This window comes from Serratia liquefaciens ATCC 27592, assembly GCF_000422085.1.
GTDB classification, from domain to species: Bacteria; Pseudomonadota; Gammaproteobacteria; order Enterobacterales; family Enterobacteriaceae; genus Serratia; species Serratia liquefaciens.
Map to the genome: position 1 here is coordinate 4,060,742 of NC_021741.1, position 57,671 is coordinate 4,118,412.

General features: G+C 54.5%; 48 protein-coding genes, 2 tRNA genes and 3 rRNA genes (2 of these 53 running past the window's edge). 21 read left to right on the forward strand and 32 right to left on the reverse strand.

Features of this window, described 5'->3' with window-relative positions; all coding sequences use genetic code 11:
* Positions 1–693, reverse strand: the 5' portion of a protein-coding gene (locus tag M495_RS19075) for a LysR family transcriptional regulator (protein ID WP_020828314.1). The gene continues 186 nt to the left of window position 1, outside the view; the window shows 693 of its 879 coding nt (coding positions 1–693); the start codon lies at positions 691–693; its stop codon lies beyond the left edge, outside the window.
* Positions 694–794: 101 nt separating this feature from the next.
* On the opposite strand from M495_RS19075, the gene M495_RS19080 reads away from it, so the two are divergent.
* The 7 genes from M495_RS19080 (at position 795) to emrB (ending at position 8,116) form a co-directional block, all read left to right on the forward strand.
* Positions 795–1,994, forward strand: a complete 1,200-nt coding sequence (locus tag M495_RS19080; protein ID WP_020828315.1) for an MFS transporter — start codon at positions 795–797, stop codon at positions 1,992–1,994.
* Positions 1,995–2,118: 124 nt separating this feature from the next.
* Positions 2,119–2,865, forward strand: coding sequence for an AzlC family ABC transporter permease (locus tag M495_RS19085; protein ID WP_020828316.1), 747 nt, complete (start codon positions 2,119–2,121; stop codon positions 2,863–2,865).
* The gene (gene ygaH, locus M495_RS19090) at positions 2,855–3,208 is read left to right on the forward strand and encodes an L-valine transporter subunit YgaH (protein ID WP_020828317.1); all 354 of its coding nucleotides are present in this window, start codon (positions 2,855–2,857) and stop codon (positions 3,206–3,208) included. Before M495_RS19085 ends, ygaH begins: the two co-directional genes overlap by 11 nt.
* Positions 3,209–3,367: 159 nt before the next feature.
* Positions 3,368–3,889 (forward strand): transcriptional repressor MprA, encoded by a 522-nt coding sequence (gene mprA, locus M495_RS19095; protein WP_020828318.1) that lies wholly within the window; start codon positions 3,368–3,370, stop codon positions 3,887–3,889.
* Positions 3,890–3,913: 24 nt separating this feature from the next.
* The gene (locus M495_RS19100; protein ID WP_020828319.1) at positions 3,914–5,365 is read left to right on the forward strand and encodes an efflux transporter outer membrane subunit; all 1,452 of its coding nucleotides are present in this window, start codon (positions 3,914–3,916) and stop codon (positions 5,363–5,365) included.
* A 25-nt stretch (positions 5,366–5,390) separates the two neighbouring features.
* Entirely contained in the window at positions 5,391–6,563 is a 1,173-nt protein-coding gene (emrA, locus tag M495_RS19105; RefSeq protein WP_020828320.1) for a multidrug efflux MFS transporter periplasmic adaptor subunit EmrA, read from the forward strand.
* A gap of 17 nt (positions 6,564–6,580) precedes the next feature.
* On the forward strand, positions 6,581–8,116 hold the full coding sequence (gene emrB, locus M495_RS19110; RefSeq protein ID WP_020828321.1) for a multidrug efflux MFS transporter permease subunit EmrB: 1,536 nt from the start codon (positions 6,581–6,583) through the stop codon (positions 8,114–8,116).
* 72 nt (positions 8,117–8,188) lie between these two features.
* Here emrB and M495_RS19115 read toward each other — a convergent pair whose 3' ends face one another.
* Positions 8,189–9,289: a tRNA/rRNA methyltransferase gene (locus tag M495_RS19115; protein ID WP_020828322.1), complete on the reverse strand. Its 1,101-nt coding sequence runs from the start codon at positions 9,287–9,289 to the stop codon at positions 8,189–8,191.
* Between the two features lie 208 nt (positions 9,290–9,497).
* On the opposite strand from M495_RS19115, the gene trxC reads away from it, so the two are divergent.
* From trxC to M495_RS19140, 5 genes are all read left to right on the forward strand, one after another.
* Entirely contained in the window at positions 9,498–9,917 is a 420-nt protein-coding gene (gene trxC / locus M495_RS19120; protein ID WP_041414882.1) for a thioredoxin TrxC, read from the forward strand.
* A gap of 119 nt (positions 9,918–10,036) precedes the next feature.
* On the forward strand, positions 10,037–10,732 hold the full coding sequence (locus M495_RS19125; protein ID WP_041415643.1) for a tRNA-uridine aminocarboxypropyltransferase: 696 nt from the start codon (positions 10,037–10,039) through the stop codon (positions 10,730–10,732).
* 169 nt (positions 10,733–10,901) lie between these two features.
* Positions 10,902–13,550, forward strand: coding sequence for a bifunctional acetate--CoA ligase family protein/GNAT family N-acetyltransferase (locus tag M495_RS19130; protein ID WP_020828325.1), 2,649 nt, complete (start codon positions 10,902–10,904; stop codon positions 13,548–13,550).
* 153 nt (positions 13,551–13,703) lie between these two features.
* Positions 13,704–15,059 carry a CDP-diacylglycerol--serine O-phosphatidyltransferase gene (pssA, locus tag M495_RS19135; RefSeq protein ID WP_020828326.1) on the forward strand — a complete coding sequence of 452 codons (1,356 nt, stop codon included), beginning with the start codon at positions 13,704–13,706 and terminating at the stop codon, positions 15,057–15,059.
* A gap of 78 nt (positions 15,060–15,137) precedes the next feature.
* Positions 15,138–15,470 (forward strand): YfiM family lipoprotein, encoded by a 333-nt coding sequence (locus tag M495_RS19140; RefSeq protein WP_020828327.1) that lies wholly within the window; start codon positions 15,138–15,140, stop codon positions 15,468–15,470.
* Between the two features lies 1 nt (position 15,471).
* Here the strand turns inward: M495_RS19140 and M495_RS19145 are convergent, their stop codons facing one another.
* The 7 genes from M495_RS19145 to gmhB form a co-directional block, all read right to left on the reverse strand.
* Positions 15,472–16,782 (reverse strand): MFS family transporter, encoded by a 1,311-nt coding sequence (locus M495_RS19145; RefSeq protein WP_020828328.1) that lies wholly within the window; start codon positions 16,780–16,782, stop codon positions 15,472–15,474.
* Positions 16,783–17,015: 233 nt separating this feature from the next.
* Positions 17,016–17,131 (reverse strand): 5S ribosomal RNA (gene rrf / locus M495_RS19150).
* Positions 17,132–17,233: 102 nt separating this feature from the next.
* Positions 17,234–20,141, reverse strand: a 23S ribosomal RNA gene (locus M495_RS19155).
* A gap of 205 nt (positions 20,142–20,346) precedes the next feature.
* Positions 20,347–20,422: transfer RNA gene (locus M495_RS19160), tRNA-Ala, on the reverse strand.
* 37 nt (positions 20,423–20,459) lie between these two features.
* Positions 20,460–20,536, reverse strand: a tRNA-Ile gene (locus M495_RS19165).
* Between the two features lie 75 nt (positions 20,537–20,611).
* Positions 20,612–22,154, reverse strand: a 16S ribosomal RNA gene (locus M495_RS19170).
* Together the 16S, 23S and 5S rRNA genes with 2 tRNA genes alongside form the textbook arrangement of a ribosomal RNA operon.
* Before the next feature lie 407 nt (positions 22,155–22,561).
* The gene (gene gmhB / locus M495_RS19175; RefSeq protein WP_020828329.1) at positions 22,562–23,125 is read right to left on the reverse strand and encodes a D-glycero-beta-D-manno-heptose 1,7-bisphosphate 7-phosphatase; all 564 of its coding nucleotides are present in this window, start codon (positions 23,123–23,125) and stop codon (positions 22,562–22,564) included.
* 187 nt (positions 23,126–23,312) lie between these two features.
* Here gmhB and metN point away from each other — a divergent pair, with 187 nt between their 5' ends.
* The 6 genes from metN (at position 23,313) to proS (ending at position 29,086) form a co-directional block, all read left to right on the forward strand.
* Complete coding sequence (gene metN / locus M495_RS19180; RefSeq protein ID WP_020828330.1) at positions 23,313–24,344, forward strand: methionine ABC transporter ATP-binding protein MetN; 1,032 nt, start codon at positions 23,313–23,315, stop codon at positions 24,342–24,344.
* Positions 24,337–24,990: a methionine ABC transporter permease MetI gene (locus M495_RS19185; RefSeq protein ID WP_020828331.1), complete on the forward strand. Its 654-nt coding sequence runs from the start codon at positions 24,337–24,339 to the stop codon at positions 24,988–24,990. The genes metN and M495_RS19185 overlap by 8 nt, the downstream gene beginning before the upstream one ends.
* Positions 24,991–25,050: 60 nt before the next feature.
* Positions 25,051–25,866: a MetQ/NlpA family lipoprotein gene (locus M495_RS19190; protein WP_020828332.1), complete on the forward strand. Its 816-nt coding sequence runs from the start codon at positions 25,051–25,053 to the stop codon at positions 25,864–25,866.
* Positions 25,867–26,132: 266 nt separating this feature from the next.
* Complete coding sequence (gene rcsF / locus M495_RS19195) at positions 26,133–26,537, forward strand: Rcs stress response system protein RcsF (protein ID WP_020828333.1); 405 nt, start codon at positions 26,133–26,135, stop codon at positions 26,535–26,537.
* Complete coding sequence (gene tsaA / locus M495_RS19200) at positions 26,534–27,241, forward strand: tRNA (N6-threonylcarbamoyladenosine(37)-N6)-methyltransferase TrmO (protein ID WP_020828334.1); 708 nt, start codon at positions 26,534–26,536, stop codon at positions 27,239–27,241. Before rcsF ends, tsaA begins: the two co-directional genes overlap by 4 nt.
* A 123-nt stretch (positions 27,242–27,364) precedes the next feature.
* Complete coding sequence (gene proS, locus M495_RS19205; protein WP_020828335.1) at positions 27,365–29,086, forward strand: proline--tRNA ligase; 1,722 nt, start codon at positions 27,365–27,367, stop codon at positions 29,084–29,086.
* 51 nt (positions 29,087–29,137) lie between these two features.
* Here the strand turns inward: proS and nlpE are convergent, their stop codons facing one another.
* The 3 genes from nlpE to M495_RS19220 are packed head-to-tail and all read right to left on the reverse strand — an operon-like array spanning position 29,138 to position 30,816.
* Entirely contained in the window at positions 29,138–29,821 is a 684-nt protein-coding gene (gene nlpE, locus M495_RS19210) for an envelope stress response activation lipoprotein NlpE (protein WP_041414885.1), read from the reverse strand.
* A gap of 29 nt (positions 29,822–29,850) precedes the next feature.
* Complete coding sequence (arfB, locus tag M495_RS19215) at positions 29,851–30,264, reverse strand: alternative ribosome rescue aminoacyl-tRNA hydrolase ArfB (protein ID WP_020828337.1); 414 nt, start codon at positions 30,262–30,264, stop codon at positions 29,851–29,853.
* A gap of 3 nt (positions 30,265–30,267) precedes the next feature.
* A complete protein-coding gene (locus M495_RS19220; protein WP_020828338.1) occupies positions 30,268–30,816 on the reverse strand; it encodes a YaeQ family protein in 549 nt (182 codons plus the stop codon).
* A gap of 204 nt (positions 30,817–31,020) precedes the next feature.
* On the opposite strand from M495_RS19220, the gene M495_RS19225 reads away from it, so the two are divergent.
* A complete protein-coding gene (locus tag M495_RS19225; protein ID WP_041415645.1) occupies positions 31,021–31,221 on the forward strand; it encodes a YaeP family protein in 201 nt (66 codons plus the stop codon).
* Positions 31,214–31,471, forward strand: coding sequence for a Rho-binding antiterminator (gene rof / locus M495_RS19230; RefSeq protein WP_230090436.1), 258 nt, complete (start codon positions 31,214–31,216; stop codon positions 31,469–31,471). Before M495_RS19225 ends, rof begins: the two co-directional genes overlap by 8 nt.
* 68 nt (positions 31,472–31,539) lie before the next feature.
* Here rof and M495_RS19235 read toward each other — a convergent pair whose 3' ends face one another.
* The 8 genes from M495_RS19235 to M495_RS19270 all read right to left on the reverse strand — a co-directional run bounded on the left by M495_RS19235 (position 31,540) and on the right by M495_RS19270 (position 41,091).
* Positions 31,540–31,857 carry a c-type cytochrome gene (locus M495_RS19235; RefSeq protein WP_162838000.1) on the reverse strand — a complete coding sequence of 106 codons (318 nt, stop codon included), beginning with the start codon at positions 31,855–31,857 and terminating at the stop codon, positions 31,540–31,542.
* Between the two features lie 17 nt (positions 31,858–31,874).
* Positions 31,875–33,185: a tRNA lysidine(34) synthetase TilS gene (tilS, locus tag M495_RS19240; RefSeq protein ID WP_020828342.1), complete on the reverse strand. Its 1,311-nt coding sequence runs from the start codon at positions 33,183–33,185 to the stop codon at positions 31,875–31,877.
* Positions 33,186–33,241: 56 nt separating this feature from the next.
* On the reverse strand, positions 33,242–34,690 hold the full coding sequence (gene dtpD, locus M495_RS19245) for a dipeptide permease DtpD (RefSeq protein ID WP_020828343.1): 1,449 nt from the start codon (positions 34,688–34,690) through the stop codon (positions 33,242–33,244).
* 63 nt (positions 34,691–34,753) lie between these two features.
* Complete coding sequence (locus tag M495_RS19250) at positions 34,754–36,895, reverse strand: lysine decarboxylase CadA (protein ID WP_020828344.1); 2,142 nt, start codon at positions 36,893–36,895, stop codon at positions 34,754–34,756.
* An 88-nt stretch (positions 36,896–36,983) separates the two neighbouring features.
* On the reverse strand, positions 36,984–38,333 hold the full coding sequence (gene cadB, locus M495_RS19255; protein ID WP_020828345.1) for a cadaverine/lysine antiporter: 1,350 nt from the start codon (positions 38,331–38,333) through the stop codon (positions 36,984–36,986).
* A 365-nt stretch (positions 38,334–38,698) separates the two neighbouring features.
* Positions 38,699–40,255 (reverse strand): lysine decarboxylation/transport transcriptional activator CadC, encoded by a 1,557-nt coding sequence (gene cadC / locus M495_RS19260; protein ID WP_041414889.1) that lies wholly within the window; start codon positions 40,253–40,255, stop codon positions 38,699–38,701.
* An 89-nt stretch (positions 40,256–40,344) separates the two neighbouring features.
* The gene (locus M495_RS19265) at positions 40,345–40,734 is read right to left on the reverse strand and encodes a VOC family protein (RefSeq protein WP_020828347.1); all 390 of its coding nucleotides are present in this window, start codon (positions 40,732–40,734) and stop codon (positions 40,345–40,347) included.
* Between the two features lie 123 nt (positions 40,735–40,857).
* Positions 40,858–41,091 (reverse strand): glutaredoxin family protein, encoded by a 234-nt coding sequence (locus M495_RS19270; RefSeq protein WP_020828348.1) that lies wholly within the window; start codon positions 41,089–41,091, stop codon positions 40,858–40,860.
* Positions 41,092–41,240: 149 nt separating this feature from the next.
* On the opposite strand from M495_RS19270, the gene M495_RS19275 reads away from it, so the two are divergent.
* On the forward strand, positions 41,241–41,786 hold the full coding sequence (locus tag M495_RS19275; RefSeq protein ID WP_081667737.1) for a MarR family winged helix-turn-helix transcriptional regulator: 546 nt from the start codon (positions 41,241–41,243) through the stop codon (positions 41,784–41,786).
* On the opposite strand, the gene M495_RS19280 is transcribed toward M495_RS19275, so the two are convergent.
* The 12 genes from M495_RS19280 to cdsA form a co-directional block, all read right to left on the reverse strand.
* Positions 41,783–43,927: a lysine decarboxylase LdcC gene (locus tag M495_RS19280; RefSeq protein ID WP_020828350.1), complete on the reverse strand. Its 2,145-nt coding sequence runs from the start codon at positions 43,925–43,927 to the stop codon at positions 41,783–41,785. The two genes, M495_RS19275 and M495_RS19280, sit on opposite strands and share 4 nt — an antisense overlap.
* Positions 43,928–44,037: 110 nt before the next feature.
* On the reverse strand, positions 44,038–44,997 hold the full coding sequence (gene accA, locus M495_RS19285) for an acetyl-CoA carboxylase carboxyl transferase subunit alpha (RefSeq protein ID WP_020828351.1): 960 nt from the start codon (positions 44,995–44,997) through the stop codon (positions 44,038–44,040).
* A gap of 12 nt (positions 44,998–45,009) precedes the next feature.
* On the reverse strand, positions 45,010–48,498 hold the full coding sequence (dnaE, locus tag M495_RS19290) for a DNA polymerase III subunit alpha (protein WP_020828352.1): 3,489 nt from the start codon (positions 48,496–48,498) through the stop codon (positions 45,010–45,012).
* Positions 48,499–48,584: 86 nt separating this feature from the next.
* Complete coding sequence (rnhB, locus tag M495_RS19295; protein WP_020828353.1) at positions 48,585–49,178, reverse strand: ribonuclease HII; 594 nt, start codon at positions 49,176–49,178, stop codon at positions 48,585–48,587.
* A complete protein-coding gene (gene lpxB / locus M495_RS19300) occupies positions 49,175–50,323 on the reverse strand; it encodes a lipid-A-disaccharide synthase (RefSeq protein ID WP_020828354.1) in 1,149 nt (382 codons plus the stop codon). The genes rnhB and lpxB overlap by 4 nt, the downstream gene beginning before the upstream one ends.
* Before the next feature lie 3 nt (positions 50,324–50,326).
* Complete coding sequence (lpxA, locus tag M495_RS19305) at positions 50,327–51,115, reverse strand: acyl-ACP--UDP-N-acetylglucosamine O-acyltransferase (RefSeq protein ID WP_020828355.1); 789 nt, start codon at positions 51,113–51,115, stop codon at positions 50,327–50,329.
* Between the two features lie 3 nt (positions 51,116–51,118).
* Positions 51,119–51,574 carry a 3-hydroxyacyl-ACP dehydratase FabZ gene (fabZ, locus tag M495_RS19310; RefSeq protein ID WP_017893789.1) on the reverse strand — a complete coding sequence of 152 codons (456 nt, stop codon included), beginning with the start codon at positions 51,572–51,574 and terminating at the stop codon, positions 51,119–51,121.
* 160 nt (positions 51,575–51,734) lie between these two features.
* Positions 51,735–52,757 carry a UDP-3-O-(3-hydroxymyristoyl)glucosamine N-acyltransferase gene (lpxD, locus tag M495_RS19315; protein ID WP_020828356.1) on the reverse strand — a complete coding sequence of 341 codons (1,023 nt, stop codon included), beginning with the start codon at positions 52,755–52,757 and terminating at the stop codon, positions 51,735–51,737.
* 4 nt (positions 52,758–52,761) lie between these two features.
* Positions 52,762–53,259 (reverse strand): molecular chaperone Skp, encoded by a 498-nt coding sequence (gene skp, locus M495_RS19320; protein ID WP_020828357.1) that lies wholly within the window; start codon positions 53,257–53,259, stop codon positions 52,762–52,764.
* Positions 53,260–53,417: 158 nt separating this feature from the next.
* Positions 53,418–55,823, reverse strand: coding sequence for an outer membrane protein assembly factor BamA (gene bamA, locus M495_RS19325; RefSeq protein ID WP_020828358.1), 2,406 nt, complete (start codon positions 55,821–55,823; stop codon positions 53,418–53,420).
* Between the two features lie 35 nt (positions 55,824–55,858).
* Positions 55,859–57,214, reverse strand: coding sequence for a sigma E protease regulator RseP (gene rseP, locus M495_RS19330; RefSeq protein WP_020828359.1), 1,356 nt, complete (start codon positions 57,212–57,214; stop codon positions 55,859–55,861).
* Between the two features lie 28 nt (positions 57,215–57,242).
* Positions 57,243–57,671, reverse strand: partial view of a phosphatidate cytidylyltransferase gene (cdsA, locus tag M495_RS19335; RefSeq protein WP_020828360.1) — the 3' portion only. 420 nt of this gene lie beyond the right edge of the window; the window shows 429 of its 849 coding nt (coding positions 421–849); the start codon falls outside the window, past its right edge — the gene reads right to left on this strand; it ends in the stop codon at positions 57,243–57,245.

The following is a 57,671-nucleotide window of genomic DNA, read 5'->3' on the forward strand; positions in this document are numbered from 1 at the left end:
CTCCAGCCATTCGATATGGTCAATCTCAAAACTGACGTGACGCTTGATGCCTGCCGCCTGAAACGCGCGGTCGGTCTGGCGCCGGGCACCGGTCCCGCTGTAAAAGTCCACCAGCGGCACTTCCGACAAGGTTTGCAAATTCACTCGTTCCCGACTGGCTAGCGGGTGTTGTGGTGACACCAACGCCACCAGTGGCTCGTCGGTCAGTTGCCGATGGGACACCGGCAGCATATCGATATCCCCCGGCCAGAGGCCGACAAACGCCACATCGGTCTTTTGCTGCCGAACGTCTTCCAACAGCTCTTCACTCATGCCCACGTACAGCCGGATATTCACTGCGGGATAATGGCGGTGAAAGTTACCCAATTTTTCGGTCAGATCAATCGCGTTTATGGTGGAAATTGTGCCGATGGTCAGGGTACCGGAAACTGTGCCGCTGGCGGCGACAACCTCTTCCACCAGCATCTGTTTTGCCGCCAGCAGTCGCTGCGCCGGTTGAATAAATGCCTGCCCGGCGGTGGTCAACCTGACCCGGCGCGAAGTACGCTCAAACAATGCACAGCCCAGCTCCTCTTCCAATTTGGCGATCTGGTGGCTGAGCGCCGATTGCACCGTATGACAGCGCTGCGCCGCCCGGGTAAAACTCTGCTCTTCGGCAACCGCCAGCGCAAAACGAATCTGTTTCAGGTTCATTCATTTATCTCTAAATGAGATTAATCAGATGAAAATTATACATTGGTTTAACCCGCTGTCCTGCCCGATACTTGCACCACTTTTTCTTGTGATTGAAACCAATGAGCCAACAAAATTCACCTCCAGGCCTCAGCCCGGCACTGATTGTGCTGATCGCCATCGCCACCGGTTTGGCCGTCGCCAGTAACTACTACGCGCAGCCACTGCTGGAAACCATCGCTCAAAACTTTGGGCTATCGGTCAATCAGGCCGGTTTTATCGTCACCGCCGCCCAAATGGGCTACGCCGTAGGCCTGCTGCTGCTGGTGCCGCTCGGCGATATGTTTGAGCGTCGTGGGCTGATCGTCTTTATGACGCTGCTGGCCGCCGGAGGCATGCTGATCACCGCCAGCTCCACCACGCTGCCGATGATGATCCTGGGGACTGCCCTCACCGGGTTGTTCTCGGTAGTGGCGCAAATTTTGGTGCCGTTGGCCGCTACGCTGGCACACCCGGAAAAACGCGGAAAAACCGTTGGCATCATTATGAGCGGCCTGCTGCTCGGCATTCTGCTGGCACGTACCGTAGCGGGCGCACTGGCATCGTTCGGCGGTTGGCGCACCATTTACTGGGTGGCAAGCGTGCTGATGATCCTGATGGCGTTGATCTTGTGGCGCGCGCTGCCACGTTACAAACAGCACTCCGGACTGAATTACCCTCAGTTGCTGAAGTCTATTTTCACCCTGTTTTGCGGATCACCGCTGCTGCGAACCCGTGCAGTGCTCGGTGCGCTGTCCTTTGCCAACTTCAGCGTGCTCTGGACCTCAATGGCCTTCCTGTTGGCGGCCCCGCCTTTTGGTTATTCCGAAGGGGTCATCGGCCTGTTCGGGCTGGTGGGGGCCGCCGGAGCGTTGGCCGCCTCCCGTGCCGGGCATTTGGCGGATCAGGGCAAGGCGGGATTAACCACTACGGTAGGCCTGGTACTGCTGCTGCTGTCGTGGATACCTATCGCTTTCGCTAAACAATCGCTGTGGGCACTGATCGTCGGCATTCTGATCCTCGATCTGGCCGTGCAGGCCGTACACGTTACCAACCAGAACGTGATTTATCGCATTATGCCGGAAGCGCGCAATCGTCTGACGGCCGGCTACATGACCAGCTATTTTATCGGCGGCGCTCTGGGTTCGCTGCTGTCTGCCTCAGCCTATCAGCACGCGGGGTGGACAGGGGTCGCTGCAGCAGGGGGCATTTTGTGCCTGTTTAACCTGCTCACCTGGTGGTTGGGCAAGCGCCATGATCCCCAGGGACCGGCGGCCATCTGATTAGCAAGCGAATAGTCATAGCGGAAATTTATTAGCGGCGCAGGGTATAAACATTACTTACTCTCTGGTAATGTTCTGGGGATAAACTATTGGTTCCCTATATACCCTGCGATTCAAATACATTATGCAAAGCCAAGCTGCAGAAAGTATCAATCCCCCAGCCGTCAGTTCCACCTTCACCCACGGCATCGTCGACAGTTTACCGATCGTTATCGGCTATGTGCCGGTGGCTTTTGCGTTTGGCCTTAGCGCCGTTAAGCTGGGGTTCTCCCCGCTAGAGAGCATTTTCTTCTCCTGCATCATCTATGCGGGTGCCAGCCAGTTCGTGATCACCGCCTTGTTAAGCGCCGGTATGTCACTGTGGGTTTCCGCGCTGACCGTGATGGCAATGGATATACGGCACCTGTTGTATGGTCCTGCTTTGCGCCACCGCATCGTCTCGCGCATGTCGGCTGGCAAAACTGCGCTCTGGGCCTTTGGCCTGACTGATGAAGTGTTCGCCGCGGCCACCGCTAAATTGATGCGCAATAACCGCAGTTGGAGCGAGAACTGGATGATCGGCATCTCGCTATGCTCCTGGCTGTCTTGGGTCGCAGGCACCGCGCTGGGTGCCGTGTTCGGCAATGGGCCACTAGAGCAGTTCCCGGTGATTGAAGCCTCATTATCCTTTATGTTGCCGGCGCTGTTCCTCAGCTTCCTGCTGGCGGCATTCAAACGTCCGCAAAGCCTGACCATCGCCGCCGCGCTGGCCGGTGCGCTGCTTGGCGTAGTGCTGTTCTCTATCCCAGTGGCCATTTTGGCCGGCATCAGCGCCGGTTGTATCGCAGCCCTGTTCCAACCCACAGCAACGGAGTCCATTGATGAACACTGATGTGCTGGTGATCGGCCTGGTGGTCGGCTGTGCTAATTATCTGTTCCGCTACTTACCCTTGCGTTTGGCGCCTGCGCGGGCACAACCGGGAATCAAACGCGGTAAAACCGCACTGTTGCTCGACAGCATCGGCATCGCCTCAATCTGCGCGTTGCTGGTGGTTTCCAGCACCCCGGTAGTGATGCGTGAACCGGACAAACTGTGGCCCACTCTGGTCGGTTTCGCCGCGCTGGGCCTGTGTTTTTACCGAACCAAAAGCATCATTTTGTCGACGCTGATTGGCGCGGCATCCTTTGGCATTACATTAAAGTTATTTATGATTTTCAGTCAGGGTAACCTTTAATCTTAGGCAGCACGTCGCATTAACCCTTTTGCTTAAAGTGGGTTTATTGACAATCCGCTGACAAATGACACGAATTGCTAAATTAATCACCCTGCTGAACATTTACATTATTAATCACTATCGTTACTATCTCGGACGAAACTAATGAGGCCCAAAATTATGGAAAGCTCGTTTGCTCCCATTGAACAAATGCTTAATTTCCGCGCCAAGCGTCAGAAAGATTTCCCTTACCAGGAAATCCTGCTGACCCGCCTGTGCATGCACATGCAAAGCAAGCTGCTGGAAAACCGCAATAAAATGCTGAAAGCACAAGGGATTAACGAAACATTGTTTATGGCGCTGATTACTCTGGATGCGCAGGAAAGCCACAGCATTCAGCCTTCTGAGCTAAGCTCTGCCCTGGGCTCGTCACGGACCAATGCCACGCGCATTGCCGACGAACTTGAGAAACGCGGTTGGATTGAACGCCGTGAAAGCGACAACGATCGTCGCTGCCTGCACCTGCACATGACGCCGCAGGGAGAAGAGTTTCTCAATCAATTGCTGCCACCGCAGCACAAGTGTCTGCATTTCCTGTGGTCCACGCTGAACGATGATGAACAGCAACAGCTTGAAAAGCTGACGCGTAAGCTGCTGACGCGCCTGGACCAGATGGAAGTTACAGAACAGTTATCCCAATAATTTCTGTTCAGGTACATACATACTATGCGATCCCCATTTAACTGGAGATTCACCCCACTGTTCGCCGTATTACTGCTGGCCGGGTGTGCGTCTACCGATAATATTGCCCCGCAATCCACCCTGATGGATCCGCAGACTCTGCAGCTTGCGCAGCCGAAGGTCAGCTCGTTGAACGTCAGCCCGCAGTGGTGGCGCGCGCTTAACGACCAGCAACTTGACGCGCTGATGACCCAGACGCTGCAAAGCTCCCCTTCGCTGCGACAGGCAGCGGCACGCGTACGCGAAGCACAAAGCGTAATGGGGGAAGCCAGTGCCGCCAACGGGCCGAATCTGGATCTCAACGCCAGCAGCAATCGCCAGAAAGTGCCGCAAAACGTGAACCTGGGGCTGGGGTATCCTCATCAACCGATCTACGAAACCTCCAACTCGCTGGGGCTGAACCTGGCCTATGAATTCGACTGGTGGGGCAAATACCGCAACCAGGTCAACGCCGCCAAGGCACAGGTCGATGCGGCCCGCGCCGAGCAGGAACAGGCCGCGTTGACGCTGACCAGTTCGGTAGCCTCCGCCTATTACCAGTTGCAGAGCAATTTCGCGCTTGAAAAGCTGTTGCAGCAGGAAGTGGACAACAACCAACGCCTGGCGGACTTGCGCCAACAGCAATACAAGGCCGGCATCACCGGCGTTGATGTTCCGCAACAAACCCAGGCGCAAGCCGACGGCGCCAAGCAGCAGATCCTGCAACTGCAATCGCAGATTGAACAGCTCAGACACCAACTGGCTGCGCTTGCAGGCCAGGGCCCGAACGCCATGCAGCACCTGCGCCCGGTGGCCCTTCCCGCCAGCAATTTAATGGCGCCAAAAGGTGAACTGACCGCCGATCTGTTGGGCAAACGTCCGGATATCGCCGCACAGCGCCAGTTGGTGGAGTCCTATAACCAGCGCGTCAGCGCCGCCCGTAAAGAATTTTACCCCAGCCTGACCATTTCAGCCTTTGCCGGCCTGACCACCACCAACACCAGTGGGACCAGCCCGAATCTGTTTGAAGCGGCCAGCCAGGCCTGGAACGTGATGCCGGCAATTTCATTGCCGATCTTCCACGCCGGTGCGCTGCGCAGCAAGCTGGGTGAGGAGTCCGCGTTGTATGACCAGGCGGTGGAGTCCTATAACCAAACCATCCTGAATGCCGTGCAGGAAACCGCCGATGCCATCACCGTCCAACAAAGCACTGCGCAACAGCAGCTGCAGGCGGCATCTGCGTCCGAATCGATGCAACAGGTGTACCGCGTCGCTAACGCTCGATACCAGGCAGGGATTATCGGGCGCGACCAGTTGTTGACCAGCCAAACGCAGCTTTTGCAGCAGCAGCAGGCGGAACTGAATGCCAGCAGCAATTTGCTGCAGGCGAAGATAGGACTGATCCGTGCGCTGGGCGGTGGCTATCAGGCCCCGGCCGCTACGGGTTCAAAAGCATAATAAAATAGAGAGCTTGGAGAACACCATGAGCGCAAGCGCGGAGACTCAAAACCCGCAGCAACCGGCAGGTAAAAAGAAGCAGCGTAAATTTTGGCTGCTGCTGCTGACGGTTATTTTCATCGTTATTGGGGTGGCATATTTAGTCTATTGGTTCCTGGTGTTACGTCATCATCAGGAAACCGACGACGCCTATGTTTCCGGTAACCAGGTCCAGATCATGGCCCAGGTGAACGGCAGCGTTAACCGCGTCAACTTCGACAATACCGACTATGTGAAACAGGGTGACGTGTTGGTTACCCTGGATCCGACCGATGCCGAACAGGCGCTGGAACGCGCCAAAACCGGCCTGGCCAATAGCGTGCGTCAGACCCACCAGCTGATCATCAACAGCAAGCAGTATCAGGCCAACATTGCCCTGCGCAAGTCTGACCTGAGCAAGGCTGAAAACGATCTGAAACGCCGCGTCGTGCTCGGCAGCGTTGACGCTATCGGCCGTGAAGAGCTGCAACATGCTCGCGATGCAGTCGACAGCGCCAAGGCGGCGTTGGAAGTGGCGGTGCAGCAATACAACGCTAACCAGGCGATGGTATTGAATACCCCGCTGGAGCAGCAGCCGGCCATTCAACAGGCCGCAGCGCAAATGCGTGACGCCTGGCTGGCATTGCAACGGACCAAAATCATCAGCCCGATCACCGGTTATGTCTCACGCCGCAGCGTACAGGTTGGCGCGCAAATCGCCGCCGGTTCCCCGCTGATGGCAGTGGTGCCAGCCGATCACATCTGGGTAGATGCCAACTTCAAAGAAACCCAAATCGCCAATATGCGTATCGGCCAGTCGGCTACCGTAGTCAGTGACATTTACGGTGATGACGTGGTGTATAACGGCAAAGTGGTCGGTATCGATATGGGTACCGGCAGCGCCTTCTCACTGCTGCCTGCGCAGAACGCCACCGGTAACTGGATCAAAGTGGTTCAGCGTCTGCCGGTACGTATTGAATTGGACGCCAAGCAAATCGCCGATCATCCGCTGCGCATCGGTCTGTCGACCCTGGTTAAAGTTGACACCACCAATCTGGACGGCCGCGTGCTGTCTGACGTGGTGCGCGACAAACCGCTGTACCAAAGCGACGCCCTGGCGTTGAACCTGGCACCGGTTAACCAAATGATCGCCGACGTGATCCATGCGAATGCCGGTTAAGCGCGCGGGAGGCTACCTTGGCACAGAAACCGCTTGAAGGTGCTCAGCTCGCCTGGATGACGGTCGCGCTTGCCCTGGCGACCTTTATGCAGGTGCTGGACTCCACCATTGCCAACGTGGCGATCCCAACCATTGCGGGTAACCTCGGGTCTTCCAACTCGCAGGGAACCTGGGTGATCACCTCGTTTGGCGTGGCGAACGCCATTTCCATCCCGATCACCGGCTGGTTGGCAAAGCGCATCGGTGAAGTGCGGTTGTTCCTTTGGTCCACCGCGCTGTTCGTACTCGCCTCCTGGCTGTGCGGCATTTCCAACAGCCTGGGCATGCTGATCTTCTTCCGCGTGATTCAGGGTGTGGTCGCAGGGCCGTTGATCCCGCTGTCGCAGAGTCTGCTGCTGAACAACTATCCGCCCGCCAAGCGAGCGATGGCCCTGGCACTATGGTCGATGACGGTGATCGTTGCGCCCATTTTCGGGCCTATCCTCGGCGGTTATATCAGTGACAACTATCACTGGGGCTGGATCTTCTTCATCAACATCCCGATCGGTGCCGTGGTGATCCTGGTGGCGATGTCAACGCTGAAAGGCAGGGAAACCAAAACCGAGATCAAACCGATCGATACCGTCGGTCTGGTGCTGCTGATTGTCGGTATAGGATCTTTGCAGGTGATGCTCGATCAGGGCAAGGAGCTCGACTGGTTCAACTCGACCGAGATCATCGTTCTGACGGTGGTGGCGGTGGTGGCGCTGCTGTTCCTGATTGTCTGGGAACTGACGGACGACCATCCGGTGGTGGATTTGTCACTGTTCAAATCGCGCAACTTTACCGTCGGCTGCCTGTGTATCAGCCTGGCCTACATGCTGTACTTCGGCGCCATTGTGCTATTGCCGCAGTTGCTGCAGGAGGTTTATGGCTATACCGCCACCTGGGCAGGGCTGGCTTCGGCGCCCGTCGGGTTGATACCGGTATTGCTGTCGCCGATCATCGGCAAGTTCGGCAACCGGCTCGATATGAGACGATTGGTGACCTTCAGTTTCATTATGTATGCGGTGTGCTTCTACTGGCGCGCCTATACCTTTGAACCGGGAATGGACTTTGGCGCCTCGGCCTGGCCGCAGTTTATTCAGGGCTTCGCCATCGCCTGCTTCTTTATGCCATTGACCACCATTACGCTGTCCGGCCTGCCGCCCGAGCGCATGGCGGCGGCATCGAGCCTGTCGAACTTTACTCGAACACTGGCGGGGTCGATCGGGACATCGATCACCACGACCTTGTGGACCCAGCGAGAATCGCAGCATCACTCGCAGCTGACGGAGTTTGTGAATCCTTACAACCCGCAGTCGCAAGAGATGTACCGACAGTTGGAACAAATTGGCATGAGCAAGCAGCAGGCCTCGGCCTACATCGCCAACGAGATCACCGCGCAGGGGCTGATTATCTCCGCCAACGAGATCTTCTGGCTGTCGGCCGGGGTGTTCCTGATCCTGCTGGTGCTGGTCTGGGTGGCGAAACCGCCGTTCAGCTCCGGCGGTGGGGGCGGCGGCGCTCACTAAACCAGAGAAAGCAAAACGGGCGCCCAGAGGCGCCCGTTTTTTATTTATACCGTTGCAGCCAGGCGACGGATATTAAGCCTGGTTTTGACGCCACCAATCGGCCAGCAAAATGCCGGTCGCGACCGATACGTTCAGGCTTTCTACCTTGCCGGTACCGCCGATAGACACGTTCATATCACCCTGCTGCCAGGCGCTGTCGCTCAGGCCATCACGCTCCTGCCCCAACACCAGCACCATTTTGGCCGGCAGCTTAGCCTGTGCCAATGGGGTGCCTTTATGGCTAGAAGTGGTCACGATGGCGTAACCGGCCTTGCGGAAAGTATCCAGCACCGACAGGAAGTCATCTGCGCTGATCGCCTTGATGTGTTCCGCGCCGCCTTCTGCGGTACGTACCGCCGCACCGGACTCCAGCAATGCCGGATCCTGCAACAGAACGCCATTCACGCCAAAGTGTGCGCAAGAACGGACGATAGCGCCCAGGTTGTGCGGGTTGCCCACCTCTTCCAATGCCAGCACGCAGTCTTTCGCCGGTGCTTCTTTCAGATAGGTTTGCGCATCCAGGCCCTGACGTTTTTTGATCAGGAAGCATACGCCGCCGTGGTGCTCGGTGCCGGACGCTTTGGCCAGCTCTTCTTCATCTACCACGTGGTAGGCTTTGCGGTTGGCTGCCATCCAGCGCAGCGCTTCACGAAAACGCGGCGTGACCGACTGCACGAACCAGGCGCGGACGATCGCGTCCGGACGGCTGGCAAACAGCGCCTGACAGGCGTTTTCACCGTACACGCGGGTTTCTTCCGCACGCTGGCGACGCAGTTGCTCTGGATCGATAAAGCTTTTGCCGCTGATGCCACCGTGATCGAACGCCGGTTCTTCTTCCGGACCACGAGACACGGTTTTCCATGGCGAATCATAACCGCCACGGTCTTCAGTACGCGCTGGACGGCGAGGACGATCGCTTTCACTGCGGCGGGAATCAGAGCCAGAGCCACGGCGATCGTTGTTACCGCGCGGCTTGTCCTGCCCGGTACGGCCCGAAGAGCGAGCACCGTCTGCCGGACGGCCTTTGCCGGCCGGACGCTTATTCTTGTTACGGTCGTCGCCGTTACTGTCGTCGTCACTGCGGACGTACATCACTTTAACTTTACCGTTCTTGCCACTAAATGAATCGTTCATTTTCTTCTCCACCAACGCGCAGGGCGCGAAGATTACCTGATGTTGGGGTGCTAAGCCACCTACTTGCGCTAAAAGCTAACAACTATCGTATTCATTGAACAAACCTCTTTGTTCATTGACGCGCTTTTAACGATAATAAGCAGCATTAAAGATACATCTCCGCAACCCGAATGCGGTATGTCGTGCTTTCCCAGTATCCGAGGTCATCATGAATACAGTCTGTCCCGCTTGTAATGCCACCAACCGCGTACCTGAAGATCGTGTGGCTGACGGCGCAAAATGCGGCCGTTGCGGCCATGCGCTTTTTGACGGTGAAGTGATCAATGCCACCGCCGCGACACTGGACGCGCTGCTGCAGGATGGCCTGCCGGTGGTGGTCGACTTTTGGGCACCGTGGTGTGGCCCTTGCGTCAGCTTTGCGCCGATCTTCGAAGACGTTGCCGAAGAGCGCGCCGGTAAAGTCCGCTTCGTAAAAGTGAATACCGAAGCTGAACCGGAACTGAGCGCCCGTTTCCGCATCCGCAGCATCCCGACCATTATGCTCTTCCGCGACGGAAAAATGGTCGACATGCTCAATGGCGCCATGCCGAAAACGCCGTTTGATAACTGGCTCAATGAACTAGTTTAACGCAGAAAGTCCAGGCGGTGTTGCCCATTGTGAATAACACCGCCGCATTTCAAACCGGCCCGAACGCTCCCGTCGGGCTTTTTTCTGCGTTACAATGGCGTTTTTTCCCCGGGATCTTTATGACCGACAACGCCGTACTTCGCCTGCGCCAGTTTCGCCTGGAACGATCAACCCGCCCTTTTCTGGCGCGTGGCAACCGCATTACGCGTTGTCAGGGGTGTCTGCTGCCACAAAAAAATTGCCTGTGTGACACTATCCAGCCGCAGCCGGCCGCCAGCCGTTTTTGCCTGATCATGTTTGGCGCAGAACCGCTCAAACCAAGCAATACCGGCAGATTGATCGCCGATATTCTGCCGGATACCCAGGCGTTTCTTTGGTCGCGTACCGAGGTTGACCCTGGCCTGCTGGCGGCGATTAACGATCCCGAACGTCAGCCTTACGTGGTGTTTCCCGCATCTTATGCCGCCCCTGAACGACCGGTATTCAGCGAACTGCCCGTCGGTGGCAAACCGCCGCTGTTTATTATGCTCGACGGCACCTGGACCGAGGCGAGCAAGATGTTCCGCAAAAGCCCGTACCTCAATCAGTTTCCGGTGTTTTCGCTCAATGTTACCGCCGCCTCAAATTACCAACTGCGTGAAGCCAGCCGCACCGAGCAGCACTGCACCGCGGAAGTGGCGACAGCGCTGTTGCAACAGGCCGGTGATACCGCCGCGGCCGACGGCCTGGCTGAGCATTTTCGCTACTTCCGTCAACAGTATCTGGCAGGGAAACCTACTCGCCCGGAGGCACCGGTCACAGCAAAGCCGTTGTAAAACGCCTAGAATCAAGTCGGTAACGTTGCCTATAGCCAATAGCATTCGAAAGACAGGTAGGCGGCAACTGAACGAATCCCAGGGAGCTTAGTTAACTAAGTGACCAGGGTGAGAGAGGGCAGCCAACACCCCTGTCTTTTGAAGGATAACGGATATAAAGGAGCCGTGCATGAGCCAGCGAGGGTTAGAAGCGCTTTTACGTCCTAAATCGATTGCCGTTCTCGGCGCTTCACAGCAGCCTGGCCGCGCCGGCAACCTGATGATGAGCAACCTGCTGGCCGGCGGCTTCAACGGGCCGGTCATGCCCGTCACGCCGCGTTATAAGGCGGTATGCGGAGTCATGGCCTACCCGGACGTCGCCAGCCTGCCGCTCAGCCCCGATCTGGCCATACTGTGTACCCATGCGCATCGCAATCTGGCCTTGATTGAGGATTTGGGCAAACGCGGCTGCAAAACGGCCATTGTGCTCTCCTCGCCGCCAGAACAGTTCGCCGAGCTGAAAACCTGCGCGCAGCGTTATTCGATGCGCCTGCTGGGGCCGAACAGCCTGGGCCTGCTGGCCCCCTGGCAAGGCATCAACGCCAGTTTCTCGCCGGTACCGATCCTGAAGGGCAAGCTGGCGTTTATTTCCCAGTCCGCCGCGGTGGCCAATACCATTCTCGACTGGGCACAGCAACGCGAAGTCGGCTTTTCCTATTTTATCGCGCTGGGCGACAGCCTGGATATTGACGTCGACGACCTGCTGGATTTTCTGGCACGCGACAGTAAAACCAGCGCCATCCTGCTGTATCTGGAAAACATCAGCGATGCGCGCCGCTTTTTATCTGCCTCGCGCAGTGCTTCGCGCAACAAACCCATTCTGGTGGTCAAAAGCGGACGCAGTCAGCAGGCCCAGCTGTTGCTAAACAGTCAGCAGGGGCTAGATGCCGCTTACGATGCCGCAATCCAACGCGCCGGTTTACTGCGCGTACAGGATACCCACGAGCTGTTCTCGGCAGTGGAAACGCTGAGCCATATGCATCCGTTGCGCGGAGAGCGGTTGATGATCGTCAGCAACGGTGCGGCACCGGCGGCAATGGCGTTGGACGAACTGCTGGGGCGCAACGGCAAGCTGGCGCCGCTGGGAGACGAGATCCTGGCGCAGTTGGGTGACGCCTTGCCCGACTTTATACGCGCCGGCAACCCGATTGACCTGCGAGACGATGCAACACCGCAGCGCTATCTGGCGGCGGTCAAGACCCTGCTCGACAGCCACGACTACGACGCTTTATTGCTGATCCACGCTCCTAGCGCGGCAGCCCCAGGCACCCTGACCGCCGAACGTATTATCGAGGCCGTGCGTCAGCACCCGCGTGGCAAACGCGTGACTTTGCTGACCAACTGGTGCGGCGAGTACTCTTCGCAAGAAGCCCGCCGGTTATTTACCGAAGCCGGTATTCCCACCTACCGAACGCCGGAAGGTGCAGTAACCGCATTTATGCATATGGTGGAATATCGCCGTAATCAGAAACAGCTTAAAGAAACCCCGGCGCTTCCGGTCGGTCTGACGGCCAACACCGCCGACGCTCACCGATTGATTCAGCAGGCGCTGGCGGAAGGCGCAACGCAGCTCGATACCCACGAGGTACAGTCGATTCTAAAGGCCTATGACCTGACGACGCTGCCTACCTGGATTGCCGAAGACAGCGCCGAAGCCGTGCATATTGCCGAGCAAATTGGCTATCCGGTGGCCCTGAAGCTGCGCTCCCCCGATATTCCGCACAAGTCTGAAGTTCAGGGCGTAATGCTCTATTTGCGCACCGCTACCGAGGTACAACGCGCCGCTGAGGCAATTCTCGACCGCGTTAAACGTACCTATCCACAAGCGCGCATTCACGGCCTGCTGGTTCAGAGCATGGCCAACCGCGCCGGAGCGCAGGAGCTTCGTATCGCGGTGGAGCAAGATGCCATTTTCGGCCCGCTGATCATGCTGGGTGAAGGCGGTATCGAATGGCGCCAGGAAAATCAGGTCGCCGTAGCGCTGCCGCCGCTGAATATGGCGCTGGCGCGTTATCTGGTATTGCAGGCGGTGAAAGGCGGAAAAATTCGCGGCCGCAGCGCTTTACGACCGCTGGATATCCCTGGACTGAGCCGCTTGCTGGTGCAGGTGTCCAATCTGATCCTCGACTGCCCGGAAATTACCCGTCTGGATATCCACCCGGTTCTGGCCTCTGGCAGCGAATTCACCCTGCTCGACGTTTCAATGCAGCTTGCTCCGTTCGAAGGTGATCCGCAGGCACGGCTGGCGATCCGTCCTTACCCTCATGAGCTGGAAGAAACCATCGGATTGAAAGACGGATCGCAATGCCTGTTCAGGCCAATCCTGCCGGAAGATGAACCCGCACTGAAACACTTTATCGATCGCGTGACCAAGGAAGATCTCTACTATCGCTACTTCAGTGAGATCAACGAGTTTACCCATGACGATTTGGCTAACATGACGCAGATCGACTACGATCGGGAGATGGCTTTTGTCGCGGTGCGGGATGACCAAATCATTGGCGTAACACGTGCCCTCTCCGACCCGGATAATACCGACGCGGAATTTGCCGTGCTGGTGCGTTCAGATTTGAAAGGGCTCGGTTTGGGGCGCCAACTGTTGGAAAAAATGATTGCCTATGCCCGCGCCCACGGGTTGGCCCGCCTGACCGGCATCACCATGCCTAATAACCGCGGAATGATAACGCTGGCGCAACGGCTGGGCTTTGGCATCGATGTGCAGCTTGAGGACGGTATCGTCAATTTGACCCTGCCGCTGCAGGCGGAAGAAGCGCAGTGACCTGTGTCGCAATGCGCTACGAATCCACCACTTAACGCCAAAACATACGCACAATCGGGACAACTAGTGGTATTATCGCCCGATTATTCGATTTACTGTTTTCCCATATTTGGCGTTCCGGCCATCTAATCATGAGAGAAGAAGCGCACTGTGATGTTGTCAAAATTTAAACGTAGCAAACATCAACAACACCTTGCACAACTGCCCAAACTCCCCCAGACGGTAGCTGATGTACGTACTTTGTACACACCGTCTGATTACCGTGCCACGCTGCTGGAATTGATCGCTAACGCCACCCAACGCATTTATCTGGTCGCTCTGTATCTGGAGCATGACGACGCCGGACGCGATATTCTCAACGCGCTTTATCAAGCCAAGCAGCGGTGCCCGGCGCTGGAGATTTGCATTCTGGTCGACTGGCATCGTGCCCAGCGTGGGCGCATCGGCGCCGCGGCCGCCAATACCAACGCCGATTGGTATTGCTCAATGGCAGACCAGCACCCAGAGCTTGCCGTGCCAATCTACGGCGTGCCGGTGAATACCCGCGAAGCCCTGGGCGTGTTGCACCTGAAAGGTTTTGTGATCGACGATACCGTGGTTTACAGCGGTGCCAGCATCAATGACGTTTACCTGCATCAGCATGAGAAATACCGCTACGATCGTTACCAGTTGATCACCAATGGCGAATTGGCCAATACCATGATCGATTACATCAAGCAGCACCTGCTGACCGCCGGTGCCGTGCAACGTTTGGATCGTGACGATCGTCCCAAGAGCCCGGAGATCAAAAACGAAACTCGCTTATTTCGTTTCGGTCTGCGCCGAGCCGGTTATCAGTTTCGCAACCAGGCAGGCAACGATGAGCTGGCGGTAACGCCGCTGGTTGGGCTGGGTAAGCAAAGCGTGTTGAATAAAACCATTCACCATCTGATGTCCTGTGCCGATCAGAAACTGACGCTGTGCACCCCTTACTTCAACCTGCCGGCCCTGCTGGTGCGCAATATCATCTATCTGCTGCGCCAAGGCAAACAGGTGGAAATTATTGTGGGCGACAAAACCGCCAATGATTTCTATATTCCGGAAGATCAGCCGTTCAAAATTATCGGCGCCCTGCCTTATCTGTACGAAATCAACCTGCGACGCTTTCTCAGCCGCCTGCAGCGCTATGTCGATACCGGCCAGTTGATTGTTCGCCTGTGGAAAGACGGCGATAACAGCTACCACCTGAAAGGCATGTGGGTGGATGACGAATGGCAGTTGATTACCGGTAATAACCTTAATCCGCGCGCCTGGCGACTGGATCTGGAAAATGCCATTCTGATCCACGATCCCAAGCAGGAGATGCGTGAGCAACGGCATAAAGAGCTGGAGTGCATCCGCACTCACACCACCGTCGTGGGGAACTACCTAGAACTGCAAAGCATCCAGCAGTACCCGATCAAAGTGCGCAAGTTGATCCGCCGCCTGCGCCGTATCCGTATTGACCGGTTGATTAGCCGTATACTGTAATCCCGCTATAATTTAGCTATCGCAGACCCCGGCCTATGCCGGGGTTTTTATGTGTCATGACAACAGGATGTTTTCATTATGCGCCCACTCCGCTGCCTGGCCGTGCTCCCCTTTCTATTGCTCACCAGCGGCTGTACCCACCTGGCAAATGACAGCTGGACCGGGAAAGACAAGGCACAACACTTTGTCGCCTCTGCGGCTTTCGCTGCCGCCGGTGCGGCTTATGGCGATCATCAAAACTGGAATGAGGCACGCAGCCGCAGCTTTGGCCTGATGTTTTCAATCGGGCTCGGCGCCGCCAAAGAACTGTATGACAGTCGCGAAGGCGGCACCGGCTGGAGTTGGAAAGATTTTGCCTGGGATGTCGCGGGAGCAGCGACCGGCTATAGCCTTTACCACGCAACCCGCTGATTCACAGCTGGATCTCTTTCCCTTTGCGGTGCAAGCGAAGAGAAACGATCAGCGCCAGCAGACACATGCCGGAAACATACCAGAAGAAGGCATTCTCGAAGCCAAACGACTTCAGCGACAGTGCAACATATTCCGCCGAGCCGCCAAACATCGCATTAGCCACCGCATAAGACAGACCAACGCCTAACGCGCGCACCTCCGGCGGGAACATTTCAGCCTTCAGCAGCCCGCTGATCGAGGTATAGAAACTGACGATAAATAACGCCAGCACAATCAGACCGAAGGCCGCATAAGGGTTGCTGACATTTTTCAGCGTCAGCAAGATAGGTACGGTCAGCAAGGTCGCCAACGAGGCAAAAATCAGCATTGAACTGCGGCGACCGATCTTGTCTGACAATGCCCCGACCAAGGGCTGCAGCAGCATGTAGATAAAGAGTGCAGCGGTCATAATGCCGCTGGCCAGCTTGGCGTCCATCCCGGAAGTATTGACCAAGTACTTTTGCATATAGGTCGTGAAAGTATAAAAACTCAGCGAACCACCGGCGGTAAAGCCCAACACCATCAGGAAGGCTTTACGATTTTTCCACAGCCCCTTCAGTGAACCCGCATCTTTATGGTTACGGGTTTTGGCATCGGAGGTTTCATTCAGCGACCGACGCAGATATAACGCCACTACCGCCAATACCGCGCCAATCGCAAAGGGAATACGCCAGCCCCAAGCTTTTAATTCCTCAGCAGAGAGGATCTGCTGCAGAGCCACCAGAACCAGCAACGCCAGCAATTGGCCGCCAATCAGCGTGACGTACTGGAAAGAAGCATAGAAACCACGTCGCCCTTTTATTGCCACCTCGCTCATATAGGTGGCGCTGGTACCGTACTCACCGCCGACCGACAGGCCCTGGAACAGACGCGCAACCAACAGTAGCACCGGAGCCCAACTGCCGATCGACTCATAGGTCGGTAAACAGGCGATCACCAGCGATCCTGCACACATCATGCAAACAGAGATCAGCATCGAGTTTTTGCGACCATGCTTATCGGCAATATAACCGAACAACCAGCCGCCGATCGGACGCATGAAGAAACCGGCGGCGAACACGCCGGCAGTTTGTAGCAATTGGGTGGTGCTGTTACCGGCGGGGAAAAATGAAGCGGCAAAGTAGATAGAACAGAAGGAATAGACGTAAAAATCAAACCACTCCACCAGGTTACCCGATGAAGCGCCAACAATAGCGAAAATGCGTTTCTTTTTGTCCTGCACTGCCGGATCGACGGTATTTCCATCCTCAATGGCCGAGGTTGTTTCTGTCATTTTCTATTCTCCGAGCCAGATAAACCGTGAAGTCGGCGTCCTGCCGTTTAAATGTAACTCAATTGTTAATATTGAGTTAACAATTAAAACAAATAGCGGGCGAAGAATATAGCGTGATTTTTGTGATGCGCATTGAAGACTGGCGTGAAAATTGGGCGAAATAACAGCAAATATTTATATAGCGGACATAGCAAAAAGGCCATCCTTGCGGATGGCCTCTTGGCTTAATTGATGCCTGGCAGTGTCCTACTCTCGCATGGGGAGACCCCACACTACCATCGGCGCTACGGCGTTTCACTTCTGAGTTCGGCATGGGGTCAGGTGGGACCACCGCGCTATTGCCGCCAGGCAAATTCTGTTTCATTCCAACCGCCACTCTCGTAGCCATTGAAACCAATCTCGGAACTCGCTGAAAATCTCTACAATCTCTCTAAAACACCTTTGGTGTTGTAAGGTTAAGCCTCACGGATCATTAGTACTGGTTAGCTCAATGCATCGCTGCACTTACACACCCAGCCTATCAACGTCTTAGTCTTAAACGTTCCTTCAGGGACCTTAAAGGCCCAGGGAAGACTCATCTCGAGGCAAGTTTCGCGCTTAGATGCTTTCAGCGCTTATCTTTTCCGCACTTAGCTACCGGGCAGTGCCATTGGCATGACAACCCGAACACCAGTGGTGCGTTCACTCCGGTCCTCTCGTACTAGGAGCAACCCCTCTCAATCTTCCAACGCCCACGGCAGATAGGGACCGAACTGTCTCACGACGTTCTAAACCCAGCTCGCGTACCACTTTAAATGGCGAACAGCCATACCCTTGGGACCTACTTCAGCCCCAGGATGTGATGAGCCGACATCGAGGTGCCAAACACCGCCGTCGATATGAACTCTTGGGCGGTATCAGCCTGTTATCCCCGGAGTACCTTTTATCCGTTGAGCGATGGCCCTTCCATTCAGAACCACCGGATCACTAAGACCTACTTTCGTACCTGCTCGAGCCGTCACTCTCGCAGTCAAGCTAGCTTATGCCTTTGCACTAACCTCACGATGTCCGACCGTGATTAGCTAACCTTCGTGCTCCTCCGTTACTCTTTGGGAGGAGACCGCCCCAGTCAAACTACCCACCAGACACTGTCCTCACCCCAGATTATGGGGCCGAGTTAGAACATCAAACATTAAAGGGTGGTATTTCAAGGTTGGCTCCACGCAGACTGGCGTCCACGCTTCAAAGCCTCCCACCTATCCTACACATCAAGGCTCAATGTTCAGTGTCAAGCTATAGTAAAGGTTCACGGGGTCTTTCCGTCTTGCCGCGGGTACACTGCATCTTCACAGCGAGTTCAATTTCACTGAGTCTCGGGTGGAGACAGCCTGGCCATCATTACGCCATTCGTGCAGGTCGGAACTTACCCGACAAGGAATTTCGCTACCTTAGGACCGTTATAGTTACGGCCGCCGTTTACTGGGGCTTCGATCAAGAGCTTCGCCTTGCGGCTGACCCCATCAATTAACCTTCCAGCACCGGGCAGGCGTCACACCGTATACGTCCACTTTCGTGTTTGCACAGTGCTGTGTTTTTATTAAACAGTTGCAGCCAGCTGGTATCTGCGACTGGCTTCAGCTCCGAGAGCAAGTCTCTTCACCTACGCGCCAGCGTGCCTTCTCCCGAAGTTACGGCACCATTTTGCCTAGTTCCTTCACCCGAGTTCTCTCAAGCGCCTTGGTATTCTCTACCTGACCACCTGTGTCGGTTTGGGGTACGATTCTGTGTTACCTGATGCTTAGAGGCTTTTCCTGGAAGCTTGGCATCAACTACTTCTGCACCGTAGTGCATCGTCATCACGCCTCAGGGTTAGTAAGTAACCGGATTTACCAGGTCACTCCCCCTACACGCTTAAACCGGGACAACCGTCGCCCGGCTAGCCTAGCCTTCTCCGTCCCCCCTTCGCAGTAACACCGAGTACAGGAATATTAACCTGTTTCCCATCGACTACGCCTTTCGGCCTCGCCTTAGGGGTCGACTCACCCTGCCCCGATTAACGTTGGACAGGAACCCTTGGTCTTCCGGCGAGCGGGCTTTTCACCCGCTTTATCGTTACTTATGTCAGCATTCGCACTTCTGATACCTCCAGCAACCCTCACAGGCCACCTTCAACGGCTTACAGAACGCTCCCCTACCCAACAACGCCTAAGCGTCGCTGCCGCAGCTTCGGTGCATGGTTTAGCCCCGTTACATCTTCCGCGCAGGCCGACTCGACCAGTGAGCTATTACGCTTTCTTTAAATGATGGCTGCTTCTAAGCCAACATCCTGGCTGTCTATGCCTTCCCACATCGTTTCCCACTTAACCATGACTTTGGGACCTTAGCTGGCGGTCTGGGTTGTTTCCCTCTTCACGACGGACGTTAGCACCCGCCGTGTGTCTCCCGTGATAACATTCTTCGGTATTCGGAGTTTGCATCGGTTTGGTAAGCCGGGATGGCCCCCTAGCCGAAACAGTGCTCTACCCCCGAAGATGAGTTCACGAGGCGCTACCTAAATAGCTTTCGGGGAGAACCAGCTATCTCCCGGTTTGATTGGCCTTTCACCCCCAGCCACAAGTCATCCGCTAATTTTTCAACATTAGTCGGTTCGGTCCTCCAGTTAGTGTTACCCAACCTTCAACCTGCCCATGGCTAGATCACCGGGTTTCGGGTCTATACCTTGCAACTATTCGCCCAGTTAAGACTCGGTTTCCCTACGGCTCCCCTATACGGTTAACCTTGCTACAAAATATAAGTCGCTGACCCATTATACAAAAGGTACGCAGTCACACCACGAAGGTGCTCCCACTGCTTGTACGTACACGGTTTCAGGTTCTATTTCACTCCCCTCGCCGGGGTTCTTTTCGCCTTTCCCTCACGGTACTGGTTCACTATCGGTCAGTCAGGAGTATTTAGCCTTGGAGGATGGTCCCCCCATATTCAGACAGGATGTCACGTGTCCCGCCCTACTCATCGAACTCACAGTTAATGTATTTTAGTGTACGGGACTATCACCCTTTACTGTGCGACTTTCCAGACGCTTCCACTAACACAAGAACTGATTCAGGTTCTGGGCTCCTCCCCGTTCGCTCGCCGCTACTGGGGGAATCTCGGTTGATTTCTTTTCCTCGGGGTACTTAGATGTTTCAGTTCCCCCGGTTCGCCTCGTTAAGCTATGTATTCACTTAACGATAGTGCAACGAATTGCACTGGGTTTCCCCATTCGGGTATCGCCGGTTATTACGGTTCATATCACCTTACCGACGCTTATCGCAGATTAGCACGCCCTTCATCGCCTCTGACTGCCTAGGCATCCACCGTGTACGCTTAGTCACTTAACCTCACAACCCGAAGGTGTTTCCACTTTCGTGCTGCTACATTTGAGAGACTCTATGACAGGTTAATCCTTACCCCAATACTTCTACGGAGGGATAAGTTTCAGCTGTCATGTTTCAATTTTCAGCTTGTTCCAGATTGTTAAAGAGCAAAATACTTCGCAGCATACTGTTGCCAGTACACTCTGAAGTATTGAAATACAGGACTATATGGTGGAGCTAAGCGGGATCGAACCGCTGACCTCCTGCGTGCAAGGCAGGCGCTCTCCCAGCTGAGCTATAGCCCCATACAGTCACGTGCAGTACCTTTTCCACTTCAAGAAGTGGTAGGCCTGAGTGGACTTGAACCACCGACCTCACCCTTATCAGGGGTGCGCTCTAACCACCTGAGCTACAAGCCTATAAAGGTATTTCTGCTCGTTACTTTTTCATCAGACAATCTGTGTGAGCACTTCACGCGAATCAATATCATTAGGTAAGGAGGTGATCCAACCGCAGGTTCCCCTACGGTTACCTTGTTACGACTTCACCCCAGTCATGAATCACAAAGTGGTAAGCGCCCTCCCGAAGGTTAAGCTACCTACTTCTTTTGCAACCCACTCCCATGGTGTGACGGGCGGTGTGTACAAGGCCCGGGAACGTATTCACCGTAGCATTCTGATCTACGATTACTAGCGATTCCGACTTCACGGAGTCGAGTTGCAGACTCCGATCCGGACTACGACGTACTTTATGAGGTCCGCTTGCTCTCGCGAGTTCGCTTCTCTTTGTATACGCCATTGTAGCACGTGTGTAGCCCTACTCGTAAGGGCCATGATGACTTGACGTCATCCCCACCTTCCTCCGGTTTATCACCGGCAGTCTCCTTTGAGTTCCCGCCATTACGCGCTGGCAACAAAGGATAAGGGTTGCGCTCGTTGCGGGACTTAACCCAACATTTCACAACACGAGCTGACGACAGCCATGCAGCACCTGTCTCAGAGTTCCCGAAGGCACTAAGCTATCTCTAGCGAATTCTCTGGATGTCAAGAGTAGGTAAGGTTCTTCGCGTTGCATCGAATTAAACCACATGCTCCACCGCTTGTGCGGGCCCCCGTCAATTCATTTGAGTTTTAACCTTGCGGCCGTACTCCCCAGGCGGTCGACTTAACGCGTTAGCTCCGGAAGCCACGCCTCAAGGGCACAACCTCCAAGTCGACATCGTTTACAGCGTGGACTACCAGGGTATCTAATCCTGTTTGCTCCCCACGCTTTCGCACCTGAGCGTCAGTCTTTGTCCAGGGGGCCGCCTTCGCCACCGGTATTCCTCCAGATCTCTACGCATTTCACCGCTACACCTGGAATTCTACCCCCCTCTACAAGACTCTAGCTTGCCAGTTTCAAATGCAGTTCCCACGTTAAGCGCGGGGATTTCACATCTGACTTAACAAACCGCCTGCGTGCGCTTTACGCCCAGTAATTCCGATTAACGCTTGCACCCTCCGTATTACCGCGGCTGCTGGCACGGAGTTAGCCGGTGCTTCTTCTGCGAGTAACGTCAATGAACAGTGCTATTAACACTGAACCCTTCCTCCTCGCTGAAAGTGCTTTACAACCCGAAGGCCTTCTTCACACACGCGGCATGGCTGCATCAGGCTTGCGCCCATTGTGCAATATTCCCCACTGCTGCCTCCCGTAGGAGTCTGGACCGTGTCTCAGTTCCAGTGTGGCTGGTCATCCTCTCAGACCAGCTAGGGATCGTCGCCTAGGTGAGCCATTACCCCACCTACTAGCTAATCCCATCTGGGCACATCTGATGGCATGAGGCCCGAAGGTCCCCCACTTTGGTCCGAAGACGTTATGCGGTATTAGCTACCGTTTCCAGTAGTTATCCCCCTCCATCAGGCAGTTTCCCAGACATTACTCACCCGTCCGCCGCTCGTCACCCAGAGAGCAAGCTCTCTTGTGCTACCGCTCGACTTGCATGTGTTAGGCCTGCCGCCAGCGTTCAATCTGAGCCATGATCAAACTCTTCAATTAAAAGCTTGATTTGCTTCAACTCGTGAAGCGATGCTCGAAAATTAACTTTCGTAATAATTCAACTAAATGAATTACTGCTTGGTCACTCTTCAAGACTTGATATTTTTTTGAACCCGAAGGTTCTGGATATCGTCTTGTGGAGTGCCCACACAGATTGTCTGATAAATTGTTAAAGAGCAGTGAGTTAGCCGCCGTAGCTTGCTATCTCGAGGTGGCGTATAATACGCTTTCCTCTTTCAGAGTCAACCCCTAAATTTCAGGATTTTTTCTCTTCGAACCCCGGAGACTCTGTGAAGTTGCTCACATGTTCCGTGTCGATGGAGGCGCATTATAGGGAGCCGGTTCAGAATGACAAGGATTAATATTCACTTTTTATCTGACAGCTCACTATTCATGCATAACGTCTATTAAACCCGCTTTTTGATGGCTTCTGGCAGGTCTGCCAGGCTATTTAGCACCCAATCCGCCAGTTTCTCACCTTGTTCAGTGACCGGCTTACCGGTGCGCACCAGAACTTTAGTACCGACACCTGCCGCTATTGCCGCCTGCATATCTTCCGGTTTGTCACCCACCATATAAGAAGCGGCCATATCAATGTTCAATTCTTGCTGCGCTTGCAACAGCATGCCCGGCTCAGGTTTACGGCAGTCGCATGTCTGGCGGTACTCTTCTATTACTGCTTCAGGATGATGCGGACAGAAATAGATGCCGTCCAGGTCAACATCGCGATCGGCCAGCGACCAATCCATCCACTCCGTCAGGTACATAAATTGGTCTTCGCTGAACTTGCCACGCGCAATGCCAGACTGGTTGGTCACCAATACTAAAGCAAAGCCCATCTTTTTAAGTTCGCGACAGGCGTCGATCACGCCTTCTATAAAGTGGAAATTATCGATTTCATGGACGTAGCCATGGTCGACATTAATCGTGCCGTCACGATCGAGGAAAATTGCTGGAACGCTTTGTGTCACCGGTTTGCTCCTGAGGGCCTGAAAACCCGGACAGTATCGCATGTTTTACCCGGTACTGAGAACGGCAGAGAACAGCGTTGATCGTTGACTTAGACGTCTAGACGCCTTAACATCTGATTTATACCTTGGTCCACGCCAAGGTTTACTTTTATCTAGCCACGGGCAACCACGCTAAAATAAGAAGAATATGATTAAACTTTCTAACATCACCAAAGTGTTCCAGCAGGGTTCGCGCACCATTAGCGCGCTCTCTGACGTGACTCTTCACGTCCCTGCCGGGCAAATTTATGGCGTTATCGGTGCATCAGGCGCCGGTAAAAGTACGCTGATCCGCTGCGCCAACATGCTTGAACGCCCGACGTCCGGCCAGGTGTTGGTTGACGGACAGGATCTGACCTCGCTGTCTGAAAGCGAACTGACACGCGCCCGCCGCCAAATCGGCATGATCTTCCAACACTTCAACCTGCTTTCTTCCCGCACGGTATTTGGCAACGTTGCGCTGCCGCTGGAGCTGGACAACACCCCACGGGCTGAAATCAAAAAGCGCGTGACCGAATTGCTGGAACTGGTCGGGTTGTCGGACAAACACGACGCCTACCCGGCCAATCTGTCCGGCGGCCAGAAGCAACGCGTGGCGATTGCCCGTGCGCTGGCAAGCCAACCGAAAGTCCTGCTGTGTGACGAAGCCACCAGCGCATTGGACCCGGCCACTACCCGTTCCATTCTGGAACTGCTGAAAGACATTAATCGTCGTCTCGGCCTGACCATCCTGTTGATCACCCATGAAATGGACGTGGTGAAACGCATCTGCGATCAGGTTGCGGTCATCAGCCAGGGGCAGTTGATTGAAAAAGACAGCGTCAGCGAAGTGTTCTCTCATCCGAAAACGCCGCTGGCCCAGCAGTTTATTCAGTCTACATTGCATCTGGATATCCCCGATGATTATGCCAAGCGCCTGGCTCCGGAACGCAGCGGTGGCCGTCAGCCGCTATTGCGTTTGGAATTCACCGGCCAGTCCGTAGATGCGCCGCTGCTGTCAGAAGCGGCTCGCCGTTTCAACGTCAACAACAATATCATCAGCGCCCAGATGGATTACGCCGGCGGCGTTAAATTCGGCGTGATGCTGGCAGAGCTGCACGGCAGCGATGAAGATGCGCTGGCAACGATTAAGTTCCTGCAGGAAAATCAGGTAAAAGTAGAGGTTCTGGGTTATGTCTGAGGCAATGATTTGGCTAATGGCGCGCGGCGTGTGGGAAACCGTCATGATGACCTTTGTCTCCGGCTTCTTCGGTTTCGTACTTGGCTTGCCGGTTGGTGTGCTGTTGTATGTGACTCGCCCGGGGCAAATCGCCGCCAACAATACGCTATACAGGACGCTGTCCGGATTAGTGAACGTGTTCCGTTCCATTCCGTTCATTATCCTGCTGGTGTGGATGATTCCCTTTACGCGGATGATCGTCGGTACCTCTATCGGCCTGCAGGCGGCTATCGTACCGCTGACGGTCGGCGCAGCGCCCTTTATCGCCCGTATGGTAGAAAACGCCCTGCTGGAGATCCCTTCTGGCCTGGTGGAAGCTGCCCGCGCAATGGGCGCGACCCCGATGCAAATCATCAAAAAGGTGCTTTTGCCGGAAGCCCTACCGGGCCTGGTCAACGCTGCCACCATTACCTTGATCACCTTGGTGGGTTATTCCGCCATGGGCGGTGCGGTAGGTGCCGGCGGGCTGGGGCAGATCGGTTATCAGTACGGTTATATAGGTTATAACGCCACAGTAATGAATACCGTATTAGTATTACTGGTGGTGCTGGTCTATCTGATTCAGTTCTGCGGTGATCGGATCGTCAAAGCCGTCACCCATAAATAGTTTTTAAAGCAACTGCGCTCACACAGCGTATTTCAAATGCGAGTCTAATGAGGAAGGGATATGTCGTTAAAATTTAAATCCATCGCGGCAATCGGCGCACTGATCGGTACTCTGGCTCTGGCAGGCTGCGGTCAGGAAGAAAAAGATCCGAACCATATCAAAATCGGCGTCATTGTCGGTGCTGAGCAGCAGGTTGCTGAAATCGCGCAAAAAGTGGCGAAAGAAAAATACGGTCTGGACGTCGAACTGGTGACCTTCAACGACTACGTGCTGCCGAACGAAGCACTGAGTAAAGGCGACATCGATTTGAACGCCTTCCAGCACAAACCGTATCTGGATCAGCAGATCAAAGATCGCGGCTATAAGTTGGTACCGGTCGGCAACACCTTCGTTTACCCGATTGCCGGTTACTCCAAGAAGATCAAATCTCTGGACGAACTGAAAGACGGTTCTCAGGTTGCGCTGCCAAACGACCCAACCAATCTGGGCCGCTCTCTGCTGCTGCTGCAGAAGGTTAACCTGATCAAACTGAAAGACGGTGTTGGCCTGCTGCCGACCGTGCTGGACGTGACTGAAAACCCGAAAAACCTGAAGCTAGTCGAGCTGGAAGCGCCGCAACTGCCACGCTCTCTGGACGATCAGCAAATCGCGCTGGCGGTGATCAACACCACTTACGCCAGCCAGATTGGCCTGACACCGGCAAAAGACGGTCTGTTTGTTGAAGATAAAGATTCACCTTACGTGAACCTGCTGGTTGCCCGCGAAGACAATAAAGACGCGGAAAACGTGAAGAAATTCGTTCAGGCCTATCAGTCTGACGAAGTGAACGAAGCAGCCAACAAAATCTTTAACGGTGGTGCAGTTAAAGGCTGGTAATCATTAATTACCGAATTTATTCCTATAATTGCAAGGCGGGCTCCGGCCCGTCAGACACTGTTAATAAAATCCTTTGCGACTAATGCAACCATTTAGTACTAATAAAAACAAAGGATTATATTCTCTGCATTACCCCAAACACCCGAAAACCACGTTTTTCGGGTGTTTGTCAGAAATCTAGACGGGCTCCGGCCCGTCTTGTTATTTCCACCATAGATTGCTTCAATAGCGCCACTCACATATTCCATCAAGGCAGAGGAATCTCAATGCGTGCTTTACCTCTCTGTTTGTTAGCGCTCGCGCTTGCAGGGTGTTCGTCGCAGCGTTTCGCGCCACCTTCAACAAGCAGCACCAGCAAACCGGTCTCGACCACACCAGCAAAAACCACGCCAGCAGCACGTCCGGCACCGGTTAAACTGTACAAAAGTGCAGAAGAATTAGTAGGTAAGCCATTCCGCGATCTGGGTGAAGTCTCCGGCGAATCTTGCCAGACGACAGTACAGGATTCCCCACCCAATCTGGCCACCGCCCGTAAGCGTATGCAAATTCGCGCGTCCTACATGAAGGCCAATGCCGTGCTGCTGCATGACTGCCAGATTGTCAGCGGCGTTGCCGGCTGTTACCAACAGGCCATTTGCCAGGGCTCTGCGCTTAACGTTTCGTCCAAATGACCGAGTTTGTTTTCAATCAGATCGGCACTATTCGTTCACCGTATAAAGAAAAATTCGCCGTACCCCGCCAGCCGGGGTTAGTCGAAGACGGTGGCGGCGAACTGGTGCTGCTGCCTCCTTATAACCAGCCGGAAGCAATACGCGGCCTTAGCGACTTCAGCCATCTTTGGGTAATGTTCATTTTCCATCAAACCCTGGAAGGTGGCTGGCGGCCAACCGTTCGCCCTCCTCGTCTGGGCGGTAATGCCCGTATGGGCGTCTTCGCAACCCGCTCGACCTTTCGCCCCAACCCGTTAGGCATGTCGCTGATCGAATTAAAAGGCGTGCGCATTCAAGGCGCTGAGGTAGTACTGGAATTAGGCAGCCTGGATCTGGTTGACGGCACGCCGGTGGTAGATATCAAACCTTACCTGCCGTTTGCCGAAAGCCAGCCGCAGGCACGCGCCGGATTTGCCCAAGCCGCACCAGCCGGCGATATGCCGGTGAGCTTTACGGCCGAGGCGGAACAGCAGTTGCTGCAACATCAGCAGCGTTATCCGCAGCTTCGTCGGTTTATCACTCAGGTGCTGGCTCAGGATCCGCGTCCGGCTTACCGCAAGGGGCAACAGGCGGAACGGGATTATGCCGTCTGGCTGCTGGATTTCAACGTGCGCTGGCGGGTGGTGGATCAGCAAACCGAGGTGTTGTCACTCGACCTGCGTTAAAATTCCACCGTCTCTCTTTTGACAACCTGCTCGCACTGGTAAACTAAATCACTTTCGAAAATTTTGGCTGCCCTACTACTGGCAGCCGGTTGCAATTTGCAGTTCTAACGGAACCAAAACACCATGCGTACTAGCCAATATCTGCTCTCCACTCTGAAGGAGACACCTGCCGATGCCGAAGTGATCAGCCACCAGCTGATGCTGCGCGCCGGGATGATTCGCAAGCTTGCCTCCGGTCTTTATACCTGGTTGCCTACCGGCCTGCGCGTTCTGAAAAAGGTTGAAAACATCGTTCGCGAAGAAATGAACAATGCTAACGCGATCGAAGTTTGCATGCCGGTAGTACAGCCTGCCGATCTGTGGCAGGAAAGCGGCCGTTGGGAGCAATACGGTCCTGAACTGCTGCGCTTTGTTGATCGCGGCGATCGCCCATTCGTACTGGGTCCAACGCACGAAGAAGTGATCACCGATCTGATCCGCAACGAGATCAGCTCTTACAAGCAACTTCCGCTGAACTTCTTCCAGATTCAGACCAAGTTCCGCGATGAAGTCCGCCCTCGTTTCGGCGTGATGCGTTCGCGTGAATTCCTGATGAAGGACGCGTACTCGTTCCATACCTCGCAGGAATCTCTGCAGGCGACTTACGATGCGATGTACGAAGCCTACAGCAAAATCTTCAGCCGCATGGGCCTGGACTTCCGTGCGGTGGATGCCGATACCGGCTCTATCGGCGGTAGCGCCTCACACGAGTTCCAGGTACTGGCCGACAGCGGTGAAGACGATATCGTGTTTTCCACCGGTTCCGACTTTGCTGCCAATATCGAACTGGCAGAAGCGGTTGCCCCGGCTCAGCCACGTGCCGCAGCCAGCGAAGAACTGCGCATTATAGATACGCCGAATGCCAAGACCATCGCCGAGCTGGTAGAGCAATTCCAACTGCCTATCGAGAAAACGGTCAAAACGCTGCTGGTTCGCGCTAAAGAAGAAAGCGGCCACAAGCTGGTTGCTCTGCTGGTGCGTGGCGATCACGAACTGAATGAAGTGAAAGCCGAGAAGCTGCCACAGGTTGCCGTTCCACTGACCTTCGCCACCGAAGAAGAGATCCGCGCCATCGTTGGTGCAGGCCCGGGTTCACTCGGCCCGGTCAATCTGCAGGTTCCGGTCGTAGCTGACCGCAGCGTCGCGGCGATGAGCGATTTTGGCGCCGGTGCCAACATTGACGGTAAACACTACTTCGGTATCAACTGGGAGCGTGATTTGCCGCTGCCACAGCAGGTTGCTGATATCCGTAACGTGGTCGATGGCGATACCAGCCCAGACGGTAAAGGGACATTGCTGATCAAACGCGGTATCGAAGTCGGCCATATCTTCCAACTCGGCACCAAGTACTCTGAAGCAATGAAGGCGACGGTTCAGGGCGAAGACGGCCGTAATCAGGTCCTGACCATGGGCTGCTACGGTATTGGGGTCACTCGCGTGGTGGCTGCAGCTATCGAACAGAATCATGACGATCGCGGCATCATCTGGCCAGATGCTATCGCCCCGTTCCAGGTCGCCATTCTGCCAATGAATATGCACAAGTCCTTCCGCGTGCAGGCGCTGGCGGAAGAGCTGTACAACACCCTGCGTTCCCATGGCATCGACGTGATCCTCGATGACCGTAAAGAACGTCCAGGCGTGATGTTCGCGGATATGGAACTGATTGGCGTGCCGCACTCTATCGTTATCGGCGACCGTAACCTCGACAGCGAAGAGATTGAGTACAAAAACCGCCGTGTCGGCGAGAAGCAAATGATCAAAACCGGCGAAATCGTTGATTTCCTGCTGGGGCAGATCAAACGCTGATCCGCAGAGACAGAAAGCAAAAACCCGCCTAGGCGGGTTTTTTTATGGTCGTTATTTGCTGTCGCAATTTTTGCTGCGGTCGAAAACGAGTTTACCGTCCGGCACCAGCGCCTTTTCAGTCTGCCCTTCTTCCATTGACGGCTGAACACTGAAGTGGCCATTCAACGTCAGGAAGACCGGTTCACCCGGCGTTTTATAGGCTTTGGCATACCCTTGTTCCAACGCAATGGTATTGTCTACCGGGAACGTCTTGCCCGTGGCGCAGTCTTTAAACACCGCCGCATCCGCCATGTAGGTGTAGCTGCCTTTCAGCGCCATCGGCGTTTTAGGCAAGGCTTTCTCTACCGGATCCAGACGATAATTCAATTTGGACTCGATAATCGCACCGCTTTGATCCAGCATTTCCAGGCTCTTGCCTGCGGGCCGGAAATAGCGTTTGTCGCCACGGCTGTCCGTCAGCACCAGCTTATCGGCGGTTCGTGCCCACTTACCGTAGTCGGCGAAAGTCTGGTCGCCGTCTTTGGTATCACGATAGGTTTCCTGCAGCACGAAAGTGCCGTCTTCATCCAGGAACAGCGAAGTATCCAGGCCGCCGCAGTCTGCACAAGGCAACACGCCCTGATAACTTTGCTGCATTGCCTGAAGAGGCTGTTCCTTTGGCTGATATTGATTATTACATCCCAATAATGAGAGTGCCCCTGCCGCTAAAAACAGGGCTATTGTTATTTTCTTCACAGCTCTTCTCCTACTGTGTCCATGTATCCTTAAGTGCGGATTTTGCCGCGCAGCGCTTTCGTTGCGCCTTTACGTACTTTGCCTTCCAGCCGACGTAATTTAGCCCCTTTCGTGGGCTTGGTCGCTCTGCGCGCTTTTTCCACCACCATCGCCTGCTGAATCAGCGCCACCAATCTGGCCAACGCCGCCTCACGGTTTAATTCCTGGCTACGATATTCCTGCGCTTTAATAATCACCACCCCATCGGCGGTAATTAAATGATTATTCAGGGCCAGCAGCCTTTCCTTATAATACTCTGGCAGGCTGGATGCCCGGATGTCAAAGCGCAAATGGATGGCCGTTGAGGCTTTGTTCACGTGCTGGCCACCCGCACCCTGCGCGCGGATCGCCGTCAATTCCAGCTCGTTATCCGGTATGACAACGCTTCTCGACAGTTCCAGCACCGATCACACCTGCGCCTGTTGCCATTCGGCAAACTGGATTTCCAGACTATTCTGAGCATCAGAAAGCCAGATAGTTCCCTCTTGCAGCGTGGCCTGCAGCGTCATATTACGGCTGGCCAAGGCCGCCAGCTTGCTTAATTGTTCATCATCCAGGAAACGGATGCTTAGGTTTTTGTGGTTTGCCACTTTGCTCTGCATCGATTGCCACCATACGTGGCCTGCACGCTCCCCGTAGGCGTAAAGCACCACTCGCGGAGACTGATTACAGGCTTTCTTGATGCGCTTCTCATCAGGCAGACCCATTTCGATCCACATTTCCAGCCCGTTATGGTCATTACGCTGCCAGATTTCCGGTTCATCTTCAGCACTCAGGCCTTTGGTGAATACCAGGCGCTCGTCGGCGTGGCAAATCCAGGCCAGCAGGCGCAGCATCATGCGCTGTTCGGTTTCGGAAGGGTGTTGGGCCAGGGTAAGCGTGGCGTCGTGGTAGAAATGACGATCCATATCAGCGATATTGACCGTGGCTTTATAAATGGTAGCTTTCAGCGCCATGGGTGACCTCATAATTATCAGGCGACAGTGTACTTGATTTGGCCCAACCGCTGCCAGGCAAAGCGCAGTGCGAAAGCCGCGCGCAGGTGCTAATAACTCCAGAATAGCTGTGCTATAGTCGTCTAGGATAGAGTCAAGCTCCGAGAGCCTGCGCCTCATCGCTAAAGGGTTTCGATGACGCAGAGGTTCTTAAGGGAGGAAACTGTGCAACAATACTGTGAGTTAGTACGCCGTTTTTACGCCGAGATCGGCAGTGGTGATCGCGGCTACGTGCCTGATGCGTTAGCATGTGTATTAAAGGCATTGGACGAAGTTGCTGCGGATAACGCGCTACCGTCCTCCGTTAGGGAACAGGCGGCTTTTGCTGCCGCTAACTTATTGGTGAGCGACTATGTTGATGAATGATGAGTACCAATCCATCAATTGCGATGACTATGAAAGCCTGGAACTCGCCTGTCAGCATAACTACATACTGAAGCTGGAGTTACGCGACGGAGATAAACTCGAAGGCAAAGCCACCGAGCTGAAATTTACCAAAGGCGTTGAGTACCTGATTATCGATCAGGCCGGCAATGCTCTCAGCTTGCGTCTGGATCACATCCTCAGTTTCAGTCATCCGGAAATCGGTACCGTGGTCGTCAGCCTGTCTGACTGATTTTTCGGTAACGCCATCCCAACAGGGCAGCCCAACGGCTGCCCTCGTCATTTAGAGCTTCAGGCTGGTTAGGGTTTAAGACTGGCATAGTAAGCAGCCAGATCGGCAATATCGTCATCGGACAGCGCTGAAACATAGGCTTTCATCACCTCTGCCTGGCCACCGTTACGTTCGCCTTTCTTATAAGCCTGCAGCGCATGCTCCAGGTACATGGCGTTTTGCCCAGCCAGATTAGGATACATTGGCACCGAGACCTTCCCTTCAGCACCGTGGCATGCCATGCAACTGGCAGATTTGTCTTTGCCTGCCGCCGCATCCCCCGCCGCCATAGCCGGCAAACTGCACAAACCAACCAACACCGCTATTGCGCTCACAAATTTCATCATTGCTCCTTACGCTCTTATTATTTTTTACGCCACTGCAGCCGCAGGGGTTGCTGCCCCTCGGCGGGTTGTCCGGCCTCGCTGACAAAAACGCCCAGCGCAGCGATAAGTTGGTCATCATAATAGATCAAAGGAGTACGCTCACGCTGCCACGGTGGAATACCCAACTCTTGCCACAGTTTTTTGATCGGCCGGGAATGCGTGCGCCCCAGGATGCGGAGCTTGCCCTGAGCGCTAAAGCGAACGCTCACTTTTTGCAGTGGCTGCGGAGCGCGCAGGACAATATCGCCCTCCCCACTCACCAGCTCACCCAGGCCATCCGGCAACATCAGCGGCTCTGTCAACGACCACTCCAGGCAGGTTTGACGCAGATCGGCCATCAATGGCAACAGGTATAGGCGCCGACGGAAACGGCGGATCTGATATTGCCCCAGCTGTAGCTGAGGTTCGGCATCTTCACGGCTGAGCGCCACTTCGTGCCACAGACGCTGCAACTGTTCGCGTGAGGGCATGCTTGCGCCACGTGCTGCGATCCAACGGCGTAACAAAGCAAAACGTCGGGCCGGCGAGCATCCCAACAAACCGTCAATCGCCAGCGCATTTTCTTCATCGAGCAGCGAGTGCAACTGCTCTGCCAGCAGCTCATCCAACAGTTGCTCTTGCTCAGCACACAGGCTGGCACTACGCGCCGTCGCGGCGGCAAAATGCGGCCAGCGCTGATTCAACAGTGGCAATACCTGCAGGCGTAGAAAGTTGCGATCGAAGCGCGAGTCCTGGTTACTGTCATCTTCAATCCAACTGAGCTGATGCTGCTGGGCATAGGCTTCCAACTGCTGCCGGGAACTGCCCAGCAATGGACGTAACAAGCCGTTATTTCCCAATGAGGTTTGCGCAGCCATTGCCGACAGGCCCGCCGGGCCGCTGCCGCGCTTTAACGCCAAAAGAAAGGTTTCACATTGATCGTCAAGGTGTTGCGCGGTGAGCAAGGTTTCATCCGCGGCCAGCGTGGCAGCAAAAGCGGAATAGCGCGCCGCCCGGGCCGCGGCTTCAATGCCGTCCTGACGGCCGTCGACCTGCACATATTGCACCACCAATGGCAGTTGCCAGGCGGCACATTGTTGGCGACAGTGTTCCACCCACCGATCGGCAAAAGAACTCAGGCCGTGGTGCACGTGCACCGCGCGTAGCTGCAACTCCGGCAGTTGTTGACGCAACTGCACCAGCAAGTGCAGCAGTACGCTGGAATCCAGCCCGCCGCTGAATGCCACCAGCAAGTGCCGGCGCGCTCCCAGCTGACGGGCAAGCTGTCCAGATAATTGATTGCTATTCATTGATTAGGCTTAATAACGTCCAGATAGCTGCACGTTACCCCCCGCCATACCATCAATCAAGCATTAACCGCACGCAGGTGGCGGCCGGTCAGCAACCACCACATGGCCAACACCGCAATCACTGCGGCAGTACAACCCAATGCCCACCAGCCGATTTGTGAGAACAGGTGCGCGTAGGCCTGTGCGCTCGCTCCGGTTGCCGGATCTTCCGCTGTTTGCCCCGCGATAATGCCCGCCAGATAATTTGCTATCGAGCCGGTGGTCAGCATGTAGATCCCCGTCAGTACCCCGGTAGCACCTGGGATATTCAGCCGGGTGATTTGCGCCATGGCGACCGGGTCGATGAACAATTCGGCCAGCCCCATCACGGAAAGCCCGGCGATCATCAGGAACATCGATCCCTGACCGTAGCGGGCATTCAGCGCCATCAGGGTGAAACCGACGCCTATCAGCAGCAAGCCAAAGGCGAATTTCCCCCAAATGCGCAGCGTACGGCTACCGCTGCCGTTGCCTCGTACAAGCCAGGCCAACATCACACCGCCAAACATCACGGCAAAGGCATTCACTGACTGGAACAATGCCGTCGGCACCGTCCAGGAAAACCACTGGCGATCGACATAGTGATCGATAAACAGGCTGATGGAACTACCGCCCTGCTGAGCGAAAGCCCAAAACAAAGTGCCCAGCAGCATCAGCATAACGATCTGCCACAGTCCACGGCGTTGATCCCTCGTAGCCCGGATCATAATCCGCGCCACCATCACCACCGCAGCGGCACACACCAGCATCAGTAATTGCCCCGCCAGACCGTAAATAAACAGCGAGGTAAAGAACAACGGGGCCAACAACAGCATGGCGCTTAGCCACACCCAGTTCGGTACCTTCAGGGTGTTGGCGCACATCTGCGCACGATCCACCCCGCGTGTGTGGGTGAAATGACGGCTGCCAAACAGGAAGATGGCCAGCCCTGCCAGCATGCCGATCCCCGCCAGCGCAAAACCGACGTGCCAGCCATAACGCTCTGCCGCCAGCCCACAAGCGATGGGTGCCAGAATCGACCCCACGTTGCCGGCGGCATACAGCAGTGAAAAGCCCCCTTCACGGCGCGAGTCTTGCGGTTGGTATAACTCGCCCAGCAGGCAGCTGATATTGGATTTGAACAGGCCGTAGCCGCAGATGATGATCGCCAGGGCCAGATAGAGTGAATGTGTCGAGACGGCGCTCAGACCGAGGACAATGTGGCCCAGCGTCATCAGTACCGCCCCGGCGATTACCGCAACGCGGTTGCCCAGCAGGCGATCGGCAAGCAGGCCGCCCAGGATCGGCGTGACGTAAACCAGAGAGGCATAGGCGCTATAAAGGCTGATAGCGCGGCTATCGGTATAACCAAGTTGATGAGTAAGATAGAGAATAAGTAATGCACGCATGCCGTAAAAGCTGAAATATTCCCAAATTTGTATGGCTACGACATAGTAGATTGCGCGCGGCTGTGAGGGTGTTTTCATGGTTTTCTCCCATCAGTCGGTGAACGACAAAAGGGAGGCGTAAACGCCTCCCCGTTATTTCAGTTATTTATCGTTTTTCAACACCTTCACGGTGTAACGTCCATCCGCCTGACGGTAAGCGCCGTGGATATCAGTTTCGAAGCCCGGATAATGCGCGCCGATTTCGCACAGCATTTGCAGGAACTCCAGTACCGGACGGCTTTCCTCGGTGAGCATTTCACCTGGCATCACCAGTGGAACACCTGGAGGATATGGCAGGATCATGTTGGCATTCACCTTGCCGACCATGTCTTCCAAATAAACCTCTTCCACTTCACCGTGCAGCTCTTTCTGGAACGCATTGAACGGGTTCATGACCAGAGTTGGCAGCACTTCAAATGCGCGGTACATCAGATCCGGCAGGTTGTGCTCAACCACCAGGTTGTGAATGTTCTGCGCCAGATCCTGAATGCGCATGTTTTCATAAAACTCAGGCGCCTCTTTGTACAGTGACGGCAGCATGTTTTTCACCCGCAGGTTCAGGTCGAACGAACGTTTGAAATCAGTCAGGCCGCGCAGCAGGCTGAGGGCTTTGGTTTTGTCGATACCGATGCTGAACAGGAACAGCAGGTTATATGGGCCGGTTTTCTCAACGATGATACCGTGCTCGTCCAGGTATTTAGCAACCAGGCTGGCCGGGATACCAAACTCCTGCATTTCACCCTCTTTACTCATCCCTGGGGTCAGGAGAGTGACTTTGATCGGGTCGAGATACATATGTTCATCGTCGATATTTTTGAAGCCGTGCCAGGCGTTGTCAGACTTCAGCGGCCAGCATTCAGCCTGATCGATGTGTTCTGGCTGCCAGACGTCAAAGAACCAACCTTCGGACTCAACGTTCAGCTGTTTGATTTCTTTACGGAACTTGATAGCACGTTCAATAGAGTCGTTAATCAAACGCTTACCGGCATTGCCTTTCATCATCGCCGCGGCAGTTTCGGTAGACGCCACGATACCGTAGTGCGGTGAAGTGGTGGTTTGCATCATGTAGGCTTCGTTGAAGGTTTCTTCGTTGATATCGCCTTTCACGTGGATCATCGAAGCCTGCGAGAACGCCGCCAGCAGTTTATGGGTGGATTGGGTTTCATAAATCACCTTCCCTTCCACACGGCCGCCGCTCATGCCGCATTTGCCTTTGTAGATCGGGTGGAAATTGGTGTAAGGCACCCAGGCGGAGTCAAAGTGAATAGATTTCACATCCAGCGCGTTCTTAATATGATCGGTGTTGTACAGCAGACCGTCATAGGTAGAGTTGGTGATTACCGCATGCACTGGCCAGGTCGCGTTTGGTGTTTCTTTAACACGTTTGGCGATGGTGTCACGGGCAAACTCACTCTGCGGGATACCACCGAGAATGCCGTAAGCATTACGGGTTGGGCGGAAATAGATTGGCGTAATGTCGCTCATCATCATCAGATGGGTCAGCGATTTGTGGCAGTTACGGTCAATCAATACCGTGCTGCCGGCCGGTGCGGAGTACATGCCGACAATTTTGTTGGCGGTAGAAGTGCCGTTAGTCACCATATAGCTGCGTTCAGCGTTGAATACGCGAGCAATATACTCTTCAGCTTCTTTGTGCGGACCGGTGTGGTCCAGCAGTGAGCCCAGCTCGGAAACCGAAATAGAAATGTCAGACTTCATGGCGTTGGCGCCAAAGAAATCGTAGAACAGGCTACCGACCGGGCTTTTCTGGAAGGCGGTGCCCCCCATGTGGCCTGGAGTACAGAAGGTGTATTTGCCTTCACGCACATATTTGAACAGCGCTTTGGTCAGCGGTGGCAGGATGGTATCGATGTACTCATCGGTGTTTTGTTTGATCTTGGCAGCGATATCGGTAGCCGCACCCAGCGCATATTCAAAGAAACGCACCTGCATGCGCAGATCGTTCAGGCTGACATCCAGGGTTGAATGCGTATTGGCAAATGCATACAGCGGCATATATTCATTCAACTGGCTGATTTCTTCACACAACTCGAGGTTGTATTTATCCCAGTCGAAAATCACCCCGCACAAGCGCGCATTATTCTCGATCAGCTTTAACAGGTCTTCGCGATCGTTAGGATAGACAACGCGGAAGTCCAGGCTTTCCAATGCTTTGTGCAGTTCGCGGATAGGCTCTTCTTTAAAGTAGACACCCATGTGGTTCATGATAGCTATAACGTTCATAATCATTTCTCCAGGTAAAGCGAGCCCCTTGCCATCACGAGTGACAATTACTGCAAGGGGCTAAATTAAGAAGTGGGTCAGTACGTGCTTAGTGCGCTTTGGCCGTCGTATTGCCGTCGAGGGCTACACCGTTGGCTTTGGCGGTCTGACGGGTATTCATTTTGCGGGCGTAGAACATCAGGATGATCAGGCTGATGATGAAGGTACCGGACAGTTCGAACGAGTCGGCCCCCATCAGTGCGATGAAGCAGAAGCCACAACCCAGCACCGAGGCAATCAGGCTCAGCAGGTTACGGATATTGACACCTTCGAAGCGGATCAGATCTACGCAGGAGTAGAAGTAAGGCAGCATGGTCAGCAGTACCGCGATACCGGTCAACATGCCGAACAGGTCGGAAGCTTTACCGCCGCCGGAGCTCATGGCCGTAATCAGCACCATCAGCGCAGTCATTTTGCAGCTTGCCAGCAGCAGGCCTTTTTTCGGCACGCCGTTTTTATCGACTTCACCGTAAACTTTCGGGAAGTTACCGTCGTTGGCGGCACGTACCCCGGCTTGACCAACCAGCATCATCCAGGAACCAAGTGAAGTGAGGCAGGCAAAGGCGGTGAAGGCAGAAACCATTGGCGCAGCCCAGCCACCCATGATTGTAGAGGCGCTGATAGCGAACGGTGCACCGGAAGCAGCCATCTCAGACGCAGGATACATACCGCTGATGACCTGAGTTGCTGCAACGTAGATGATCCCAGCCAGCGCAGTCCCCAGCATGGTTGCCAGCGGTACGGTACGTTTCGGGTTTTTCACCATGCCGGTGCTTACTGCGGCAGATTCCACGCCGATAAACGCCCACAGGCACAGCAGGATACTTTTGATTACGGCATGGAAATCAGTGGTACCGGAAGTATTCCAGTTAGCCTGATAGGTTGCAGCGTCGAACCAATGCCAGCCTGCAGTCGCAGTCACAATCACCGGGATCAGCACCAATACCAGGCCCATGGTCGTCAAACGACTGACCCATGAACCGCCCAGCAGGTTAATAAAGGTAAACACCCAAACAATAGCAATACAGGCAATACCAGCCGGTACCGGATTATTCAGTGCAGGGAAGAAGGTAGAAAGATAAGAAACCGCGGTAATGCCGATGGCCAAATTACCGATCCAGTTCGCATGGTAATAAAGCACACCGGTTTGGAAACCAAACGCCGGGGAAATTTCACCCGCGTAGGCAATGGGACCGCCCTGTTGAGGATTTTTGGTGGCCAGGCGAGCATATACATAGGCCAGCGACATCGCACCAATAATGGATATTACCCATCCCCAAATAGCGATAGATCCGAGACTTGCCAGGTTCGCGGGTAATAAGGCAATACCGCTCCCCATCATATTACCGGCAACAACACCGGTGCAGGCAATAAGCCCGATTTTCTTGGATGAAGCCATGGTCAGTTTCTCCTGATTTTGATTTCTTATAAGTCCAGGTCGTTATGCAGTTTTGCTAATGACCGGACTTGATGGTCAGGATGCTAAAGAATGGCGTCAGTAAAGTCCTAAAGATAAAGTGATATTACGGTCATGATCATACAAATGATAACTTGAGGTTTTCCATTAACAAATAAAGAGCTAAACACGGCATCAAGAAAAGATAAATATCATTAAAAAACAGTATGATAAGCGTGTTATTTTTCACCTACAAACGTGAACAACAGAGAATAAATCACCAACCGATACATTTATTTAATTTAACAAAATCGGCACAATAAATAACACCGCCACTCAAGATATTGAGTCAGCGGTGTTATCGAAGGTTATTCGCCTTGAGTATAGTTATTGAGATAGGGAACGACGGCGTTAATTGAGGTGTGAAATACGGCATTACTGATCCAATGCAGCGTATTTTCTCCAGGACGAAGATTAAAGGCGGTGATATAGGAATCAGCTGCCAGATGGTTATAACCCTGCATTTCATAAACCTTACCCAGCAATACATAATTCATCCAGGACATCTGTAATTCAATGCCCTTGTCAATTGCCTGGTGGGCCTCATCGGTATTCCCCTGCCCCAGCGCTTGTATCGTATGAATTTGCTGAATAATCGGGCTGTCTTTTAACGTCGGCAGCGTATTCAAACGAGCGATTTCAGCCTGCAATTGCGCCAATTGTACGCCGTCAAAGGGTTGATAAGAGTTACGCAATAAATCGGCCAGCGCTTTTTCTGCAGAGAGATAAATAAAATTCGGCGTAATTTTTATCATATCCGCCAGCATATTACTCGCATGGGTCAGTGAGTCGTTATCCCCCTGAATCAAGAGCTGGTGCGCCTGATAATACTGTTGCAATGCCGGGCCGGAATTCGGTAAAAGCTGGGTCAGGCGCTGCTGCAACTGCGGCGGCCAGGGCTGCTTAAGAGCAGTAGACAGACTGCTGAGGAAATCTTCCTGAATTTTTAGCTGGTTGTCATCGGTCACGAAGTAACGCTTATCCAACATGATCGAACTGTCCGCGTTGTTCACCAGACGCACCGACAGGAAACACTGCTGAGCGCGATAATGGCGCTGATTGACGAACTCAATGGTCAGAGACTTACCCGAACTGCTGGGTCCGGTGTAGTTGTAATTGGTCTGATCATGCACCAGGAAGGTCGAGTAAGTATTCAGCGAGTCCGTCACCACTTCACTCAGGCCAACTACATAAGAGAGCTGCGGCGTCCAGTTGCTGCAACTGTTACCGCCCTGAATACGGATGTCGATATCACGCGGGTTCATCAGCACCGGCATGGTGGATTCCGGTATGCGCTGCGACAAGGTCGCGATGGCAACAAACACCACACAGGCGCTCAACGCAGCAAGAAATGCCAGCCATACCCAGAATGTTGATTGGCGATAAAAAGGGGTGGTTGAGGTGACCGACGGCGTTTTTGTCTTGGTTGGTTTGGGCGGCTCATAGGCTACCTCGTCTTCTTCGCTGCCGTCGCTGCCATCTTCCGGCTCATGCATGATCACCGCAACCTGCGGCACCGCAGGCGTTGCCACATCGTCCCCTTCACACCACATGACCGGTGCAGCCAGCTTATAGCCGCGTTTGGGTACGGTGATAATGTATTCCGGGCTATTGGTGTCGCCGTCTTTCAGGTATTTGCGCAGCTCGGAAATACTCTGGGTCACCACATGATTGGTGACGATGTTGCGTTTCCATACATTATCGATCAGCTCATCTCGGCTCAGCACCACATCCGGATGCCGGGCGAAATATTGCAGCATATCGATCAGGCGAGGCTCCAACGTCTGTTGGCGCCCGTCACGGCTTATTTTGTTGTCTGCGGGAGTAACTAACCATTCTCCAACGCGAAAAACAGGCTCTTGCATAGTGAACATAACTCAAAAGGGGCGTGCGGCAAGCGCGGGATGATAGCATATGCGGGTGCCGCCTGCGCCGCCTGGTCCCGATTAAGCATTCATAGCTCATATAATTCTAGAGGTAACCCATCCGGATCGCTGAAAAAAGTGAAACGTGACTGGGTGTATGGATCGATACGCACCGGTTCGCAAACCACCCCGGCATTCTGCAAATGCTGGATGGCCTGCTCGATGTCGTCGACGCTGAAAGCTAAATGACGCAAGCCGCAGGCTTCCGGGCGACTGACGCGGGCCGGCGGTGACGGGAAGGAAAACAGTTCGATGGTGTATTGACCGTTGAGCGCCAAATCCGCTTTCCATGAATCGCGCTCCGCACGGTAAAACTCGCCTAATAGGGTGAACCCCAGAATATCGCAGTAAAAATGCTTACTGGCTGCATAATCTGAGCCTATAACTGCGATGTGGTGTACCTGACGTAATGCCAACATTGTGATGCCTCATTGTCTGTCTGATGAGGCAAGGTATCCGGCAGCGGCGGTATCGTCAACGGCAAAAAGCCCCGTTGGATAAGACGGGGCTGTTATTGAGCTATCGGCAATGCAATAGGTCGATCAGGCTTTAAGATCCGCCAATGCCGCACCGTAGTTAATGTGCAGCACCTGCCCATCCACCACCAACGCAGGGACGCTCTGCACCCCGGCTTTTTCCGCATCGGCGATACGCGCCGGCGTTTCGCCCAGATGAACCACGTCCACCTGCACATCCTGGCTCAGCAGGCCCAACAACTGCTGCTCTGCGCTCACGCAAACCGGGCAACCGGCATGATAGAAAACGGCCTTAGTCATGATAATTCTCCTTGGTTCTGACTGTTGTGGGTGAACTGTGCACCCATTTAGTTTCGATTCGAAACCAACAGCACAATAAATCCTCCACCATGCCTTGTCAATATAGTTTTTAATCGATACTATTTTTCCACACTAGCGAGGATCCCATGTTGACACTGTTTGATTTACTGGAACGACTAAATAGCCTGCAACGTAGCTGGCTGCGGAGTCATGAAGAGTTGGAAAGCCTGCCGCCGGTGCAGCTGAGCGCCTTGTATTACCTGGCACGCTGCAACCATTACTCCAATACGCCGATGGCGGTGGCGGAATATCTCGGCCTGACCAAGGGTACGGTGTCGCAATCGCTGAAAAAGTTGGAAAGTAACGGGATGATCGCCCGTACGGCAGACGAGAAGGACCGTCGCAGCGTCAGGTTAAAGCTGACCGACAAATCGCGCTTGTTGATGGATGCCCTATTCCCGCCGGCCTATTTACAGCAAGCGCAGGATGCCATGCAGCAGGACGGCGGACAGTTGCTGGAATTGCTGACGCAGTTGCTGCGTCAGTTGCAAAAACAGGATGATAATGTGGCCCTGTTCGGCGAATGTCATCAATGCCGCTATCACCAGCGGCATGACGGGCAGCCATTTTGCGGCCTGACGCAGGAACCGCTGCCGACCAGCAGCGTGAACCTGATCTGCCGTGAGTTTGCTTAAGGCTGCGGTGCTTTGAGTACTTTCACCAGATAACGCCCGTCTTCGGTCAGCTTCGCGCCGTGGATATCGGTTTCAAACCCCGGATAGCGCTCGCCGATAGAACACAACATCAGCAAGAAATCGAGCACTGCTCGGCTCTCTTCGGTGATCATCTCCCCCGGCATCACCAGCGGAACCCCTGGCGGATAAGGCAGGATCATGTTCGCCGCGACTTTGCCGACCAGTTGATCCAACTCGCAGGTTTCCACGTTGCCACGCACCTGCTGCTGGAACATTTGGTGTGGCGTCAGCTTCATTTCTGGCAACACATCAAAAGCCCGCTGCATCAAACCCGGCAGATCGTGCCGACAGATCAAGCTATGGATCCCGGCGGCCAGATCCTGAATACGCATATTACGGTAGAAATCCGGATCCTCGGCAAACAGGTCCGGCAGCATGTTCTTCACTCGCAGATTGAGATCGTAGGCGCGTTTAAAGTCGGTCAGGCCACGCAGCAGGCTCATCGCCTTGGTCTTATCAATGCCGATACTGAACAGGAACAGCAGATTATAAGGGCCGGTTTTCTCCACCACGATACCGCGTTCGTCCAGGTATTTCGCTACCAGCGCTGCCGGTATGCCGCTCTCTTCCAGCGCGCCAAGCTCATTCATCCCCGGCGTCAGGATGGTGACCTTGATAGGATCGAGATACATGTGATCGCGGTCGGTATTGCCAAAGCCGTGCCAGTTGTCATCCGGGTTTAGCGGCCAGCACTGCGCCTCGTCAATCTCTTCCGGCTGCCAGATATCGAAGAACCAGCTATCGCTTTCTTCCCGCAAACGCTGCACCTCACGACGGAAATGCAGCGCACGCTCCACCGAGCGGTTAATCAACCGTCGCCCCGGATTACCACGCAGCATCGCCGCCGCGGTCTCCATCGACGCCACGATGCCGTAATTCGGCGAAGTGGTGGTGTGCATCATATAGGCCTCGTTAAAGGTACTTTCGTCATAGTCACCCTTAATGTGGATCATCGAGGCCTGTGAAAACGCCGCCAGCAGTTTATGGGTCGACTGGGTTTCGTAGATCACTTTACCGGGTATACGTTCACCGCTCATGCCGCTCTTGCCGTCATAAATCGGATGGAAATTGGTATAGGGCACCCAGGCGGAATCAAAATGAATTGATGGGACGTCCAGCGTCTGCTTGATGTAGTCGGTGTTATACAGCAGGCCATCGTAGGTCGAGTTAGTGATCACCGCATGGACTGGCCAACTGGCGTTGGCCGTGTCAGCCACCCGAGCGGCAATGCTGTCATGGGTGAATTCACGCTGTGGGATCCCGCCAAGAATCCCGTAGGCATTGCGCAGCGGGCGCAAATAAATCGGCACGATATCGCTCATCATCAGCAGATGGCACAGGGACTTATGGCAGTTGCGGTCGATCAATACCGTGCTGCCAGTCGGTGCCGAATACATGCCGACAATTTTATTGGCGGTAGAGGTGCCGTTGGTCACCAGATAACTTTGCTCGGCGTTAAAGGTGCGCGCAATATACTCTTCGGCCTCCAGGTGAGGGCCAGTGTGATCCAGCAGCGAGCCCAGCTCGGTGACCGAAATCGACACGTCGGCTTTCAGAGTATTGGCACCGAAAAAATCGTAAAACAGGCAACCGACCGGGCTCTTCTGAAAGGCGGTACCGGCCATGTGGCCGGGAGTACAGAAGGTGTATTTCCCTTCATGCACGTAATTGAACAGTGCCTTGGTCAGCGGCGGTGTAATAGTATCGATGTATTCAGCGGTATATTGCTGGATGCGCTGCGCAATATCATCTGCCGCATTCAGGCCGTACTCGAAGAAATACAGCACCATACGCATTTCATGCAGGCTAACGTCAAAGGTGGAATGCGTGTTGATAAACGCATACAGCGGCAGATACTCGTTGAGCTCGTTGATCTCGCTGCACAATTCCAGGCTGTAGTCATCCCAGTCGAAAATCACGCCGCAAATGCGTGCGTTAGCTTCGATCAGCTTCAACAAATCGCCGCTGTTTTTGGGATACACCAGTTGGAAGTTCATCGCAGCCAGTGCGGTGTGAAGCTCGCGGATCGGCTCGTCTTTGTAATAAACGCCCGCTGGGCTCATGATCGCGATGATGTTCATCGGCTGCTCCTGTCAGTTAACCACCAAACCTCTATAACAACATGAAAATACTGCGGTGTGTAGACAAAAAAAACCGCCCGAAGGCGGTTTCTTGCAACGCGTGACAACACTCAGCAATAGCCGTAGTTCATCAGGCGCTGGTAGCGGCGGTTAAGCAGCTCTTCGGTGTTCAGGCCGTCGAGATCTTTCAGATCGGCCAGCAGCTGCGCTTTCAGCGCTTCCGCCATCGCCGGCACGTCGCGGTGAGCAGAGCCCAGCGGTTCCGGGATCACCGAGTCGATCAGCTTCAGCTCTTTCAGGCGCGGTGCGGTAATGCCCATGGCTTCTGCGGCAATCGGCGCTTTGTCGGCGCTTTTCCACAGAATGGAAGCACAACCTTCCGGTGAGATCACCGAATAGGTGCTGTACTGCAGCATGTTCACTTTGTCGCCCACGCCAATGGCCAATGCGCCACCGGAACCGCCTTCGCCGATCACCGTACAGATCACCGGAATTTTCAGGCGAGACATTTCACGCAGGTTATGGGCAATCGCTTCTGACTGGCCACGCTCTTCCGCGCCCACGCCCGGGTAGGCCCCAGGGGTGTCGATGAAAGTGATCAGCGGCATCTTGAAGCGAGAAGCCATTTCCATCAGGCGCAGCGCTTTGCGATAGCCTTCTGGTGCCGGCATGCCGAAGTTACGGCGGATTTTCTCTTTGGTCTCGCGGCCTTTCTGATGCCCGATGATCATCACCGGACGGCCATCCAGGCGCGCAATGCCACCGACAATCGCTTTGTCATCGGCATAGGTGCGATCACCCGCCAGCTCTTCGAAGTCGGTAAAGATGTGTTTGATATAATCCAGGGTATAAGGACGGCGCGGGTGGCGTGCCAATTGGGCAACTTGCCAGGCCCCAAGATCGGAAAAAATCTTGCGCGTCAGCTCAACGCTCTTTTCACGAAGGCGCTGAACCTCTTCGTCCAGATTAATATCTAATTTTTCGTCTTGACGGCTGACTGCAGTCAGCGAGTCAATTTTCGCTTCCAGCTCTGCAATCGGCTGTTCAAAATCAAGAAAATTCAGACTCATAGCATTCCTATTTTAGTCAAATTCCAGTTCCACCTGCTCATTACCTACCAAAGTCCGCAAATCTATCAATAAGCGGTCGGTGGGCGTCACGCGCCAGGTTGCGCCAAAACGCAGCTTGGCCCGCGCATCTTCCCGTTGATAGTAAAGATGCACTGGAATCGTCCCCGAGCGATGGGGTTCCAAAGACTGACGGAGACGGTTCAAAAGCTGGTCATCAATTTGCCTGTCCGTCAGCGAGATAGCAAGTCCGCGAGCGTATTTTTCACGGGCTTCACTGATATCCATTAGCTCGCGGGCGGTCATTTTAAGCCCGCCGCTAAAGTCATCAAAGCTGACCTGTCCACTGGCGATCAGGATACGGTCTTTTTCCAATAAATGCTGGTATTTTTCTAACGCATCGGTGAATAACATCACCTCCAGACGGCCAGAGCGGTCATCCAGAGTACAGATCCCGATGCGGTTACCGCGCTTGGTGACCATAACCCGCGAGGCGATCACCAGCCCAACGGCGGTGGTCATTTTGCCCCGATCCGTCGGGTGCATATCTTTCAAACGCTGGCCACCGGCGTAGCGTTCGATCTCCTTCAGGTACTGGGTGATTGGGTGGCCGGTGAGGTACAACCCCAACGTTTCCCGTTCACCGTCCAGCACCACCTGCTCCTGCCAGCGGGGCACGTTGGCGTAGGATTGCTCCACTTGCTCCGGCGCTTCCGCCAGTACGCCAAACATGTCCACCTGGCCGATCGCTTCGGCTTTGGCATGCTGATCTGCCGCTTTTAACGCATCGGGCAAAGAGTTCATCAATGCGGCGCGGTGTGGCCCAAGGCGGTCGAACGCCCCGGACATGATCAGCTTTTCCAGAATGCGGCGGTTAATTTTTTTGATGTCAGAGCGCGCGCACAGATCGAACAGGTCTTTAAAGTAGCCCTGTTCACCGCTGTTACGCGCCTCCAGAATGGCTTCAATCGGCCCTTCCCCGACGCCTTTGATGGCGCCGATACCGTAAACGATCTCGCCTTCATCGTTAACGTGGAAATGGTACTGGCCGCTGTTGATGTCCGGCGGCAGGATTTTCAGCCCCATACGCCAGCACTCATCCACCAGCCCCACCACCTTATCGGTGTTGTCCATATCGGCGGTCATTACCGCCGCCATAAACTCGGCCGGGTAGTGTGCCTTCAGCCACAGCGTCTGGTAGGACACCAACGCATAGGCGGCGGAGTGGGACTTGTTGAAGCCATAACCGGCGAATTTCTCCACCAGATCGAAGATTTTTACCGACAGTTCGCCGTCGATGCCGCGTGCTTTTGCCCCATCCTCGAAACCGCCACGCTGCTTGGCCATTTCAACCGGGTTCTTTTTACCCATCGCACGGCGCAGCATGTCCGCGCCGCCCAGCGAATACCCGGCCAGTACCTGGGCAATCTGCATAACCTGTTCTTGATACAGGATAATGCCGTAGGTCGGCTCCAGCACCGGCTTGAGCGACTCATGCTGCCACTGGATATCCGGGTAGGAAATTTCTTCGCGGCCGTGCTTACGGTCGATAAAGTTGTCTACCATGCCTGACTGCAGAGGACCAGGGCGGAACAGCGCCACCAGTGCGATCATGTCTTCGAAACAGTCGGGCTTCAGACGTTTGATCAAATCCTTCATGCCGCGCGATTCAAGCTGGAAGACCGCGGTGGTCTCCGAACGCTGCAGCATGTCGAAGCTTTTTTTGTCTTCGAGCGGGATGGCGGCGATATCAATCGGCTCCAGCCCGGTTTTGGCGCGCCGGGCGTTAATCATTTCCAACGCCCAGTCGATGATGGTCAGGGTACGCAAGCCGAGGAAGTCGAACTTCACCAGCCCGGCGTATTCCACGTCGTTCTTGTCGAACTGGGTAACAGGATGCTGCCCCTCAGCGTCACAATACAACGGCGCGAAGTCGGTGATTTTGGTCGGCGCGATCACCACGCCCCCGGCGTGCTTACCGGCGTTACGTGTGACCCCTTCCAGCTTGCGCGCCATGTCGATCAGCGCTTTGACTTCCTCATCGGCCTCGTAAATTTCCGGCAGTTGGGGTTCGGCGGCAAAGGCTTTTTCCAGCGTCATGCCCGGATCGGGCGGCACCAGTTTGGAGATGCGGTCGACGAAGCCATAGGGGTGGCCCAGCACGCGACCCACGTCGCGAATAACCGCTTTCGCCGCCATGGTACCGAAGGTGATGATTTGCGATACCGCCTCACGGCCGTACATATCCGCCACGTGCTCAATCACCAGATCGCGTTTTTCCATGCAGAAATCGACGTCGAAGTCGGGCATCGAAACACGTTCCGGGTTAAGGAAGCGTTCAAACAGCAGGTCAAATTCCAACGGGTCAAGATCGGTGATTTTCAGTGCATAGGCTACTAAAGAACCGGCACCGGAACCACGCCCCGGGCCAACCGGCACGTTGTTATCCTTCGACCACTGGATGAACTCCATCACGATCAGGAAGTAACCCGGGAAACCCATCTGGTTGATCACGTTCAGTTCAATATCCAGACGTTCATCGTATTCAGGGCGGCGTTGAGCGCGCACCTCTGGGTCTGGGAACAGGAACTCCAGGCGATCTTCCAGCCCTTCCTTCGACTTGAGGATCAGGAAGTCCTCGGTGCTCATATCACCGGTCGGGAACTGCGGCAGGAAGTACTCGCCGAGGCGAATAGTCACGTTACAACGCTTGGCGATCTCTACGCTGTTGAGCAACGCTTCCGGGATGTCGGCAAACAGCTCGCACATCTCGTCTTCGTTACGCATGTATTGCTGCGCCGTATAGTTACGTGGGCGCTTGGGATCGTCCAGCGTGAAGCCGTCATGAATGGCGACGCGGATTTCGTGGGCGTCAAAGTCATCCTCGACCAGAAAGCGCACGTCGTTAGTGGCCACCACCGGCAATCCGCGTTCAGTGGCCAGCGCCACTGCGGCGTGCAGATAGTTTTCTTCGTCCGGCCGACCGGTACGGATCAGTTCGAGGTAATAGCTGTCAGGGAAGTATTGCTGATAGAACTCCAGGCACTGCTCCACCTGCGGCTGGTTGCCGCGCAGCAGAAACTTGCCGACGTCCCCCTGGCGCGCGCCAGAGAGCAAAATCAGCCCTTCACGGTGCTCAATCAACCAGTCCCGATCAATAGTCGGACCGGCGGCACCGTAACCACGCTGATAAGCGCGGGAAATCAGCAACGTCAGGTTTTGGTAACCTTCATTATTGGCGGCCAGCACGGTGAGCTGCGCCAGCTCATCGCCCAGCACTTCGCTTTGCACATGAAAATCCGCGCCGATGATCGGTTTGATCCCGGCGCCGTGCGCGCTGCCATAAAACTTCACCAGACCACACAGGTTGGTAAAGTCGGTAATTGCCAAAGCAGGCATGGCTAACGCGGCGGCTCTCTTCACCAACGGCCCAATCTTGGCCAATCCATCTATCATGGAGTAGTCGCTATGAACGCGCAGGTGAATAAAACGAGGTTCGGCCATATCCAGATACCTGAATCTAGGGGCTCAGCGGACTGAACCCGGGTTAACGCTATCGCTTGTCTGGCCCGGATAACCAGGCCTGCAGATTACAGCCCCAGCGCCCTTCTTACCGGGGCAAAACTGCGGCGGTGATGCTCGGTCGCACCCAGAGCGGCCAGCCGCTCCAGATGGAAGGCGGTCGGGTAGCCCTTATGCTGCGCAAAACCGTAATCGGGGAACACAAGATCCAACTCGGCCATTTCGCGGTCACGCGTTACCTTAGCCAGAATGGATGCCGCGCTGATTTCCGCCACGCGACTGTCTCCCTTCACGACCGCCTGCGAACGCATCGGCAATTTCGGGCAGCGATTACCGTCGATCAATACCATGTCCGGCGCGATATGCAAACCGGCCACAGCACGCTGCATCGCCAGCATAGTGGCATGCAGAATGTTCAGTTGGTCGATTTCTTCTGGCTCAGCGCGGCCCAGGCTCCAGGACAGCGCTTTCTCGACGATCTCGTCATACAGCGCCAGGCGGCGCTTCTCACTGAGCTTCTTCGAGTCCGCCAGGCCAACGATCGGCCGAGCGGGATCGAGGATCACCGCAGCGGTAACTACTGCGCCAACCAAAGGGCCACGGCCCACTTCGTCCACGCCTGCAATTAGCGTGGCGACAGGATAGATGAAGGGTTCAATCATGCTTTTGCCAGCTCCAACACAGCCTGAGCGGCCTGTTCATCGGCACCGCAACGGATGCTTTGGTGCAAGGTCAGGAAAGTCTGTTTCAGTTCGTCAGTTTGCGGGCCGTCTTCCAGCAGCGGCATTACCGCCGCCGCCAGCTTGTCCGGAACGCAGTCATGCTGCAGCAGTTCGGTGACGATTTCACGGCCTGCCAACAGATTAGGCAGCGAAACATATGGCGTCTTCACTAGCCGCTGCGCCAGCCAGAAGGTAAAAGGTTTCATACGGTAACCCACCACCATCGGACATTTGGCCAGCATGCACTCCAGTGCGGCGGTACCTGAAGCCAGTAATGCCGCGTCGCTGGCAACCATCGCCTCACGCCCTTGGCCGTTCAGCAGATGGACACGTAGCTCTGGCGCCACTTCAGCTTTGATCCGCTCGAACTGTTCGCGTCGTTTGGCGTTAACCAGCGGCACCACCAGCTCAAGGTCGGGATAACGGGTACGCAGCAACTGCGCCGTTTTCAGAAAGTCGGCGCTCAGCATCTCAACTTCTGCGCTTCGGCTGCCCGGCAACAGGGCCAGACAACGCGCATCGGGTGCGATGCCAAGCGTAGCGCGCGCAGCCAATTTGTCCGCCTGCAGCGGCATGGCATCAGCCATGGTGTGGCCGATAAACCGGCAGGGAACGTTAAAACGATCGTAAAACGCTTTTTCGAAAGGGAGAAACGCCAGCACCAGATCGGTGGCTTTGCCAATTTTGAAAACGCGCTTTTGACGCCAGGCCCAGACGGACGGGCTGACATAGTGAATAGTGCGAATGCCGTGTTGTTTCAGACGGCCTTCCAGGGTGATATTGAAGTCCGGCGCGTCGATACCCACAAACACGTCCGGCTTCAGATCGCTGAACCGGCGGGTAAGATCCTTACGGATCTTTAACAGGCGTGGCAGGCGCTCAAGCACCTCCACCACGCCCATTACCGCCAGCTCTTCCATTTCGTACCAGGTTTCACAGCCTTCAGCCTGCATCAGCGGGCCGGCGACGCCAACAAAACGCACGTCGGGGACTTGCGCCTTAAGCGCACGGATCAAACCGGCGCCAAGAATATCACCGGAGGTTTCTCCGGCGACCAATCCGATAGTCAATGGGCGATTTTGCATAGGTCAGCGAATGATACCGCGGGTTGAGCGGCCAAAGAAATCCAGGAACTGCTGTACCACCGGCTGCTCTTTTGCCAGGGTTTCGATTTCTGTTTTCGCTTCATCCAGCGTTTTCTCGCTGCGATAAAGGATCTTGTAGGCGTTACGGATTGCCTGCATTTGATCTTTATCGAAACCACGACGCTTCAGGCCCACGGCGTTAACGCCGAATGGCGTGGCGTGGTTACCCTGCGCGATGACAAAAGGAGGCACGTCTTGGGCAACACCGGAACAACCGCCCACCATCACGTGGGTGCCGATGATGCAGAACTGGTGGATAGCCGTCATGCCGCCAATAATGGCATGGTCGTCAATTTCCACATGCCCGGCAAGCGTAGCATTGTTCGCCAAGATACAGGAATTACCCACCACACAGTCGTGCGCAACGTGCACGTTAACCATCAGCAGGTTGTCATTACCTACCTTGGTCAACCCTGTGCCCTGCGCTGTGCCGCGATGAATGGTCACGCTTTCGCGAATGCGATTGCGATCGCCAATCTCGACACGCGTAGGTTCGCCCGCGTATTTCAGATCCTGATTCACTTCACCAATAGAGGCAAATTGATAGATCTGGTTGTCGCGACCGATTTTGGTCAGGCCATTCACCACAATGTGGGACTTCAGTACCGTGCCTTCGCCGATTTCCACCTGGGAGCCGACGTAACAGAAGGGACCGATGTGCGCACCAGCGCCGATAACGGCACCTTCTTCAATAATCGCGCTAGGATGGATAAAGGCGGTTTTGTCGATCACGGATTAAGCCTCCCGGCTGCGCGCACACATCATGGTTGCTTCGCAGACAATTTTGCCGTCGACGGTTGCCACGCCTTTAAAGCGCGTCAGACCACGACGTGTTTTCTCAAAGGTGACTTCCATGATCATCTGATCACCAGGCACGACCGGGCGTTTGAAGCGGGCTTCATCGATACCGGCGAAGTAATACAGCTCGCCCGGTTCCAGTTTGCCGACGCTTTTAAACGCCAGAATACCTGTGGCCTGCGCCATGGCTTCCAGAATCAATACGCCTGGAAAAATCGGCTTACCAGGGAAGTGTCCCTGGAAAAACGGCTCATTTACAGATACGTTCTTCACCGCACGCAGGAATTTGTGCTCCTCAAACTCGAGGACGCGATCAACCAGCAAGAACGGGTAACGGTGAGGAAGCAACTCTAAAATTTCTGCAATATCCAGAGTATGAGTGTCAGTAGTCAAAATACTCTTCCTGTCTCTAAAAACTGATGGCATCAACAACACGGCCTGCGCTGACCCCAAAAGGAGATCATCATGCAGGCCGCAAATTAACAACTCTTTGCGCTTTTGGTCTCATGACCAACGCGTTTCGTTTTGTACCCAGTCAGGCGGGCGGTAGTGATTAGTCTTTTCCGACTTTTCGTTCGACAGCTTTTAAGCGCTTGCTAATCTCATCGATATTCATCACCAACGCAGCGGTTTTACGCCAAACTTTGTTGGGTTGTAACGGAATGCCCGAAGAGTATACCCCAGGTTCGGTGATTGGTCGCATAACCATTCCCATTCCGGTGACAACAACCTTGTCGGCGATCTCCATGTGACCATTGATCACGCTGGCTCCACCGATCTGGCAGTAGCGGCCGATTTTCAGGCTGCCCGCCATGATAACACCGCCGGCAACGGCAGTATTGTCGCCAATCACAACGTTATGTGCAATCTGGCATTGGTTGTCGATGATAACACCATTCCCGATCTGGGTGTTATCCAACGCGCCGCGGTCAATGGTGGTGCAAGCGCCGATTTCGACGCGATCGCCGATAATCACCGTGCCCAACTGAGGAATTTTAATCCAGTTGCCGCGTTCGTTGGCATAGCCGAAACCATCAGCACCAATCACGGTGCCCGATTGGATCAGACATTGCTGACCGATCTCGACTTCATGATAAATCGTTACGTTAGCCCACAGACGCGTTCCTGCGCCAATGCGTGCACGTTTGCCGATAAAACAGCCCGGACCGATAACCACGTTATCGCCAAGGACTGCGCCCGACTCGATCACCGCATTTGCTCCGATAGCCACGTTCTGCCCCAAGGTGGCTTCAGGGGAAATAACCGCGCTAGGGGCGATATCCTGGGCCGGAGAGGGAGTGGTGTCCATCAGTTGCGCCATGCGCGCGTAGGTCAGGTAAGGGTTTTTAACCACCAGCGCCGCAGAACGGCAGTGTGGTAAATCCGCCTCGGTAAGCACGACTGCGCTTGCCTGGCAGGAAGCCAGCTGCTCTTGATAGCGGCTGTTTGACAAAAACGTGATTTGGCCAGCCTGTGCCGAATGCATAGAAGCAATGCCGGTGATGACGAGATCGCCATCACCGTGCAATTGTGCATCCAACTGCTGCGCTAAATCAGCCAGTCGAATAGAAGGCATGTTGTTATTTAACCTGTTTCAGCACGTCAGCAGTAATGTCTTTAGAAGAACCTGCGTAGGCAACGGCGTTAGCATCGATCACTACGTCATAGCCTTCTTTGCTGGCAACAGATTTCACAGCGTCCTGAATACGGCTCAGAATTTTGTTACGCTCTTCCATCTGGCGGCGACGGTTGTCCTGCTCAAAAGCCTGGGCTTTCTGAGAGAACTGCTCGCGCTGTGCCATCACGTCTTTTTCAAGCTTGCTGCGATCGCTGGCTTTCATGGTAGCGCCATCACGCTGCAGACGTTGCATTTTGGTCTGAAGGCTACGCTCCATGTTCTGAAGCTCACCCGCACGGCCTTTGAACTCGTTTTCCAGCTGTTTAGCTACGGTTTCACGAGCCGGCAACTGTTGGAAAATGCTGGAGACGTTAACTACAGCGATCTTATCTGCTGCCTGAACGCCAGCTGAAGCAGCCATTGCTAAACCGAGGCCTGCGGCACACAACCACTTTTTCACTATAAACTCCTTACCATCACCCATTTGTGCCATATGACACTTGAAGTACACAATCTGCCAGACTTATCCCGCAAAACAATGAGAATCATCTCTGTGTTTTGACAGGCGCCTGGCATTTGCGATTCTTAATAACTGCTTATGCCCAGAAGCTCGACCTGTTACCAGGTCTTACCAATGTTAAATTGGAACTGTTCGGATTTGTCGCCTTCGTATTTCTTGATCGGGTTGGCATAAGAGAACACCAATGGCCCCAGAGGTGACATCCATTGCAAAGCGATACCGGCAGAAACGCGGATATTGCTCGCTTTACTGTAGTCCGGAATATCGTACATGCTGGTTTCGGAAGAGTTCTTCCAGTTGGTATCCCATACGGTACCCGCGTCCATAAACAAGGAAGTACGCACTGAGTTAGCGTATTTCTCGCTGATGAATGGCGTCGGCGTAATCAGTTCCATACTGGCGACAGCCATGGCGTTACCACCAACCGCATCGTCCGAATTACAAATCGGCGTGCCGTTGCTGCAGCTATACGAGTTGGAATTGTAGTACGCCGCTTTTGGACCGATGGTGTTCGAACCGAAACCACGCACGGTGCTGGAGCCGCCGGCGTAGAAGTTCTCGTAGAACGGCATTTCCTTGCCGCCCAGACCATCTGCATAACCCAGACGACCACGACCCAACAGCACCCAGGTGCGATCGTCGTTGATTGGGACGTATTGCACGCTGTCCAGCGTCAGTTTGTAGTATTCGTTATCCGACCCTGGAATGGTCACTTTACCATTCAGGGTAGTACGGTTACCCGACGTTGGGAAATAACCACGGTCCAGGTTGTTGTAGGTCCAACCCAGGTTCAGCGTGAAGTCATCCGCAGAGTAGCTGGCACGGTCAGTCTTGTTCGGATCCAGACCCATGGAGTCCAGATAACGCCACATGGCAACCTGCGGCTGCATGTTAGACAGGCCGTTATGTACGTAACCCAAACCGGTACGCAACGAGTTGTTTTCGTTGATCGGGAAGCCCAAGGTACCGTCTATGCCGTAACTCTTGTTGGTATAGTCGGACAGGTCCGCGTCATCCGCTTTAAAGTCGTTGTAGAAGATACGCCCACCCAAACTCACACCGTCAACGGTGAAGTACGGGTTGGTTACCGACAGTTCGGTGTAAGTCTGGTAGTCGTTTTTGGTGCCGCTGATACCGACGGAATAGCCAGTACCCAGCCAGTTGTCCTGCTGGACCCCCGCCTGGAAGCTCACGCCGCTCTCGGTGCCGTAGCCGACGCCGAAGTTGAAGGTACCGGTGTTACGCTCTTTCACTTTGTAAGTGACATCTACCTGATCCGCAGTGCCAGGCACGCGCTGGGTTTCCACATCTACCGTTTCAAAATAACCCAAACGGTTCAGACGTTCTTTACCCTGCTCGACCTGAGCGTTGCCCAGCCACGCACCTTCCATCTGACGCATTTCACGGCGCAGTACGGAGTCTTTACTGGTGTCGTTGCCTTCGAACTTGATGCGACGCACATAGAAACGGTTACCCGCATCAATGTTTACGTGCAGCTTCACGGTTTTATCCGCATCGTTAATTTCAGGCTGTGTAGAAACGCGCGGGTAGGCATAACCGTAACGGCCCAACATCGTTTTGATGTTGTCTTCCATTTTGGTCACTTTGCTGCCGTTATACAGCTCACCCGGTTCAATCTTGGTCAGTTGCGCGACTTCCGCCGAGTGACCGGCCAGATTGCCGTTCACCATCACGCCGGTGAGCTTGTACTGCTCGCCTTCAGTGATATTGATGGTGATGTAGATGCCTTTTTTGTCCGGCGTCAGGCTGACCTGAGTCGAATCGATATTAAAGCGCGCGTAGCCGCGGTCCAGATAGAAACTGCGCAGGGTTTCAAGGTCACCCGCCAGCTTTTGTTTCTGGTATTTGCGATCGCCAACCAGGTTCCACCACGGCACTTCATCACGCAGTTGGAAGCGTGAAATCAGCTCATCGTTAGTGAAGGCATGGTTGCCGACAATGTTGATTTGTTGAATCTTGGCGGAAACCCCTTCCGTGAACACCAGTTTCAGGTCGACACGGTTACGCGGCAACGGCGTGACAACGGCTTTCACCGAGGCGCTGTATTTACCGACGCTGTAATAGAAGTCTTCCAGCCCTTTTTCAATGCTGGATATCGTGGTGCGGTCGAGCGCTTCGCCAACCCGAACGCCAGAGGCCTCCAGGTTTTGCTTGAGCATGTCATCCTTCACCGACTTGTTGCCGGAGAAAGTGATGCTGGCAATGGTAGGGCGTTCCTTAACCTGAACAATCAGCGTATTACCATCGCGCAGCACGCGAACGTCCTCGAAGTTGCCAGTGGCAAACAAGGCACGGATGGTATTACTGATATCATCGTCAGAGACGGTATCGCCTACGCGAACCGGCATGTTGAGTAACGCCGCACCGACGGCGACTCGCTGCAGGCCTTCGAAATGAATATCTTTCACTACGAACCCGTCTGCACCGTATACGGTGGCGCTGCCAAACAGCAGCGACGCTATGAGCAACTTTTTCATCGCCATCGTTGTTATGCGTTCTTCCTAACCTATCCCCGCCCCTAAAGGCGAGAAAAATCATTGAAAAGTGCAAGACCCATTAAAAGCACCAACACGATCGAACCTATGCGGTAACTGTAGTCCTGTACTCGCTCGGAAACCGGCCCACCCTTCAGCTTTTCTATCGCCAGGAAGAGGAGATGCCCACCATCTAACACCGGTAATGGGAACAGGTTGATGATACCCAGGTTGACACTGATCAACGCCAGGAACATCAGATAATACACTAACCCGACCCCGGCTGACGCCCCTGCTCCCTGTGCAATCGAAATCGGGCCACTCAGGTTGTTCAGCTTTACATCACCGGTTATTAATTTACCCAGCATTTTGACCGTGAGGCTCATTAGCTGCCAGGTCTTGTCCCCAGCCTGATACAGCGCTGGGAAAGGTCCATACTGGCGAATCGTTTTATACTCGTCCGGCAGCGGCAGCACTTTCGGAATGATGCCGGCGAAACCCACCGATTTGTCTTTTCCCACCGGCTTTGTATCCGGTATCAGCGTCAAAGACAAGGGGGCGCCGTTTCTTTCAATCTCTAAAACCAGCGGTTGCCCAGGGCCGTTGTGGATCCGTTTAACCAACGTTTGCCAACGACCCAATAGCTGACCGTCGACTTTAACGATCCTGTCACCCGCTTGTAAACCCGCCTTTTGTGCCGCCGACCCCGATTGCACTTCGGCAAGGACAGATTCTATCTGTGGGCCACGCGGAATAATACCCAACGCCACCACGGGATCCTGTTTGTCCGGCTCGAAATTCCACTGGCGCAAATCCAGGGTTTTAGTCACCACCTGAGAAGAGCCAAACGGCGCGATACCCACTTCGGTTTGTGCGTCGCCGATCTTCGCCACCAGCGCCAGACGAACTGATTCCCAATCAGGCGTTTCGATACCGTCAACGGACTTAAGTTCCATTCCAGGCGAAATTTCAGCGTGGGCAGCAATCGACTGTGGAGATATTTCACCAATCACAGGACGGAAGCTGGGAACGCCGATAATAAATACCAGCCAGTAAGCAAGAATAGCAAACAGGAAGTTGGCGATAGGGCCGGCACTGACGATAGCGGCGCGTTGCCACACGGTTTTGTTGTTAAATGCCTGATGGCGGAATTCCGGTGCAACCGAATCAACCCGCTCATCGAGCATCTTCACGTAACCGCCCAGAGGGATCAGGGCAATCACGTACTCCGTCCCCTGACGGTCAGTACGGCGCCATAAGGCGCGGCCAAAGCCGATGGAAAAGCGTTCTACACGGACGCCGCAGCGACGGGCTACCCAAAAGTGCCCGAACTCGTGCACGGTGATCAAAACACCGAGTGCAATAAGAAATGCGACTAAGTTCCAGAGCACGCTACCCATAATCCCTTCACTCCCCGTCGTTGACGGATTAAAACACTAACAGCATCAGGCAGGCAAATACAGGCACTGCTGCGGTCAGGCTGTCGATACGATCCAGTATACCGCCATGACCCGGTATCAAATGACCACTGTCTTTGATACCCGCTTCGCGTTTGAACATGCTCTCGGTAAGATCGCCCAGCACGGAAGCCAGTGCGGCAATCACCGAACAAATCAGTAAGGTGGTCGGCACGATATTCAACGGGGCGTAACGGCCAAACAACCAGGATATCAGGGCCGAGGTAATCAGACCGCCGATGAGTCCCTCCCAGGTTTTCCCCGGAGAAACTTTAGGCGCCAGCTTATGCTTGCCAAACAGCTTGCCGAACATGTAAGCGCCGGAATCCGCGCCCCAAACCAACAGCATCACATACAGCAGCCACCAGGAGCCGGTGAAGTGGTTTTGTTCATAGCCGAA

What these genes read in the sequence shown, in the direction of transcription:
- M495_RS19080 (WP_020828315.1), top strand. Translation starts at nt 795, where the DNA reads ATGAGCCAACAAAATTCACCTCCAGGCCTCAGCCCGGCACTGATTGTG.
- M495_RS19085 (WP_020828316.1), top strand. Translation starts at nt 2,119, where the DNA reads ATGCAAAGCCAAGCTGCAGAAAGTATCAATCCCCCAGCCGTCAGTTCC.
- ygaH (WP_020828317.1), top strand. Translation starts at nt 2,855, where the DNA reads ATGAACACTGATGTGCTGGTGATCGGCCTGGTGGTCGGCTGTGCTAAT.
- mprA (WP_020828318.1), top strand. Translation starts at nt 3,368, where the DNA reads ATGGAAAGCTCGTTTGCTCCCATTGAACAAATGCTTAATTTCCGCGCC.
- M495_RS19100 (WP_020828319.1), top strand. Translation starts at nt 3,914, where the DNA reads ATGCGATCCCCATTTAACTGGAGATTCACCCCACTGTTCGCCGTATTA.
- emrA (WP_020828320.1), top strand. Translation starts at nt 5,391, where the DNA reads ATGAGCGCAAGCGCGGAGACTCAAAACCCGCAGCAACCGGCAGGTAAA.
- M495_RS19115 (WP_020828322.1), bottom strand. Translation starts at nt 9,289, where the DNA reads ATGAACGATTCATTTAGTGGCAAGAACGGTAAAGTTAAAGTGATGTAC.
- trxC (WP_041414882.1), top strand. Translation starts at nt 9,498, where the DNA reads ATGAATACAGTCTGTCCCGCTTGTAATGCCACCAACCGCGTACCTGAA.
- M495_RS19125 (WP_041415643.1), top strand. Translation starts at nt 10,037, where the DNA reads ATGACCGACAACGCCGTACTTCGCCTGCGCCAGTTTCGCCTGGAACGA.
- M495_RS19130 (WP_020828325.1), top strand. Translation starts at nt 10,902, where the DNA reads ATGAGCCAGCGAGGGTTAGAAGCGCTTTTACGTCCTAAATCGATTGCC.
- pssA (WP_020828326.1), top strand. Translation starts at nt 13,704, where the DNA reads ATGTTGTCAAAATTTAAACGTAGCAAACATCAACAACACCTTGCACAA.
- M495_RS19140 (WP_020828327.1), top strand. Translation starts at nt 15,138, where the DNA reads ATGCGCCCACTCCGCTGCCTGGCCGTGCTCCCCTTTCTATTGCTCACC.
- M495_RS19145 (WP_020828328.1), bottom strand. Translation starts at nt 16,782, where the DNA reads ATGACAGAAACAACCTCGGCCATTGAGGATGGAAATACCGTCGATCCG.
- metN (WP_020828330.1), top strand. Translation starts at nt 23,313, where the DNA reads ATGATTAAACTTTCTAACATCACCAAAGTGTTCCAGCAGGGTTCGCGC.
- M495_RS19185 (WP_020828331.1), top strand. Translation starts at nt 24,337, where the DNA reads ATGTCTGAGGCAATGATTTGGCTAATGGCGCGCGGCGTGTGGGAAACC.
- M495_RS19190 (WP_020828332.1), top strand. Translation starts at nt 25,051, where the DNA reads ATGTCGTTAAAATTTAAATCCATCGCGGCAATCGGCGCACTGATCGGT.
- rcsF (WP_020828333.1), top strand. Translation starts at nt 26,133, where the DNA reads ATGCGTGCTTTACCTCTCTGTTTGTTAGCGCTCGCGCTTGCAGGGTGT.
- tsaA (WP_020828334.1), top strand. Translation starts at nt 26,534, where the DNA reads ATGACCGAGTTTGTTTTCAATCAGATCGGCACTATTCGTTCACCGTAT.
- proS (WP_020828335.1), top strand. Translation starts at nt 27,365, where the DNA reads ATGCGTACTAGCCAATATCTGCTCTCCACTCTGAAGGAGACACCTGCC.
- M495_RS19220 (WP_020828338.1), bottom strand. Translation starts at nt 30,816, where the DNA reads ATGGCGCTGAAAGCTACCATTTATAAAGCCACGGTCAATATCGCTGAT.
- rof (WP_230090436.1), top strand. Translation starts at nt 31,214, where the DNA reads ATGAATGATGAGTACCAATCCATCAATTGCGATGACTATGAAAGCCTG.
- M495_RS19235 (WP_162838000.1), bottom strand. Translation starts at nt 31,857, where the DNA reads ATGATGAAATTTGTGAGCGCAATAGCGGTGTTGGTTGGTTTGTGCAGT.
- tilS (WP_020828342.1), bottom strand. Translation starts at nt 33,185, where the DNA reads ATGAATAGCAATCAATTATCTGGACAGCTTGCCCGTCAGCTGGGAGCG.
- dtpD (WP_020828343.1), bottom strand. Translation starts at nt 34,690, where the DNA reads ATGAAAACACCCTCACAGCCGCGCGCAATCTACTATGTCGTAGCCATA.
- M495_RS19250 (WP_020828344.1), bottom strand. Translation starts at nt 36,895, where the DNA reads ATGAACGTTATAGCTATCATGAACCACATGGGTGTCTACTTTAAAGAA.
- cadB (WP_020828345.1), bottom strand. Translation starts at nt 38,333, where the DNA reads ATGGCTTCATCCAAGAAAATCGGGCTTATTGCCTGCACCGGTGTTGTT.
- cadC (WP_041414889.1), bottom strand. Translation starts at nt 40,255, where the DNA reads ATGCAAGAGCCTGTTTTTCGCGTTGGAGAATGGTTAGTTACTCCCGCA.
- M495_RS19265 (WP_020828347.1), bottom strand. Translation starts at nt 40,734, where the DNA reads ATGTTGGCATTACGTCAGGTACACCACATCGCAGTTATAGGCTCAGAT.
- M495_RS19270 (WP_020828348.1), bottom strand. Translation starts at nt 41,091, where the DNA reads ATGACTAAGGCCGTTTTCTATCATGCCGGTTGCCCGGTTTGCGTGAGC.
- M495_RS19280 (WP_020828350.1), bottom strand. Translation starts at nt 43,927, where the DNA reads ATGAACATCATCGCGATCATGAGCCCAGCGGGCGTTTATTACAAAGAC.
- accA (WP_020828351.1), bottom strand. Translation starts at nt 44,997, where the DNA reads ATGAGTCTGAATTTTCTTGATTTTGAACAGCCGATTGCAGAGCTGGAA.
- dnaE (WP_020828352.1), bottom strand. Translation starts at nt 48,498, where the DNA reads ATGGCCGAACCTCGTTTTATTCACCTGCGCGTTCATAGCGACTACTCC.
- rnhB (WP_020828353.1), bottom strand. Translation starts at nt 49,178, where the DNA reads ATGATTGAACCCTTCATCTATCCTGTCGCCACGCTAATTGCAGGCGTG.
- lpxB (WP_020828354.1), bottom strand. Translation starts at nt 50,323, where the DNA reads ATGCAAAATCGCCCATTGACTATCGGATTGGTCGCCGGAGAAACCTCC.
- lpxD (WP_020828356.1), bottom strand. Translation starts at nt 52,757, where the DNA reads ATGCCTTCTATTCGACTGGCTGATTTAGCGCAGCAGTTGGATGCACAA.
- bamA (WP_020828358.1), bottom strand. Translation starts at nt 55,823, where the DNA reads ATGGCGATGAAAAAGTTGCTCATAGCGTCGCTGCTGTTTGGCAGCGCC.
- rseP (WP_020828359.1), bottom strand. Translation starts at nt 57,214, where the DNA reads ATGGGTAGCGTGCTCTGGAACTTAGTCGCATTTCTTATTGCACTCGGT.